Genomic DNA, 57,671 nt, shown 5'->3' on the forward strand with positions numbered 1-57,671 from the left:
GACTGGCGCAGAGCCCGGAGGGGGATATCGATAACGTCGTGGTGATGCTCGATGCCCATTGCACGTTTGACACCCTGACCGACACAGATTTGCACATCTACTGGGGTGCGTATCTGGGCACCCCGGATGAAATCCTGATCACAGGAAAACTCAAGGACGTCAGTGCTGAAATTCGCCGCGTCCGCGAAGCTGCCAGGCGCGAGAAAGGGTGGATCATGGATACATATTTGTTGCGTAGACCACGCTGAGGCCTTCGCCCGCAAGCTGGCGAAGAAAATACCCGGATATCAAACTGAAGTTCGATTCTTGGCTTCGATCCATTGCGCCATGTATTGGGTACTTTTGTGGTGGTGGTGACGTAGCATGGCACCGGTGAAGTTGTCGGTTCGATGCTGCTGCAGGGTTTGGCGGCAGGCCTCAATCCGCGCAATCAGGCTCGCGCAGTGCTGCTCGTACTGATAGCGCGCACTCACTATCGCCCAGCCATTGGCTTGCGCCTGTGCCCACAGGGTTTTGTCCCGATAGAGCTCGACGGCTGCAGCAGCGATGGCGCTGGCGCTACTGGCTATCGCGCCCGGCCATGGCAGGTCGCCGGCCATGGCTTCAGCGCCGATAGGCGTGGTGACATTCGGGGTGCCGCAGAGCATGGCGTCGACGATCTTGCCTTTGATGCCAGCACCAAACCGCAAGGGTGCCAGACAGACTCGCGCACCGGACATCACCTCCAGTGCATCTTCCGCCCAGTTCATGACATGAAACCCCTGTGCTGCGTTGTGCAGGGCAGTGGCTTTGGGGGGGGTGTAGGCCCCGTAGATGTGCAGTTGCGCAGACGGTAGCTGTTGGCGAATCAGTGGCCAGATCGCATTTTTCATCCATAACACCGCATCCCAGTTCGGCGCGTGGCGAAAGTTACCGATGCTGAGGAAATGCGCGCGGTCTTCGAAAGGTCGCGCAGTGGTCGGTGTGCCATTGAGCATCAGTGGGCACCAATGCAGTAATGCCATGGGGAGCTTGAACTGATCGACGAGCAGATCGATTTCTACATCGGAGATCATCAGGCTGATGTCGGAGCGATAGATCGCGGCAATTTCGCGCTGAGCCAGGTCACTGGCCGCCATGTACGGGAAAATAGCTTGAGGTGAGGCACTGAAAAATTCATAAAAATCATCAAGATCAGAGTCTTTCTTTAGGTGATTCTTGAGTAGTTGATGCCGAGCGTCGCGCAGGCTTTGCAGGTCTGAGGTTTCGAGAATGCGCAGCGCGTCGGGGCAATGCTTCTCCACGCGCCAGGCAAATTGTTCTTCCATCATGAAACGGTCGAACAGCACGATGTCTGGCTTGAGTTCAGTGATGAACACATCGAAGCTGCTGTTATTGAGTTCGATGCTGACTTCGGCAATGCCGAGAGCGGCGAGATCAGCTTTGTGTTCGCCTTCGCTCGCAGGGCTGCTGAAGGTGATTTGCCAGCCTTGACTCAGGAAGCACTCGATCAACTGTATCATGTGACCACCCGCTGCCGACGAGCGCGGTTCTGGCCAGACATAACCAATGATGAGCACGTGGGTGGGAGTGCTTGAGTGGGGCAGGCTCATGGGAGGGGGTTCTGGGTGATCGAGGGGCGTAATTAAACCACAGGTTTTGGGAGGCATCACCGATACGCCGAAAGCGCGACAAAAAAAGCATCGACCCCTTGAGGGGGCGATGCTGTTTGTGATTACTCAGTCTTGAGTTTGCGCCAGTCGTCGGAGCCCGAAGTGCCGCTGACTTCATGGGTCCAGGAGATTTTGCGATAGGTGAAGTAGACGTCTTCAAGGTGAGTGAAGTGCGACTGTTTCGGGTCCTGGCAGTTTGGCATGTGCGAATGCACTTCAACGATCAGTGCATCGTCCAGTTCGATGGTGAAGTAGTGCTGTTGAGTGCCCTCTGCCGAGGTGCGGAACCACTCCAGGCGGCATTTGCTCAGGAGTTCGCCGGAGGTCAAAGCCGCGAAAATCAAAGGCGAGGACTTGTCGAACACCTTGGTGATCATCAGAGGTTTGTGTACGCGTTGGCCGGTCGGTTGGCCGGATTGAGGGTCGCGTGGAATGATGATTTGATGGTCGAAGGCTTGAACCAGGATTTGGTCTTCATGACCTTCCTGATAGATGTTGCCGACCGAGTCCTGGGTAAAAGTGCCTGCGGTGATCAGGCCCTGTTTGGTGCCTTCGATCTTTAAATACGCGGGTGTTGGCATGAAACGCTCCTTTCAGGATAAACAGAGGGTGTCCGTAAAAACTAATGCGTTGCGGACGCTGTTTCATCTATCAAAAGCCATGCCGTAAAATATAAATTGATATAAATCATATGGATAGCTTTATTAGTTAAAGCTATTTAGAGATTTATGGTGGGCATTTAACCCCGGTTGAGCAAGTTCTTGCTCATGCCGACGGAGCATCCTGCGCATAGGATAAGGGCCCTTGGAAACCGGATCAGACAAGTTTTCGGGGTAGTGGCGGGTTTGGGTTGTGCAGGAAATTGCGTATCAGGCCTTTTGGCCCAAAATCCCCTTCACCTTGCTTCGCAACTGATCGATGGAGAACGGTTTGCCGATGACGTCCATACCTTCCTGCACTTCGATACTTTCTGCATACCCACTGGCGAACAGCACGGGCAGGCTGGGGCGTAATTTCCGGGCCTCGGTCGCCAGATCGCGGCCATTCATATCGGGTAGTCCCTGATCAGTCATCAGCAGATCTATGACTTTCTGACCGTCGCCCAGGTGGGCGAGCGCGTCTTTACCGTCAGCGGCTTCGAGCACGCTGTAATCCAGCTCTTCAAGTACGTCGACGATCAACATGCGTACGATGTTGTCGTCTTCGACCACGAGGATGGTGCTGGTGGGTGCGGACATAAAATGTTCCCTGAAAAAAGACAATAATTCGCAGCTGATTGTTTCTGACAGCATGTTAATGAGTATGTAAATGATAGCGACAAGTTCCCTCTAGCAGGAAAAACTATCCATTTGGGTTCCTTTCTGCTCTTTTTTCACCCTGATGAGATTTTTTGTAGGCCGTTTCATGGTGCTGTGCCTGAATTTTCTGCTTCATGTGCTAGAAAAACAGTCTTTTGCAGATGTTTCCTGCAGACTCTGTCGTTTCGATGAATTCGCCCGGACCTTTTGATGAACCCTCCGTCTTCGATTGACGAGCAACGCTTCCGTAAAATGTTGGGCCGCAACATCAGTCTGCCGTTGGGTGTCGGTGTGCTGAGCGCTGTTTTTTTTATCTCTCTGATTACCTATTTATTGACGGTGATCCAGTGGGTCGAACACACCGACCGCGTGATCAACAACGCCAATCATTCGCTCCGGCTGTCCATCGATATGGAAACGGGCATGCGCGGCTTTCTGCTCACGGGTGATGAGCACTTTCTCGATCCCTATGAAGTCGCCAAACCTGGGGTGGTGGCTGAACTCAAAAGTCTGGACCAACTGGTTGCCGATAACCCTCAGCAACTGGATCGCTTGAGGCGTCTGTCTGCCCTGCAGGATGAATGGAACGATTTTGCCCAGGAAATGATCACGTTGCGCCGAAAAAATGGTGATTATCAATCGGCTATTGCCGCCGGTCGAGGCAAGCGTCTGACCGACGAAATTCGCAGCGAATATGATCAGATCGTGGCGATCGAGCAGCAACTGCGCATCACTCGCAACGAAGACGTCACGCACACCACGATTCTCACAGTGACCTTGTATTTGATTTTTGTGGTGCTGATCAGCGGCTTCCTGGCCTACATAGGCCGGCGCGATATGTTTGCGTTATCAAAAAGTTACCTTGAGAACCTGAAGCTGCAAGAGAATAACGCTCAGCGCTTGCAACACGTGGCGTGGCTGCGCAACGGGCAAAGCGAGCTGGCAGAACAAGTGTTGGGGCAGCTGACATTGAACGTGCTGGGCCGCAATGTGTTGCAGTTTTTTGCCCAATACCTGGGCTCTGTCGTGGCCGCGATGTATGTCCGTCAGGAACATGGTGGCTTCACGCGTGTGGCATCTTACGGGTTTTCCCGCGAGCAGGAACAGCACGAGCAGTCGATCTACGGCGGCGAGGGCGTTATCGGTCAGGCTGCGCTGCAAGACAAGATCATCACCCTGGACGATGTGCCGGGTGATTACTTCAAAGTCAGCTCGGGTCTGGGCGATGGTTCGCCGCGTAGTGTCCTGATCGTGCCAACCAGCAATGACGACCAGGTCAATGGCGTGATCGAGTTGGGTTTTTTGCGGGCCTTGACCGAACGCGATGTCGAGTTTCTCGAGGTGATTTCCGACAACATCGGCACCTCGATTGAAGCGGCACGTTACCGCCAGCGCTTGCAGGACGTACTCGCCGGAACCCAGCAGCTCAATGAAGAACTGCAGGTGCAGCAGGAAGAGCTTAAAGCCGCTAACGAAGAGCTTGAACAACAGTCACACATCCTCAAGGAGTCTCAGTCCCATCTGGAAACCCAGCAGGCAGCTCTTGAGCAAACCAATGAGCAGTTAGCCGAACAGGGCCAAGCCCTGGCCGATCAGCGTGATGCGTTGGACCGCAACAACGAAGAGTTGAATATTGCGCAGGTTGAACTTGAAGCAAGAGCTGAAGAGCTGCAACGCTCCAGCAAATACAAGTCTGAATTCCTTGCCAATATGTCTCATGAGTTGCGAACGCCGCTTAACAGCTCACTGATTCTGGCGAAACTGCTGGCGGAAAACCCGACAGAGAACCTGACGGCCGAGCAGGTCAAATTCGCCGAGTCTATCTATTCGGCAGGCAACGATCTGCTGAACTTGATCAACGACATTCTCGACATCTCCAAGGTCGAAGCCGGCAAGCTCGACATGCGCCCGGAAACTACCAGTGTGGCGCGGTTGGTCGAAGGCCTGCGGGGTATGTTTCAACCCATGGCCGCAGACAAGAAACTCGACTTTCAAGTCGAATTACAGGCGGGCGCGCCAACGCTGCTGTTTACTGATCGCCAGCGCCTGGAGCAAGTACTGAAAAACCTGTTGTCCAACGCGATCAAGTTCACTGAGCGCGGCAGTGTCAGTTTGACCGTATCGCGGCAGCCGGGCGAGGGCATTACCTTCACCGTGCGCGACACTGGCATCGGCATCGCCGAAGAGCATCAGGAAAGCATTTTCGAGGCATTCCGCCAAGCCGACGGCACCACCAATCGGCGTTACGGTGGCACCGGCCTTGGGCTGTCGATTTCCCGCGATCTGGCCAAATTGCTGGGTGGCTCGATCTCCGTCACCAGTGCGCCAGAGCAGGGCAGCATTTTCACCTTGGTGGTGCCTGAGCAATACGTTGAGCAGGTCCAACTCGAATATGGCGAACAGCCGGTCGCGGTCGCAGCACCTGTCATGGTGATGCCACCGGTCATCCCCGTTGTAGTGAAGGTTCCGACACTGCCAGCTATTCCAGACTTTGCCGATGATCGCGACAAGGCACCGTTCAGTACCCGCTGCATGCTGGTGATCGAGGATGAGGTCAGTTTCGCGCAGATTCTTTACGATCTGGCTCACGAATTGGGTTATCAATGCCTGGTGGCCCATGCCGCTGACGAAGGGTTCAACCTGGCGGCACAGTTCATACCTGACGCGATCCTGCTGGACATGCGTCTACCGGATCACTCGGGTCTGACCGTGCTACAGCGCTTGAAAGAACTGGCGCCGACCCGACATATTCCGGTCCACGTGATCTCTGTAGAGGATCGCCAGGAAGCCGCGATGCACATGGGGGCCATCGGTTATGCGGTCAAACCGACCACCCGTGAAGAATTGAAGGATGTTTTCGCCAAGCTCGAGGCCAAGCTGACCCAGAAAGTCAAGCGCATCCTGCTGGTGGAAGACGACGCCCTGCAACGCGACAGTATCGCGCGATTGATTGGCGACGATGACATCGAGATAACCGCCGTCGGGTTCGCTCAGGATGCGTTGGATCTGCTGCGGGATAACGTCTACGACTGCATGATCATCGACCTGAAACTGCCTGACATGCTTGGCAACGACCTGCTCAAGCGCATGTCCACCGACGACATCTGCTCGTTTCCGCCCGTGATCGTCTACACCGGGCGCAATCTGACCCGGGATGAAGAAGCCGAGCTGCTCAAGTATTCCCGCTCGATCATCATCAAAGGTGCGCGTTCGCCCGAGCGTTTGCTGGATGAGGTGACGCTGTTCCTGCATAAAGTCGAATCGAAACTGTCCAGCGAACGCCAGAAAATGCTCAGGACCGCCCGCAGTCGAGACAAGGTGTTTGAGGGCCGTAAAATCCTGGTGGTCGATGATGACGTGCGTAACATCTTCGCGCTGACCAGTGCCCTGGAGCACAAAGGCGCGGTCGTTGAAATCGCTCGTAATGGTCGAGAGGCCATCAACAAGCTTAATGATGTCGACGACATCGACCTGGTGTTGATGGATGTGATGATGCCCGAGATGGACGGCTACGAAGCGACCGTGGAAATTCGCAAGGATCCACGCTGGCGCAAGCTGCCGATTATCGCGGTGACGGCCAAAGCCATGAGAGACGATCAGGAACGCTGCCTGCAGGCGGGCTCCAATGATTACCTGGCCAAGCCCATTGACCTTGACCGTTTGTTTTCGTTGATTCGCGTATGGCTGCCAAAAATGGAACGGTTCTGATTCATTGAACGTATCAGGCATTGAAGCCACTAAGTTGACTCCTGGAACCGAGTATCTGGATTTGTGCCATGTCGTTTGAGCGAAACACCGAAATTGAATTGCGTCTGTTAATGGAGGCGATTTACCTCAAATACAGTTACGACTTTCGTGATTACTCTGGAGCCTCGGTCAAGCGTCGGGTCAATCATGCGTTGCGTCAGTTCGATTGCAAGACCATCTCGGCGTTGCAGGAGCGCGTGCTACATGACCCATTAGCGTTCATGCAGCTCTTGCAGTTCCTGACTATCCCGGTCAGCGAAATGTTTCGCGATCCTGGGCATTTCCTGGCGATTCGTCAGGAGGTAGTGCCGCTGCTCAAAACATACCCTTCGATCAAGATCTGGATCGCCGGTTGCAGTACAGGGGAGGAGGTCTACTCCATGGCGATCCTGTTGCGCGAGGAGGGTCTGCTTGATCGAACCATCATCTACGCGACTGACATTAACCCCAGTTCGCTGGAGAAGGCGAAGATGGGCATATTCTCCCTGGAGAATATTCGTGCGTACACCGAGAACTATCAACGGGCGGGCGGGCAGCGGGCGTTTTCCGACTATTACACGGCGGCGTATGACCACGCTATTTTCGATAAGACCCTGCGCGAGAACGTCACGTTCGCCGATCACAGCCTGGCAACTGATAGTGTGTTTTCAGAAACCCAGTTAATTTCATGCCGTAACGTACTGATTTATTTTAATAAGAAACTTCAAGATCGGGCATTTGGGCTGTTTCACGATTCGCTCTGCCATCGGGGCTTTCTGGTACTGGGCAGCAAGGAAACACTCGATTTTTCCGCCTATAGCAAAAATTTTGAAACATTCGTCAAACAGGAGCGGATCTACCGTAAGTCATGAATACGACTGAACAATACCGCCACTTGCCCATTCGCGCGCTGCCTCTTGTCGATGCCATTGTCATCGGGGCGTCGGCTGGCGGCGTGGATGCCTTGATGAAGATTTTCTCTGCGTTGACGCCAGGCTTTGCTTTGCCAATTATCACGGTCTTGCATTTACTTGATGAGCGCCGCAGTCATTTGGCTGAAATTTTTCAGCGGCGCCTGCCTATCACGGTCAAAGAAGTCGATGACAAAGAGATAATTGTTCCTGGCACGTTGTATTTCGCCGCTCCCGGCTATCACGTGTCTGTGGAAGAAGATTTCAGCCTGTCACTGAGCCGGGAAGAGCGCATCTACCATTCACGTCCCAGCATCGACATCCTTTTTGAGTCGGCCGCTGATGCCTATGGACCTCGGCTGGCCGGGGTGTTGCTGACCGGGGCCAATCAGGACGGTGCTCGAGGATTGGCTATGATCAAGCATCACGGCGGATTCACTGTGGTTCAAGATCCCCGGCTGGCTCATGCACCCACCATGCCCGAAGCAGCGTTGGCGTTACATATGCCGAATCATATCCTGCCGTTGCACGACATTGGCCAATTGCTAATCGAGCTGGAAAGAACCGCATGCTAAGTGAAATCCAAGCCAACCTGCTGATCGTCGATGATCTACCGGAAAACCTGCTAGCGCTTGAGGCATTGATCAAGCGTGAAGGCCGCACGGTCTTTAAAGCCCTGTCTGCTGATGAGGCACTTTCGCTGTTGCTGCAGCATGAGTTCGCTCTGGCCATTCTCGATGTGCAAATGCCAGGAATGAACGGCTTCGAACTGGCTGAGCTGATGCGCAGTACCGAGAGAACCAAAAATATTCCTATCGTGTTTGTCAGTGCCGCCGGTCGTGAGTTGAATTACGCATTCAAGGGCTACGAAAGTGGCGCGGTGGACTTTCTGCACAAACCGCTGGATATCCATGCGGTGAAGAGCAAGGTCAATGTATTTGTCGACCTTTATCGTCAACGCAAGGCGATGAAGCAGCAGGTCGAAGCCCTTGAACAGAGCCGCCACGAGCAGGAAGCTTTGCTTAAGCAGCTTCAGTCCACCCAGAACGAGCTTGAGCATGCAGTGCGCATGCGCGATGACTTCATGTCGGTTGTTTCTCACGAAGTGCGCACCCCGCTTAACGGGCTTATCCTGGAAACCCAGCTGCGCAAACTGCACTTGACCAAGGGCAACGTTGCTGCGTTTACCCTGGACAAACTGAGCGCCATGGTCGATCGCGATGAGCGGCAAATCAAGAGTTTGATTCGTTTGATCGAGGATATGCTGGATGTCTCACGCATTCGTACCGGTAAGTTGTCGATTCGTCCCAGTCGTTTCGATCTGGTGCAACTGGTCAGCAACCTTCTGGAGAGCTTCTCCGCGCAGATATCGAACGCTGAGTCGACGTTGTCTTTTACGGGCGAAGGGCCGGTCATAGGGACCTGGGATGAGTTTCGTATCGAGCAGGTGGTTGTGAACCTGCTGACCAACGCACTGCGCTATGGTTCACATAACCCGATCGACGTGCGGGTGTATTGCGAAGGCGGGCAGGCGCGGGTGGATGTGCTTGATCACGGTATTGGTGTCAGCGAAGAAAACCAAAAACGAATTTTTCAGCAGTTTGAGCGGGTATCGGCCAATCATGTCATCGCCGGATTGGGCTTGGGCTTGTTTATTTCCGAGCAGATCGTCGCCGCCCATGGTGGGTCGATCAGCGTAGATAGCGAGGAGGGTAAGGGATCGTTGTTCAGGGTGAGCCTGCCGCTTTAAAAGCTGTTGGCAATTATCCGACGTACAGCGCAACCTACGCCGCGCGCCATGGTCGTAGTGGCAGCTATTTAGAGATATAAGGCACCCCATGAGCTCTGATGCAGAAGATGTCGTACTCATCGTCGAAGACGAACCGCTGATCCTGATGTTGCTCGCCGATTATCTATCGGGCGAGGGCTACCGGGTATTGAAAGCCGAAAATGGCGAACAGGCGTTTGAGATACTGGCGACCAAACCTCACCTGGATTTGATGATCACTGATTACCGCCTGCCGGGTGGTGTATCGGGGGTGATGATTGCTGACCCCGCGGTGAAGCTGCGACCTGAATTAAAGGTGATTTTCATCAGTGGCTACCCCGCCGAAATCCTGGAGTCCGGCAGCCCCATCGCTCTCAAGGCGCCAATCCTGGCCAAGCCGTTCACGATGGACAACCTGCATACGCAGATTAAAAAACTGCTGGCGTGATTGAGTGGTTGTGATGCTGGTATACCCAATTTCATTACGCCTCAACGGCCTCTTTGCGTGCTCGGACACCCATCCCGAAATACTCTCGTGTCTTCATCTTGCAGCATCGGATTGCTTTCTCCTGAACGATGTGGCGCTCGGCGCAGTACGCCTTGATCCTGGTGATTCGAACGGTCTTACTTCGCGCCGCCGAATGGGTTTTTGTCCTGCAAATGGCATAACCGCAGCCTTACGGCTGGTAACGCGTGCTTGTTATAGTCTGAGCACCATTACAACCAAAAAATGTGAGTATTTTCGAAGATGACAACCGTGTCCGATTACCAGGCTTTCCACGTCGAACTGACCGATAACATCGCTCACGTGCAGATTAATCGGCCGGAAAAGGTCAATTCAATGAACGCCGCGTTCTGGAGCGAAATCATTGATATTTTCCAGTGGATCGATGAAACGGATGAAGTGCGCGTCGTGGTCCTGAGTGGCGCTGGCAAACACTTCTCCTCGGGTATCGACTTGATGATGCTGGCATCGGTTGCCACTGAACTGGGCAAAGATGCGGGGCGAAATGCACGCTTGCTACGGCGCAAAATTCTGCAGCTTCAGGCCTCGTTCAATGCCGTGGACAGCTGTCGCAAACCGGTATTGGCGGCAGTTCAGGGATACTGCCTGGGCGGTGCCATCGATTTGATTGCAGCGTGTGATATGCGTTACGCCGCTGAAGATGCACAATTCTCGATCAAGGAAATCGACATGGGCATGGCGGCGGATGTGGGTACTTTGCAGCGCCTGCCGCGTATCATCGGCGACGGTATGCTGCGCGAACTGGCCTACACCGGGCGTACCATGGGTGCAGAAGAAGCGCGCAGCATCGGCCTGGTCAATCGCACGTTCGTCGACACGCAGAGCCTGCTTGACGGCGTGATGGCCATTGCTGGTGAAATTGCCAGTAAGTCGCCGATCGCTATTGCCGGGACCAAGGAAATGATCAGCTACATGCGTGACCATCGGATTGATGACGGCCTTGAATACGTCGCCACGTGGAACGCGGCAATGCTGCAATCAGCGGACCTTCGGTTGGCCATGGCCGCGCATATGAGCAAACAAAAAGCTGTCTTCGATAACTAAAGCATTCAATCATGAAGGCCGACTGGAACACTGAGCTGCAAGCGATCACCCAGACGTGCGCAAGCAGAGGAGATTATTCATGACACGCCCAAGGCGCTGGACAACGGCCGTACTGGATATCCAGGTCAGCGGCGGTTGGGCTGTGGTTCACAGTACCCAGGGATTTCTGCTCGACGGCAACGGCGTGATGTTCCCAAGGGAATGGCTCAAGCGTCAGGACTTGCCGTTGCTCAGCGAACACGGCATCGGCCATTTCGATGGTGAGCCGGTCTACCTGCTGGTGCTCAAACATCCGGTGGACGTCGAGGGTTGTACCTGGCAAGGCCTGCGTCAGTTCATGCTGGAAGGAGACTTCGACGTTTACAGAAAACTCGGCTATGCCGCACAGATAGGCACATGGGCGCGGGAGCATCGGTTCTGTGGCAGCTGTGGCCAAGCGATGCAGCAAGTGCCGGGTGAGCGTGCCATGTACTGCGAACACTGTGATTTGCGCCATTACCCGCGTATTTCGCCGAGCATGATCGTGCTGATCACTCGTGGCGATGAAATCCTGTTGGCACGCTCGCCGCGTTTTGTGCCGGGCGTCTACAGCACCCTGGCGGGGTTCGCTGAGCCTGGGGAGTCTGCGGAGGATTGCGTACGCCGCGAAGTGATGGAAGAGGTGCAGTTGGAGGTCAAGAACATCCAGTACATGGGCAGTCAGTGTTGGCCGTTCCCGCACTCGATGATGCTGGGCTTCCATGCCGAGTACGCGGGAGGCGAAATCGTTCCCCAACTGGATGAGATCGAAGATGCGCGCTGGTTCGACATCAATGATCTGCCGCCGTTACCGGCCCACCGCTCCATCGCGCGCTACTTGATCGATCTGTATCTGGCCAGGCGTTCAGGCGCCGCTGAACCAGTGTTGCCAGGCTAGGCGCACAGTCAGTCCCAGCACCACGATAATGAAAACCGGGCGGATAAATTTTGCGCCGCCCTGAATCGCGGTACGAGCGCCAAAGAAGGCCCCGATCATCAGCGACGAACCCATGCTCAGGCCGATCAGCCAGTCTACCTGGCCAGAGAAGATGAACACTGACAGCGCCGCAGCATTGCTGACGAAGTTCATGCTGCGCGCCACACCGCTGGCCTTCACCAGATCCAGAGGGTAGAGCAGCAGACTGCTGACGGTCCAGAATGCACCCGTGCCCGGCCCGGCGACACCGTCATAAAATCCTAATCCCAGGCCTTGCGGCAGTTGCCACTTCTTCTTGATGGGCGCGTCGCTGTCCAGCGGTGCCTTGGGTGTGCCACCGAACAATAGGTAAAGGCCGCAACCGAACACAATCACCGGGAGCATCTGGTTGATCCACTCAGCGGGCAGGTAATGCGCAACCACCGCACCAATCGATGCCCCGACTGCCGTGCCAATCAACGCGTGAATCCATTGCTTGGGGTCGAACAGCTTGCGTCGGAAAAAGGTGTAGCTGGCCATCGCCGAACCGAAGGTCGAACTGAGTTTGTTGGTGCCAAGGACCAGATGCGGTGGGAGACCGGCAGTCATCAGGGCAGGGGTGGTCAACAAGCCACCACCACCGGCGATCGCATCAATGAACCCTGCGACAAAAGCAACGACTGCAAGAATGGCGAGGGTGGTCAGGTCAACACTGAGTTCAAAAGGCATGCGAGGGATCGACTTATACGGCTTGGGCAGAATGGCTGCTCCAGAAGGCGACCATTTTACGCATAACGGGTGATAAATCGATGTATCGGTTCGACCGCGCCAAGCCATTCGCGAATGAATTCGTTCCCACACAACGTGCAGGAAAAGCGCTTACAGCTCATCAATCCTGACCCAACGCTGCTCTGCCGCCGCCAGGCGAATAGCTGCGGCTAAACGTTCTACTTGCCAAGCCTCTTCGAAATCAGGCCCTTCATTGCCATGACCGCAGACCGCCTGAATCAATGCATGCACTTCCAGCGTCTTGAGTTCGTTGTACCCCAACTGATGCCCAGGTGCGGGACAGAAGGCTGCATAACCGGGCAGTGTTGGTCCTGCGAGTATCCGCTGAAACCCGTCTTGCCCTGGGCGGTAAACCTGCAGCTCATTGAGTCGCTCCTGATCAAACGCAAGGGTGCCCCGTGTGCCGCTGATCTCGAAACTCAGGTGGTTTTTGTAGCCGTGCTTGAGCCAGCTGCTGCTGAACGTGCCGCGAGCGCCGTTGGCGAAGCGCAACAAGGCATGGGTCTGATCGTCGACGGCGATGGTGCGCTGTTCGCTGCTGCCCACGGCAACCGGACGTTGGGCGTGCACAGTATGAGAGTCGGCACATACCGCGTCGATGTCGCCGAGCAGGTGACGGGCCAGCGCCAGCAAATGGCTGCCCAGGTCTGCCAGCGCGCCCCCTGCGTGGGCAGCTTCACAGCGCCATGACCAAGGCGTTGCTGGATCCCCCATGAACTCTTCGCTGAACTCTCCCTGAAAGCCGATGATTTCGCCCAGCTCGCCGTCTGCGATCATCTGTCGCGCCAGACCGATGATGGGGTTGTGCTGGTAGTTGTAACCCACCCGCGTGACCACACCCGCAGCTTGGGCGGCTCGACGCATTTCACTCGCTTGACCGAGGCTGATCGCCAGGGGTTTTTCGCAATACACCGCTTTGCCGGCTGCCAGTGCCGCCATGGCCATGGGGTAGTGCAAGTGATTCGGTGTGGTGATCGCCACCAGGTGCACGCCGGGATCGTTGATCAATGATTGCCAGTCACCGTGAGCATGAGCGAAGCCCCAGTCGTTGGCGCATCGCTCGGCACGTGCGGCATCAGCATCGGCCAGTGCAGCGAGATGCACCTGCACGGGCAGTTGAAACGCGGCGCTCACATTGCGAAAGGCCAAGGCATGGGCACGCCCCATGAAGCCAGTGCCGATCAGGCCAATGCCCAGTGTGGGCAGAGCAGATGAGGGTACATAAGATTCGCGCATGACAAAGTCCGGTTAGAGTTGTTGTGCGGAAAATATATTCTTAAATCATTTTTTATGGAATATATATTCTTTTAGTGAGTCGTAAAAAAACAGCCCGAAGGCTGTTTTTTTCACCCGTACAGGAGAATCAGGACAGGTAACCACCGTCCACATTCAACGAAACACCGGTGGTGTAGCTGGATGCATCACTGGCCAGGTACAGAACGGCGCCAGCCATTTCGCTGGGTGCGGCCACACGCTTGAGCGGGATCTGCTCCAGCGCCATGTTCAGGATCGCATCGTTTTTGACCAGGGCCGAGGCGAATTTGGTGTCTGTCAGACCTGGCAGCAGGGCGTTGCAACGAATACCGAACGGCGCGCATTCCTTTGCGAACACTTTAGTCATGTTGATCACGGCCGCCTTGGTCACCGAATAGATGCCTTGGAACACGCCTGGCGAAATGCCATTGATCGAAGCGACGTTGATGATGCTGCCGCCGCCGTTTTCGCGCATCAGTTTGCCGGCTTCAATGGACATGAAGAAGTAACCGCGAATGTTAACGTCGACGGTTTTCTGGAATGCGCTCAGGTCCGTGTCCAGTACATTGCAGAATTGTGGATTGGTTGCAGCGTTATTGACCAGAATGTCCAGACGACCGAACTGTTCGCGAATCTGCGCGAACGCGTTATGGATCTGTTCCATCTCGCCGATGTGGCAGGCAATTGCAGTAGCCTTGCCGCCGTCAGCGATGATCGCGTCCGCGACGTGTTGGCAGCCATCGATCTTGCGGCTGGAGACAATGACGTGCGCGCCTTGTTGAGCCAGTAGCTTGGCGATGGCTTCACCAATGCCGCGGCTGGCACCGGAAACGAAAGCGATTTTGCCGTCGAGGTCGAACAGTTGGGTCTTGGACATGTTTTCTTCCTTATTGTGTCGCAATCAAAGGCTGGATTTATCGATCACTTGCAGGCTCATCTGCTCCAGCAGCTTGTTCATCTGAATGAACTGCGCGAAGCGTTTGTCCTGGGTCTGACCATGAAAAAAACGGTAGTAGATTTGTTGCACGATACCGGCCAGGCGGAACAAGCCATAGGTGTAGTAGAAGTCAAAATTGTCGATCTGGATGCCGGAGCGTTCAGCGTAGTAATCGACGAACTGACGGCGGGTCAGCATGCCGGGCGCATGGCTAGGCTGGCGGCGCATCAGTTGTACCGGTGCCGGGTCGCTGGCTTCGATCCAATAGGCCAAGGTGTTGCCCAGGTCCATCAACGGGTCGCCAATCGTGGTGAGCTCCCAATCCAGAACGCCGATGATTTTCATCGGGTTGTTCGGGTCGAGAATCACATTGTCGAAGCGATAGTCGTTGTGCACGATGCTGGACACGGGGTGATCGGCCGGCATCTTTTCCGTGAGCCAGGCCCTGACCGTCTCCCAACTCGGCGCATCCGGGGTCAGCGCTTTTTCGTAACGGTCGCCCCAACCACCAATCTGGCGTTTCACATAACCTTCGGGCCTGCCAAGGTCCGCCAGGCCGCACGCGGTATAGTCGACCTGATGCAACTCGACCAGCGTGTCGATAAAGTTTTTACACAGGGCTTCGGTCTGTTGGGCGTCGAAGTTCAGTTCAGACGGTAGATCAGAGCGCAGAATGATGCCGTTGACCCGCTCCATGACATAGAACTCAGAGCCGATCAGTGACTCGTCAGTGCAATGCACGTAAGCCTTTGGGCAATACGGAAAGCCGACATTCAACTGATTGAGAATGCGGTATTCGCGGCCCATGTCGTGCGCAGACTTGGCTTTGTGGCCAAAAGGCGGACGCCTCAGGACGAACTCCTGGTCCGGGTATTGGATCAGGTACGTCAGGTTCGAAGCACCGCCCGGAAACTGGCTGATCTCAGGCGAGCCCCTCAGACCGGGAATATGCGCCTTGAGGTAGGGGTCGATGAGGCTGGCGTCGAGTTCTTCGCCAGAGCGGATCTTGGTGGACTGGTCAGTAAGCGCCATGCTTATCCCTTCTGCTTATTATGGAGTGCAGACATTATTGACTAATCTAATGCGACCACTCTTCGCTCACAAGCTGGAAACGGCCTTATAGGTGAGCGTGTTGCTGGCCAATCATTGGCTTTGATCGCTGGGTGTCCGTGAGTTGCAGGCGAAAAAAAACCGAGGCCCTGAGACCTCGGTTCTGCGTGCATTGCAGCCAGGTTTAAGCCGGGAACAGCTCGCTCAGCTTCATGGCCAGCATCATGTCGCCTTCAGCGCGCAGCTTGCCGCCCATGAACGCCTGCATGCCGTCGGTTTCGCCGCTGACGATGCCTTTAAGGGTCTCGCTGTCCATGACCAGTGTCACTTGAGCGTCAGGGTTCTCGCCTTCTTTAACGTCGCAAGTACCGTCTTTTACGATCAAGGAGTAGTGTGTGTTGTCATCGATCTTAAAGCCAAACACCAGGTCCAGGCCTGCAGCTGCACTTGGGTTGAACTTGGCTTTCATGGATTGAATGGAGTCAGCTACAGAAGTCATGGTGCGATCCTTTTTCTAGGGTTCTGGTGGATAGGTTCCAGCGACCATTCAGGTCGCCGTGGGCCGGTCTCAGCGATAAGTGATGAGCTCCGGCGCCTGCAACAGTTGCAGGTGCGCATGACTGTTGAAGGAAGCCAAGGCTACCTCGCGACCACGGAATTTAAGCTGGTTGAGCGAGGTATTGACGATTTGCCAGTTGAGTTCGAACGCCTGCTTCGCGGGCATCTGAGTGATTAAGTGGAGCAGCGCGGTGATTGTACCGCCTGAGGTGAAAATCGCGATCCGGTCTTTGTTGCCCGCCTGATCGAGAACCCGGTGCAAGCCCGATTGAACCTGCTCGACAAAGCCGAGCCAGCTTTGCAGCCCCGGAGTGTCATAATCACCCTTGAGCCAACGGTCCATGATCAACGCAAATAGTCGCTGAAACTCACCGCGGTTTTGCGCGGCATTACGCAGCACATACAGGGCTTCCGGTTCATCGGGGAGCAGGGCCGGGAGCAGGGCACGGATCACCGCATCGGCGTCGAATTCATTAAACGCGGGATCGACTTCAAGCGGGGCCATGGATTGCCCTGCCGCCTTGAACTGGTCCATTACCGCCTCGGCCGTATGCTGCTGACGACGCAGGTTGCCAGACAGGCAGCGATCGAAGCTCAAGCCCAGCTGTGCCAGGTGGGTGCCGAGGATCTCGGCCTGGCGAATACCCATCGGAGACAGAACGTCGTAGTCGTCTGCACCAAAGGAGGCCTGGCCATGTCGAATCAAATAGATGCTGCCCACGTCGGCGTTATCCCGGGACGTTGAAGGTTTTGCGAGGTTATGAGGATGCTTGAAGCGTGTCAATGAAAAAACATACGCTTGTTTGAATGGTTGTTTCCGGGACATCCCTGGCAAGCGATCGACTGGCCGTCTGCAAGGCACGCCGGTATGCTTGAGTCATCCGCGGCTCCTTGATTGGAGGGGCGCAAAGTGTGTGAGGAGTATTTGTGGAGTTTATGGCTGAATACGCAATTTTTCTGGCCAAGACGGTCACCCTGGTGGTTGCCATTCTGATTGTGCTGGCGGCTTTCGCTTCGCTACGCAGCAAAGGCCGACGCAAATCTGCCGGGCAGTTGCAGGTCAGCAAGCTGAATGACTTCTACAAAGGTCTGCGCGAACGTCTTGAACAATCGCTGTTGGATAAGGACCGGCTCAAGGCGTTGCGCAAAGAGCAAGGCAAAAGCCTGAAGAAGGAAAAGAAACTGGCCGACGCCAAGCCTCGGGTGTACGTGCTGGATTTCGACGGTGATATAAAAGCGTCCGCAACCGAGAGCATGCGCCATGAAATCACGGCGCTGTTAACCTTGGCCACGGTCAAGGATGAAGTGGTCCTGCGCCTGGAGAGTGGCGGCGGCATGGTCCACAGTTATGGCTTGGCCTCATCGCAGTTGGCACGGATTCGTCAGGCGGGTATTCCACTGACCATCTGCATCGACAAAGTGGCGGCCAGCGGTGGCTACATGATGGCTTGCATTGGTAACAAGATTATCAGCGCACCTTTCGCTATTTTGGGTTCCATCGGCGTGGTAGCGCAGTTGCCCAACGTCAATCGTCTGCTGAAGAAGCATGATATTGATTTTGAAGTGCTGACCGCTGGCGAGTACAAACGTACCTTGACCGTATTTGGCGAAAATACCGAGAAGGGCCGGGAGAAGTTCCAGGAAGAGCTGGACATTACTCATGAGCTGTTCAAAAACTTTGTCGCGCGCTACCGTCCGCAATTGGCGATCAACGAAGTTGCTACCGGGGAAGTCTGGCTTGGCATGGCGGCGCTGGACAAACAGTTGGTGGACGAACTCAAGACCAGTGACGAATACCTTTCTGAGCGCGCCAAGGTCGCTGAAGTTTTCCATTTGCATTATTCCGAGCGCAAAAGCTTGCAGGAACGGATCGGCTTGGCGGCCAGTGGGTCGGTAGATCGTGTCTTGTTGAGTTGGTGGAGTCGGCTGACACAGCAGCGCTTCTTGTAATCGTAAGCGCCTTTGTCAGGTTTTCAGTGACAAGGATGGTTCATCAGATAGCAAAAAGCCCGGGGTTCAAATTGAACCCCGGGCTTTTTTTCAGGCCGAATCAGCGACGCCGGAACAGCGGCAATGGTTCATCAGTAGCGGCCTGGTAGGTCACCGAGAAGTCTTTAAGACCTTCAAGTGCTTCATACGGGTCTTTGTCGGGGCGAATCGCAAAGGCGTCGAAACCACAGCGGTGCATATAGAACAATTGGTCACGCAACACATCGCCAATGGCCCGTAGTTCGCCTTTGAAACCGTATCGATCACGAAGCAGACGCGCATTGGAGTAACTGCGGCCATCGGTGAACGCCGGAAAATTCAGGGCGATAACCTGGAAGTTATCCACGTCATCACCAATTTGCTCAGCTTCTTCGTCGGCGTCCAGCCATACACCCAAGCCGCCGTCACGCGCTTTGAGGGCGTGACTATGGTCGAGCCATAAAGCCAGCGGCACAATCAGGTCATCACAGTTGGACAGGCCGTCAAGCGTCGTGTCCTTGGGCAGCAAGTGCCAGGTTTCGTCGATGACTTCGTTGTTCTTAATGATTCGCTGCATAGACGCGCTCCTTGAAAGGGTCAATGCCGATACGCTGGAAGGTGTCGATAAAACGCTCATCTTCGTGCCGCTTCTCTATGTAGACGTTGATCAGCTTCTCGATCACGTCGGGCATCACATCCTGGGCGAAAGACGGGCCCAGAATTTTACCCAGGCTTGCATCACGGTTGCTGCTGCCGCCAAGGGAGACTTGATAGAACTCTTCGCCTTTCTTGTCCACGCCAAGAATGCCGATATGCCCCACGTGGTGGTGACCGCAGGCGTTCATGCAACCGGAAATATTCAGGTCCAGCTCGCCGATGTCGAACAGGTAATCCAGGTCGTCAAAGCGACGCTGGATGGCTTCGGCGATCGGGATCGATTTGGCGTTGGCCAAGGAGCAGAAATCGCCCCCTGGGCAGCAAATGATGTCGGTCAGCAAACCGATGTTCGGGGTGGCGAAACCCTGTTCGCGGAGCTCGCCCCACAAGGTGAACAACTGGCTTTGCTCAACGTCGGCAAGAATGATGTTTTGCTCGTGGGACGTGCGCATCTGGCTGAAGCTGTAACGATCAGCCAGATCGGCAACGCCATCGAGTTGTTTGTCGGTGATATCGCCTGGGGCAACACCGGTCGGTTTGAGCGACAGGGTCACCGCTGCGTAGCCTGGCTTTTTGTGCGCAAGAACGTTGCGCGAGCGCCAGCGGGCAAAACCTGGGTGTTCTTTATCGAGGTGAGCCAGTTCAGCGCTTTGATCGCTGAGGGCTTTGTACTCGGGGTCGACGAAGTGCTTGGCGACGCGATGCACTTCGGCTTCGGTCAACGTGGTCTGGCCGCCCCGCAGGTGGACCATTTCCGCGTCGACTCGCTCGGCGAACACTTCAGGCGTCAGTGCCTTGACCAGAATCTTGATCCGGGCCTTGTACTTGTTGTCACGACGGCCATAGCGGTTATAGACCCGCAGGATCGCGTCTAGATAGCTCAACAGGTCCTGCCAAGGCAGAAACTCATTGATGAAGGCACCGACCACTGGCGTACGGCCAAGGCCACCACCGACCAGGACGCGGAAACCCAGTTCGCCCGCAGCGTTACGCACTGGCTCCAGGCCGATGTCGTGTACCTCAATGGCGACACGGTCACTGGTGGAACCATTGATGGCGATCTTGAATTTACGCGGCAGGTAGGCGAATTCGGGGTGGAAGGTAGTCCACTGCCGAATGATCTCGCACCACGGACGCGGATCAACCACTTCATCCGCCGCAACACCGGCAAATTGATCGGTGGTGACGTTACGCAAGCAGTTACCGCTGGTCTGAATCGCGTGCATCTGCACGGTTGCGAGTTCAGCCAGAATATCCGGCACGTCTTCCAGCGCGGGCCAGTTGAACTGAATATTTTGGCGGGTGCTGACATGGGCATAGCCCTTGTCGTAATCACGAGCGATTTTGGCAATCATGCGCAACTGCCGCGAGGTCAACTGGCCATAAGGCACAGCCACCCGCAACATCGGCGCAAAGCGTTGAATATAAAGGCCATTCTGCAGGCGCAGCGGGCGAAACTCTTCTTCGCTCAGCTCTCCGGCCAGGTAGCGTCGGGTCTGATCCCGGAACTGCTTGACGCGGTCCTCGATGATCCGCTGATCGTACTCGTCGTATACGTACATATAGGTCCTGTTCTCAGGCTGCTTACAGCAAATCTGCGCGCACGGCCGCGCACTCCCAACGGAGCCGAGGGAAGATACCAGTTTGCAGTTATGCGCAAAAGTGAAGTTTGAGTATATGCAAAGAACTAAAAGAACTATCCAGGTCGGGTTGATCGCATAACCCTTCTTGAGGAATGGGCAATGCTCGACTTTACTAAGGGCGTGATCGCGGCAATCTGCTGTCGCAGAGGCGGTCACGCTTCATGTGCAATCACCGATAAAACCGAAAAGAGGCGATGCAATGAGCAACCCTGTCAAAGCAGTGAAAGCCGATAGCAGCGTAGATGCCTGGGCCATTTTCTTCATTGTCATCCTGGTCGTAACGACGGCCGTATTCTGGGTGAGCCACCAATAACGCAAGCAACCTGCGCCTGTCCGACGTGACGGTCGGACAATGCGTTAAACGGTATCCAGAGGTCTGCACTTAGGCAGTTATACTGCGTGCCTATTTTTCAGGCCAGCATGAGAATGTTTAAACTTTTTTGTAGCGCGTTGCTGGTATTGAGCAGCGTGTGGATGACTGCGACCGAAGCAGCGACGGTGGTTTTTCTGAATCCGGGCCTGTCGACGGAAACGTTTTGGGTCAGTTATTCAAAGTTCATGGCGGCGGCGGCCAACGACTTGGGCATGACGCTGCAGGTGCGTTACTCGGAACGGGACCCTCATAAAACGCTGATCCAGGCGCGCGAAGCATTGTTGGGCCCTGACCGGCCCGATTACCTGGTGTTCGTCAATGAATTGTATGCCGCCCCGGAAATTCTTCGTCTATCCCAAGGCAGCGGCGTCAAGCTGTTTGCCGTCAACAATACCCTCACCCCTGATCAGATCAACATGCTCGGCGACGTCCGCACTCGCTTTCCGAATTTGATCGGTAGTTTGGTAGGGAATGATGAGGAGGGCGGTTACTTGATGGCCAAGGAGCTGATTCGCCTGCACCCGAAGGTTGCCGCTGGTCATAGCATCGACATGCTGGCGTTCTCTGGAGCAGCAACAACACCCGTCGCTCAGCTTCGCGAGCAGGGTCTGCGACGCGCTCTGGGTGAGCACCCGGAAGTGCATTTGCGTCAACTCGTGTACAGCGGTTGGGAACGAGAGCGAGCGCAGGAACAGGCCCGACAGTTGTTTCAGCGCTACCCGAAAACAAGCCTGGTATGGTCTGCCAATGATGAAATGGCGTTTGGCGCCATGGCGCCATGGCTGCATTGCGTGAACGGGGCGGAGCGCCGGGCAAGGATGTGCTGTTTAGTGCCTTGAACTCTTCGACAGCGGCCTTGCAGGCGCGTCTGGACGGAAGTTTGAGCGTTCTGGCGGGTGGGCACTTCACGTTGGGTGGGTGGGCCATGGTGTTGCTGCACGACTATGACGCAACCAGGGAACAGGATCGCCAGTACCTGGGGGCGCGTCAATTAAGCGTGTTGCAGCTTCTTGGCCAGCAGGATGCCAGGCGCCTGCTGCAGGCTGGCCGCCAAGACGACTATGGCGTCGATTTCCGCACATTCAGCATGACGGGGAACCCTAAGCCGGGTGCGTACCGTTTTTCCCTGAAAAGCATACTGTACTGAAGGGTCAACCCACGGCGAAGTGCAATACCAACTGGACAATGCCAAACAAGGTCAGGGCGAAGATCGCCGTGAACAGCACGCCCAGTATGACGAAGTGACTGGGTTTGCCGTGGGTAAAATCCCGAGCCCGGTTTTTCCCGCTCTGTACACCAAATGCCGCCGCTACAACGCTCTGCACCATCTGCCAGAAAGTAGGCGGCTTATTGTTTGAAGAGTCGTCCATACACCCTCGTGAATTCACATCAACGTAAAGAAAACTCACTAAGCATAGTCAAGTCAGAGGGATATGCCCTGCGCGGGTCACTTTGATGGGTGGCAGCGCCTACTGAAAAAGGAAGCAACCCATGGTCGGGCTGCCTCCTGAACGCGCTGTCTTAGTCGTCGTATCCCAGGTTTGGCGCCAGCCAGCGCTCAGAAACGCTCAGCTCCTGACCTTTGCGCGCCGTGTAGCTTTCTACCTGATCCTTGTCGACTTTACCCACGGCAAAATATTGCGCCTGTGGATGAGCGAAGTACCAGCCACTCACCGACGCCGCAGGAAACATTGCATAGCTTTCGGTCAAGGTGACACCGCTCAGGCCTGACTGACCCTCCTCGGTGCGGTCCAGCAGGTCGAACAAGGTGCCTTTTTCGGTGTGATCCGGGCAGGCCGGATAACCCGGTGCAGGGCGGATACCGATGTACTGCTCCTTGATCAGGTCTTCGTTGGCCAGTTGTTCGTCCTTGGCATAACCCCAGTAGTTTTTCCGCACCTGTTGGTGCAGCCACTCGGCGCAGGCTTCGGCAAGACGGTCGGCCAGGGCTTTGACCATGATTGCGTTGTAGTCGTCGCCTTTGTCTTGATAAGCCTTGGACACTTCTTCGGCACCGATGCCCGCAGTGGTGATGAAACCGCCGACGTAATCGGTGACGCCGCTGTCCTTGGGTGCGACAAAGTCAGCCAGGGAGAAATTCGGTTTGCCGTCGGTCTTGATGATCTGTTGACGCAGGTGATGCAGCTTGGCCAGCGGTTTGCCGTCGTTGCCGTAAAGCTCCAGGTCATCGTTGTCGACCTGATTGGCAGGCCAGAAGCCAAACACTGCGCGAGCGCTGATCAGTTTTTCGTCGATCAGTTTGCGCAGGATGTCCTGAGCATCGGCAAACAGCGAGGTCGCGGCTTCGCCAACCACTTCATCGGTGAGAATGCGCGGGTATTTGCCGGCCAGGTCCCAGGAGATGAAGAATGGGGTCCAGTCGATGTACTCGGCCAGCACATTAAGGTCGATATTTTCCAGGACCTTCACGCCGGTGAACGTAGGTTTGACCGGTTGGTAATCGGCCCAGTCGAACTTCGGCTTCTTGGCCACGGCAGCGGCGTAACTCAGGCGCTCGGTGCGGGAACTGCGGGCAGCGGTGCGCTCACGTACCTCGATGTATTCGAGCCGGGTTTTCTCGATAAACGCCGGCTTCAATTCCTTCGACAGCAATTGCGTGGCCACGCCAACGGCGCGGGATGCATCGGTGACGTAGATCACCGCGTCGTTGCTGTACTTGGGTTCGATCTTCACCGCAGTATGGGCTTTGGACGTGGTCGCGCCGCCGATCATCAGCGGCAGGGTAAAGCCCTGACGCTGCATTTCCCGGGCGACATGCACCATTTCATCGAGTGACGGTGTAATCAGTCCAGACAGGCCGATGATGTCGCACTTCTGTTCCTTGGCCACCTGCAGGATCTTCTCTGCCGGCACCATCACGCCCAAGTCAACGATGTCATAGCCGTTGCAGCCCAGAACCACGCCGACAATGTTCTTGCCGATGTCATGCACGTCGCCCTTGACCGTGGCCATGAGAATTTTGCCCTTGGCTTCGGGTTTGTCGCCTTTTTCCAGTTCGATGAACGGGATCAAGTGGGCCACGGCCTGTTTCATCACTCGCGCGGATTTAACCACCTGTGGCAGGAACATTTTTCCTGAGCCGAACAGGTCGCCGACGATGTTCATGCCGGACATCAACGGCCCTTCGATCACTTCGATCGGGCGCTTGAACGACTGCCGAGACTCTTCGGTGTCTTCGACGATATGGGTGGTGATGCCTTTGACCAGCGCGTGTTCCAGGCGCTTGTTGACTTCCCAGCCACGCCACTCTTCGGTTTCGGCTTCTTTGACGCTGCCGTCACCCTTGTACTTGTCGGCGATGGCCAGCAGGGCGTCGGTACCGTTTGGCGTGCGGTTGAGGACGACGTCTTCCACACAATCGCGCAATTCGGTCGGTATTTGGTCGTAGATCTCCAATTGCCCGGCGTTGACGATCCCCATGCTCAAACCGTTGCGGATCGCATACAGCAAGAACACCGAGTGAATCGCCTCGCGTACCGGATTGTTGCCACGGAACGAGAAGGATACGTTGGACACGCCACCAGAGGTCAGGGCATGGGGCAGGTTGTCGCGAATATAGGCACAGGCGTTGATGAAATCGACGGCGTAGTTGTTGTGCTCTTCGATGCCCGTGGCAATGGCGAAAATGTTCGGGTCAAAAATGATGTCTTCAGGCGGGAAGCCGACATCGTTGACCAGGATGTCGTAGGAGCGCTTGCAGATTTCTCTCTTGCGCTTCTCGGTGTCGGCCTGGCCGTCTTCATCAAACGCCATCACCACCACGGCGGCGCCATAGCGTTTGCACAGTTTGGCGTGATGGATGAACTGCTCCACGCCTTCCTTCATGCTGATGGAGTTGACGATGCCCTTGCCCTGAATGCACTTGAGGCCGGCTTCGATCACCTCCCATTTGGAGGAGTCGATCATGATCGGAACGCGGGAAATGTCCGGTTCGCCGGCAATCAGATTGAGGAAGGTCACCATGGCCTTCTTCGAATCGAGCATGCCCTCGTCCATGTTGATGTCGATCACCTGAGCGCCGGCTTCGACCTGCTGCAAGGCGACTTCAAGCGCTTCGGTGTAGTTGTCCTCACGGATCAGCCGGGCAAAACGCGCAGAACCGGTGATGTTGGTGCGCTCGCCGACGTTGATGAACAACGAACTGCGATCAATGGTGAACGGTTCCAGGCCGGATAGGCGACAGGCTTTAGGGATGTCCGGAATAGCCCGCGGCGGGTACTTGCTTACCGCATTGGCGATGGCCTTGATGTGCGCAGGTGTGGTCCCACAGCAGCCACCGACGATATTGAGAAAGCCGCTCTGGGCGAACTCTTCGATGATTGCCGCTGTCTGTGCTGGCTCTTCGTCGTATTCACCGAAGGCGTTCGGTAAACCGGCGTTCGGGTGCGCCGAAATGTAAGTGCCGGCTTTGTTCGACAGTTCTTCCAGGTAGGGACGCAAATCGCTGGCGCCCAGCGCGCAGTTCAAACCCACCGAAATAGGTTTGGCGTGGCTGACCGAGTTCCAGAACGCTTCAGTGGTTTGTCCGGACAAGGTGCGGCCCGAGGCATCGGTGATGGTCCCGGAGATCATGATCGGCAATTCAAAGCCGACTTCTTCGAACACGCCCTGCACGGCGAAAATCGCGGCCTTGGCATTGAGGGTGTCGAAGATCGTCTCGATCAGGATCAGATCGGCGCCGCCTTCGATCAAGCCGTGGGTGGCTTCGGTGTAGTTTTCCACCAACTGATCGAAGGTCACGTTGCGGTAACCGGGGTTGTTCACGTCTGGCGACAACGAGCAGGTGCGGCTGGTCGGGCCTAGAACGCCAGCAACGAAGCGCGGCTTGTTGGGCGTTTCCAGGGTTTTAGCGTCAGCAACCTTGCGGGCGAGGCGAGCACCTTCTACGTTCAACTCATAGACCAACGCTTCCATACCGTAATCGGCCTGGGAAACCTGGGTGGCGTTGAAGGTGTTGGTTTCGAGAATGTCAGCGCCAGCATCCAGATAGGCCTTTTCGATGGCCCCAATCACGTCCGGACGACTGAGAATCAGCAGGTCGTTATTGCCTTTGACATCACTTGGCCAGTCGGCGAAGCGTTTGCCACGGTAGTCCTCTTCCTCCAGTCGGTAGCTCTGGATCATTGTGCCCATGCCACCATCGAGAATCAGAATGCGCTCTTTGAGGGCTTGCTGGAGAGCGTGGAGGCGAGCGCTGCGGTCGGACATAGGACTACCTGGAAAGGCCAATACAGAAGGTCCGAGATAATAGCAAACCTGCGCGCTTTTAGTGAGAGGAGGGCATTCTCATGAATATCGCTCATGTTGTAGGGAGTAAGCCACTGTAGAATCACCGCGTTTTAATGGTCGGGACACTGGACATGCCATATCGGGTACTCGCAAGCCTCTTTTTGCTGCTCCTGTGCAGTGGGGTACGTGCGCAAGATTCAGGGTCGAACCCTTCCTCGTCTATTTCCTACACCCGAGACGTGCAGCCGATCTTTACCGAGAAGTGTGTCGCCTGCCATGCCTGTTATGACGCCGCATGCCAGCTCAACCTGGGCAGTGCCGAAGGAGCTCTGCGGGGCGCGTCGAAAGTTCAGGTGTATAACGGCAGGCGTAGCGAAGCCGAGGCGCCTACCCGACTGTATTACGATGCCCATAGCGTCACGGCCTGGCAGCATAAAGGCTTCTATTCGGTGTTTGATGCGCAAGGCAGTCAGGCTGCACTGATGGCGCGGATGCTCGAGCTCGGCCATAAAACGCCACTGACGCCCAATGCCAAAGTTCCGGCCGAGATCGTTCTGGGGATGGACCGAGATAATCAATGCCCAATGCCGGCTGAGTTCGATACCTATGCCGGCAACCATCCCAAGGAAGGCATGCCGCTGGCAGTGACCGGCCTGACCGAACCGCAGTATCAAACCTTGCGGCGCTGGTTGGCGGCGGGTGCGCCGATTGATCAACAGGCGCTGGCCCCGAGCGCCAGCGAGACGCTGCAAATCACTCAGTGGGAAGACATGCTCAATGCCCGCGGCGCCAAGGAAGGGTTAGTGGCGCGGTGGTTATACGAGCATCTGTTTCTGGCACACATTTATTTTGAAGGCGGCGAGCCTGGGCATTTCTTTCAGTGGGTTCGTTCGCGCACGCCCAGCGGTCAGCCCATCGACCTGATCAATACACGACGACCCAACGATGATCCGGGCTCCGACGTGTATTACCGCTTGTGGCCAGTACAAGGGGTGATCGTGCACAAGACCCACATCACATACCCGATGAGCCCAGGCAAAATGGCGCGGGTCAAAGAGCTGTTCTACAGCGGTGACTGGACTGTCAGCGCTTCGCCTGGCTACGGCCCACGGCACCGCGCCAATCCGTTCGACACGTTTCAGGCGATTCCTGCCCAAGCGCGTTATCAGTTCATGCTCGACAACGCCGAGTACTTCGTGCGCACCTTTATCCGTGGTCCGGTCTGCCGTGGGAATATCGCCAGTGATGTCATTCGCGATAATTTCTGGGCTCTTTTTCAGGACCCGGCACATGATCTGTACCTCACGGATGCGGCTTATCGTGACAAGGCTACGCCCCTGTTGTCGATGCCCGGCCAGATCGACGACGTTGGCAGCGTTTTGACTCTGTGGCACTCCTATCGCGACAAGCGCAATGAGTACGAAGCACTACGCAGCAAAACCTATGCTCAGGCGCCAGCCCCCAGTTGGTCGACGTTGTGGGCCGGTAACGACAACGCCTTGTTGTCGATTTTTCGTCACTACGACAGCGCCTCCGTCAATAAAGGGTTGATCGGCGAAATCCCGCAGACGATGTGGCTGTTCGACTTCCCCATCCTTGAGCGAACCTATTACCAGCTTGCGGTCAATTTCGACGTATTCGGCAACGTTGCGCATCAAGCGCAGACTCGGTTGTATTTCGACCTGATCCGCAACGGTGCCGAGCAGAACTTTCTGCGGCTGATGCCCGCTGACTCGCGCGATGAGATCTTGAGCGACTGGTACCAGGAAGGCGGCAAAGTGAAAATGTGGCTGGACTATCAGGGCATCGACGACGACGCGCCAAGCGGTCTTAAGCTCAATGAAAAAGACCCCAAACGTGATTTCGCCCTTCAGTTGCTGGTGCGCTACGGCGACTTGAATGGCCGGCCGGACCCGATCAACCGCTGCAGTGGCGCGTACTGTGCCCGGCAAACCCTGGTGCCCGAATTGCGCTACGCCGAACAGGCTCTGAGTCGCCTGACGTCTCGCCCGGCGGCGGGTTTGCAGGTGATCGCCCAGTTACCGGAAGCAAGCATGCTCCGAATCCAGGCCAGCGATGGTAAGCGCGAGCTCTACAGCCTGCTGCGCAACCGTGCACACAGTAACGTCGCCTTTATGCTGGGTGAGGAATCCCGCTATCAACCGGGGCTGGACACCTTGACTATCTATCCCGGCGTGCTGAGCAGCTACCCGAACTTTATGTTCAATATTCCTGCTGTGCAGGTGCCCGCGTTTGTCCGCGCCATGGAGCAGGCGCGGGACGCTGATGCGTTCGAAAAAATCGTTCAGCGCTGGGGCATTCGCCGGAGCAATCCTCAGTTCTGGTTCTATTTTCATGACCTGACACGCTATATCCAGGAGACCGAGCCGGTTGAGGCGGGCATGCTGGACATGAACCGTTACGAGAATCTGTAGCCGTTCTTTAAACGGCTTCGCAGGTAAGCCTGCGAAGCCGTTGACACGCTCGTATTGAGCTGAACGCCTTGACAAACATGGCCCGCAGCCATCTACCAGTCATCAATCCCGCGCAACCTTTTGGCCCTTGTCGCGGTCCGACGTATCGAGACGACCTGAAGTAGCAGTCTATTCGGGGTCCTTGATGTTGATTTGAAAACAGGTGAGTTGCGGATGTTGATTTCGGTTCAAGCCTTGCGGGCACTCGCCGCGTGGGCAGTTGTGTGTCACCACTTTATGCAGATTTTCTTTGATTTTCATGCCAAAGGCCCCGTAGGGCAGTTCTTCGTCGACAGGGGGGCGGTAGGGGTCGATATTTTCTTCGTGATCAGTGGGCTGGTGATCTATCTGTCCACGCAAAACAAAGACATGCCAGCTGGACGCTTCATGGTCAATCGGATCATCCGTATCGTCCCGGCATATTGGGTCTACACGGCCGCCATGGGGCTGCTGTTGGTAGTCGCCAGTCCGCTATTGCCGCATCAAGTGATCAGTTGGCAGAACTTTATTCTTTCCCTGTTATTCATCCCTTCTGAAAACCCCGGCGGTTATGGCATGTACCCTACGTTGAACGTGGGTTGGACGCTGAATTATGAAATGTTCTTCTATCTATTATTCTCACTGGTGTTCCTGGTCCATCAACGTCATCGGCCACTGGTTGTCGCGGCCGCATTGTTCGCGGTGAGTGAGGTGTTGACCCGTTACGGCTGGATCAGCCATTTCTACCGCAACGACATTGTGTACGAGTTTCTGCTCGGCATCGGCATCGGTATTATCTACAGCCGGGGCTGGATCACTCCACGGCTATGGCTGCCGCTGCTGGCGATTGCCGGGGCCTTCGTCACTATTTACCACCTGCCACCCTCACAACGGTTTATGAACTGGGGGCTGCCCAGCGCGTTGATTGTCGTCGCCTGTATCTCACTGGAACCGTACTTCCAGGGCAATCGATTATTCAAGGTACTGGGCGACTGTTCCTACTCGGTGTACTTACTCCACGTATTGGTTCTCTATGGCGGATGGCTGGCGTCTGAACGCTATGGGCTCAATCCGTATGCGGTGTTTGCCGTGTGTGTACCGTTGATTGCCGTCGGAGCCTGGGGCAGTTACGAATTTATCGAAAAAGGACTTTATCTGCGCCTCAAAGGCTGGCTGGACAAGCGAAGAGCGGTGGGCGAGGCGGTCGCTCTTTCCCGACATAATTACTAGGACTTTGTGCGGCGCGAATGATTGGCGTAAACTGCGCCCACGTCTGCGAGGAATTTTCATGACCGCTATTACTATTACCGATGCCGCCCACGACTATCTGGCCGATTTGCTTGAAAAGCAGAACACTCAGGGCATCGGCATCCGCGTGTTTATTACCCAGCCTGGCACCCAATACGCTGAGACCTGCATTGCTTATTGCAAGCCGGGCGAAGAGAAACCGGAAGACAAGGCCATTGGCCTGAAAAGCTTCACTGCCTGGATCGACTCCTTCAGCGAAGCGTTTCTGGATGATGCGGTTGTCGATTACGCCACCGACCGAATGGGCGGCCAACTGACCATCAAGGCGCCAAACGCCAAAGTACCGATGGTCAATGCCGACAGCCCGATCAACGAACGCATCAATTATTACCTGCAAACCGAGATCAATCCGGGGCTGGCCAGCCATGGCGGCCAGGTTTCGCTGATTGATGTGATTGAAGAGAACAACGAAAATATCGCGGTGCTGAAGTTCGGTGGCGGTTGCCAGGGCTGCGGTCAGGCTGACGTGACCTTGAGAGAAGGGATCGAGCGCACTCTGCTTGAGCGTATTCCTGAGCTTAACGGTGTGCGGGACGTCACTGACCATACGCAAAAAGAAAACGCCTACTACTAAGTCGGGCGCCTCTACGCGATAAAACAGCTGCAAAAAATGCCTCGACTGGTTCGAGGCATTTTTTTTGGTTCTGCCAGTGCCTGGTTTAGCCAGCCTTGGCGCAACCAGCAGGGTTGAACACGCGCTGGCTTGAAGCCGGATTTTTCAGCAGTGCAGCCCCGGTGCGTGCCGGACGTGGCAGAAGTTGCCCGGAGCAATTGGGACAGCGACCGCCCAGACGGTCGTGCGCGCAATCGCTGCAGAAGGTGCATTCAAACGAGCAAATCAACGCGTCCAGACTGTCGCCAGGCAGGTTGCGGTCGCAGCATTCACAGCTCGGGCGAAGTTCAAGCATAGAGGTGACCTCGTTCGCAGGTGTTCGGGGGAAGGAAAGCTTCGGCAACAATGCCAAACACTGCGGGCTCTTGGCAATCAGGGCCGGTATAGATGCGCATGTCCGGCCCGATAGAGCGACGATTCGGCGAACTGGTCATTGGCCAATACCCTGCCTACCAGAATCAATGCCGTGCGGCGAAACCCTTTGGCGCGAACTTTCTCCTGGATGTCGGCGAGCGTTCCGAGTACCCAATCCTGATCCGGCCAACTGGCGCGATGGACCACGGCAATCGGGCAATCAGCGCCGTAGTGCGGGGTCAGTTCGGCGACAATTTTTGCCAGGTTCTTGACCCCTAGATGAATCGCCATGGTCGCCCGATGCTGCGCCAGGCTTGCCAGCTCCTCGCCCGCAGGCATGGAGGTTTTATCGGCATAGCGGGTCAGGATCACACTCTGAGAGATATCCGGCAGCGTCAGTTCGGTGCCCAACAGTGCGGCGCAGGCAGCGGTGGCGGTAACGCCGGGGATGATTTCGAAGGGGATATCCAGTTCGCGCAGGTAACGAATCTGCTCGCCAATCGCGCCATACAGACTGGGATCGCCGGAGTGCACCCGAGCGACATCGAAGCCTTGTTCATGAGCGGATTTCATCGCGGCGATGATCTGCTCCAGGTGTAACTCGGCGCTATTGATCACCTGTACCGCCTGATGCCCTTCAAGGACAGCGGTCGGTACCAGTGAGCCGGCGTAGATAATCACCGGGCAACTGCGGATCAGGCGCAGGCCTTTGACCGTGATCAGTTCCGGGTCACCGGGGCCTGCGCCGATAAAAAAAACGGTCATGGGTGCTCCAGAATCCAGCCTTAGGCTTTTGAGTGGGAGTGAAAACGGACAGATTATCGACGATTGAGTACGTCACCGGCCAAGGCAAATGTCGCTTGCTGGTTTTTCTGCCGGGTGATCAGTAATTCGCCATGACGTCCACCAAGGCGCTGTAACAGCGCCAATGCACTGCTTTCGGCCACGCCGTAGCAACCGGTGTGGGCGAACGCGATGGCAGAACGATGACTGAGTCGCGCGTCGAAACAGCTCAACTCTGCTGCACTGAAAAACACCAGTGGCAGACCCAGACGCTCTGCCAACGCCAGCAAACCCGGCTCAGAACGTTTCAGGTCAATGGAGGCGAGGGCAGTGATGGCTTCAATTTTCAGCCCATGACCCTGCAAAGCCTGTTCAATCAGTTCCAGCAGTCGGCTTGCAGGGCAACCGCGCTGGCAGCCGAGGCCGACCGCCAGGGTCGGCACCGAGTGCTGCCGGGTCATGCGCCGTGATTGACGTGTTGGGCGTTCACTTCATGATTATTGCGGCGGAACAGCCAAGCACTGATCAGACCCAAGGCGATCCAGAACAGTGCATTGGTCAGCAGCGAGGCGATCTTGAACTGAGCTTCCAGAGCTTCAGGGGCCAGGCTCTCATGCACGTCTGGTTGCGGTGCACCCATCACGTGTGGCACCAGCAGGATCGCTACACCCAGCACCTTCAGCAACCAATGTTTGCTGAACACGATCAGTGCCAAGGCGACGGCAGTAGATGCCGCTGTGCTCACCCACCAGATTTGTCGCTGAACCAGATCAGCCGCCGCAGTCCCCGGCAGCTCAGGTGGCAGGCCCAGGGTCGGCGCGAGAACGAACACGGCAAACCCGGCCAGCCCCCACAGTATCCCCTGAGACGTACGGCCCGGCGCACGTAGGGTGTAAAGCCCCGCCAGCATCAATGCAAAACCGACTGCGACCACCAGGTTGCCTCCGGTGGTGGACAAGACACGTTGCCAGCCGTCTTGAGGTTCCCATGCCTCGGCGTCGTGAACATGGCCTGCGCCAACGCCTTCAGCGTGTTCATGGGCCTGCTCTGTCGGTGCTTTCTCATAGGACTCCGCTTGCAGAATCAGCGGCGCAACCCAGACGCTTTGCAGCAGCGTCAACAACAGTGCGGCGAACAGACCCGTGAACCCGGCCGTTTGAGCGATACGCTTGAACATGGCGGCAGGTCTCAATGGCAAGGGAAGGCAGAGCTGTGGCGGGTGTCGTGCGCCGCGTTGTGGACGGCATTGATATGCGAGAAGCCGGCGAAGTAGACCAGAAAGGCACCCAGCAGGAGGGCGCTGACGGCAGCCGTCAGGCGTCGGGTCTGAGTGGAGGTGGTTGTAGCTGAGTGGCTGATAGTGCTGATAGTGCTGATCGACATGGCGCTTCCCTCAAGTGTCGGCAAGTAGGCAAGCGCATGAAAACCCCACTGACAGGCGTCAGTAGAGGTTCAACAGCGCCCGCCCACCGCGGGTTTGTCAGATGATTTGTCGGGCCGGTCTCCGGGCTTGCGAGGGGTCCGTGCAGCCTGACCATCAAGAATCACCTTCCCATGCCGGACTGCTGGCACAGTGGATCTGATTCTTCACTCGCTTACCGTTGCGGGGGCAGCGCCGGACTTGCTTATGCCTGTTGGCATGAAGCGCACCGGTTTCCCGTTTCACCCTGTGAAGGGCACCCGAAACAAGGCCGTAGGAAAACATGAGCACGCACAGGAGTCAATCCAGAGCATCTGCGGCTTAGTCGGTGATTGACCTGTCCGCAGCCACTGCGTAGCCTTGCTCGTTCGAGGTGCTCCGGTATGCGCGGAGCTAAAAGGGAACGCGGTTCAAGCCGCGGCTGCCCCCGCAACTGTAAACGGTCATGTTCATTGCACTGCCACTGCACGCGTGTGGGAAGGCGCAATGAACGCGTGTCGGACGCTTTTTATAGGCCGTCAACACGCCACCGTCAGCCAGGAGACCTGCCTCGGAACAAGATTCTCACTACAACCGGGCGGGGTGATCCGGTGGCGAATTGATCTGCGTGCATGTGCTACGTGGTTATCGTCCTGTTTGCCCGCCGCTTTGCCAAAGGGCATCCGATGAAATCACTGGCCAAACTTCCCGTTACTATCGTTACCGGTTTCCTCGGGTCGGGCAAAACCACGTTGCTGCGGCACATCCTCGACAACGCGGAAGGTCGGCGCATCGCGGTGATCGTCAACGAATTCGGCGAACTGGGCATCGATGGCGACATTCTCAAGCAATGCACCATTGGCTGCACCGAAGAAGAAGCCAGCGGTCGTGTGTATGAGTTGGCCAACGGTTGCCTGTGCTGCACGGTTCAGGAAGAGTTCTTCCCGGTCATGCGCGAATTGGTTGCCCGTCGCGGCGACCTGGATCACATCCTGATTGAAACCTCTGGCCTGGCATTGCCAAAACCTTTGGTTCAAGCGTTTCAGTGGCCAGAAATTCGTAACGCCTGCACGGTCGATGCGGTGATTACCGTGGTCGACAGCCCTGCGGTGTTGGCAGGCACTTTCGCTGCATTCCCGGATCAAGTCGACGCACAGCGCAAACTCGACCCGAACCTTGACCATGAGTCGCCACTGCACGAGTTGTTCGCCGATCAACTGGCGAGCGCGGACCTGGTCATCCTCAACAAATCCGACATGCTTGATGCGGCAGGCTTGGCGACCGTCCGCGCTAAAGTCTCCGAAGAACTGCCACCCGCGGTCAAAGTGATCGAAGCCAGCAGCGGTCGTTTGCCCATCAGCGTGTTGCTGGGGCTGGGCGCCGAGTCGGAGGTGCATATCGATAGCCGCCGCACCCACCATGATCATCACGAAGGCGATGACCATGACGACCATGATCATGATGCGTTCGATTCGATCTCGATCAAATTGCCGCAGGCCGACGAAAGCCTGTTGCTGGACGCCTTGACGCAACTGGTGGTGCAGCACGGTATTTTGCGGGTCAAGGGTTTCGCGGCGATTCCGGGCAAACCGATGCGCTTGCTGATTCAAGGCGTCGGGACGCGCTTCGACAAGCATTTCGACCGTGCCTGGCGTACCGAGGAAGAACGTGCGACCCATCTGGTGTTGATTGGTCAGGAACTCGACGCCGGCGTTCTCGAAGCCCAACTGCACGCAGCGGTTGCCGGCTGACTTATGCATTTACTGAGAACCCAACCTGGCGGCTTTGTACCTGACGACAGCATCGCTGATCTGGGGCAAACCCCGGCCGAGCTGGTGATTCTCTGCAGCGGCGATTCACATTTGGCGTTGTTCGCCGAGGCGGCGCAACAGTTGCCTGAGGATTACCCCAGTCTGCGTCTGGCCAACCCGATGCAAGTGCAAAATCACGCGTCAGTGGACATGTACGTCGATCAAGTTCTACGGCATGCCAAGGTCATCCTGATTTCCCTGCATGGCGGCATTGGGTATTGGCGTTATGGCGTCGAGCGTCTGGTGGAGCTTGCGGGACAGGGGGTGCAGCTTATTCTGGTGCCGGGCGATGATCGTCCGGACCCGGAGCTGAGCGGCTTGAGCACTGTTGCCGCGGAAGAAGGCGAGCGGCTCTGGCATTTCCTTCGCCAGGGCGGTATGCACAACGCGCTTGAGCTGTATCGTTGTTTGGCAAACTGTTGGCTGGGCCGCGATTATCCTTGGGCAGAACCTCAAGCTTTGCCACGTACCGCGATCTACCATCCGCACAAGGCCAATGCCAAGCTGAGTGACTGGCAGGCCGATTGGCATACTGCTCAGCCCGTCGTGGCGTTGTTGTTCTATCGGTCCCATCTGCAAGCGGCCAACACCGGCTTTGTCGACGTGTTCTGCGCCCGTTTGCAGGCACAGGGTTTGAATCCTTTACCCATCGCGGTCGCCAGCCTGAAAGAACCGGGCTGCCTGACGGTGGTGGAAGACCTGCTTGATGAGGTCGGTGCCGCGCTCATCCTGAATACCACCGGCTTCGCTCAATCCAGCCCTGAAGCCCCCCATGTGCGACCGTTTCGGCGCAATGTTCCGGTGATCCAGGCCATCTGCGCCCAGGACAATGAACCCGCGTGGTCCGCCAGCGAGCAAGGACTGGGTCCACGGGACCTGGCGATGCATATCGCGTTGCCCGAGCTGGATGGGCGGATCATCAGCCGGCCGATCAGTTTCAAGGATCTGGCCTGGCACAGCGAGCGCAGCCAATCCGATGTGGTGTGTTATCGCGCCCAGCCCGAGCGCATGGATTTTGTTGCCGAACTGGCGCGACGCTGGATTGATTTGGCGCGTCTGCCCAATCAACACAAGCGCGTCGCGTTGATTCTGGCCAATTACCCCACCCGCGACGGTCGGATCGGTAATGGCGTTGGTTTGGACACGCCAGCAGCCGCGCTGAATATTTTGCGCGCGTTGCAAACCGAGGGTTATCCGCTGGCGCCGTTGCCTGAAAGTGGCACGGCCTTGATCCATGCGTTGCTCGGTGGAGTGACCAATGATCTGGACAGCATTGATCTGCGCCCGTGTCAGCAAAGCATGGGGCTGGACGAGTATCAGGCTGCGTTCAATGACTTGCCTGTTGCCAATCGCGAGGCAGTGACCGCCCGCTGGGGCGCGCCGCAGGGCGACCCGATGTTTCGCGCAGGCCGAATGATGGTCGCGGGGCTGCGTTTTGGCCTGACGTTTGTGGGTATTCAGCCCGCGCGGGGTTACCAAGTAGACGCCAGCGCGGTCTATCACGACCCCGACCTGGTGCCGCCCCATGGTTATTTGGCGTTCTACTTCTGGTTGCGCAAAGTCTACGGCGCGCATGCCGTGGTGCACGTGGGCAAACACGGCAATCTCGAATGGCTGCCGGGCAAAGGTGTCGGCCTGTCGCAAAATTGCTGGCCGGACGCCGTGTTGGGTGCGATGCCGAACATCTATCCGTTCATCGTCAATGACCCTGGTGAGGGCGCTCAGGCCAAGCGCCGGACCCAGGCAGTGATCATTGATCACTTGATGCCGCCACTGACCCGGGCCGAAACCTACGGTCCGCTGCGTGATCTGGAAGTGCTCGCCGATGAATATTACGAAGCTCAACTGCTCGATCCACGCCGTGCAGGCGAACTGCAACGAGACATCCTCAAGCTGGTGCGTGAAACCCGGATCGATCGTGAACTGCAACTGGACGAGGCGCTCAACGCCGATGCGGATGCTGCCCTCTGGTTGCCACGTCTGGACACTTACCTGTGTGATCTGAAGGAATCGCAGATTCGCGATGGCCTGCATATCTTCGGCGAATCGCCCAGCGGGCGTCTGCGCATCGACACCTTGCTCGCGTTGCTCCGGATTCCTCGCGGTGATGGCCGTGGCGCGCAATCGAGCCTGTTGCGCGCCCTGAGCAAAGCTTTCGAACTGAACTTCGACCCTCTGGACTGCGTGCTGTCAGAGCCCTGGAGTGGGCCTCGCCCTGCGTCACTGTTGGATATCAGCGCCGAACCCTGGCGCACGGCGGGTGATACGCGTGAGCGGCTGGAGTTGTATGCAGCGTGGCTGATCGAGCAGGTGTTGATGCTAAATCCTATCAGTGAGTTGACTGAAAACAATGGCTTGGCACTTATTCTTTATAATTTAAGCGAAGTTGTTGCGCCACGGCTGGATGCCTGCGGTCCTGCGGAAATGCAGGGTCTACTGGACGCGTTGAGCGGTCTATTCGTTCCGGCAGGGCCCAGCGGTTCCCCCAGCCGTGGGCGCCTGGATGTGCTGCCTACCGGGCGTAATTTCTTTTCCGTGGACGTGCGTAATCTGCCAACCACGACCGCGTGGCGTATCGGTTTTCAATCGGCGAACCTGCTGCTGGAGCGGCACTTGCAGGATCACGGCGATCACCTGCGTCAGCTGGGTCTGTCCGTCTGGGGTACAGCGACCATGCGCACCGGCGGTGACGATATTGCCCAGGCCATGGCCCTGATGGGGGTCCGTCCAGTCTGGGCTACGGGCAGCCAGCGGGTCGACGACTTTGAAATCCTGCCTCTGAGCCTGCTCGACCGGCCTCGGGTGGACGTGACATTGCGCGTCTCCGGCTTTTTTCGCGACGCATTCGCCAACCTGATCCGCCTGTTCGATGCTGCGGTTCAAGCGGTCGCCGCCCTTGATGAGCCGGATGAACTCAATCCACTGGCGGCCAAGGTGCGCGAAGAACGCCAGGCGTTTGAGAGCAACGGTTTGAGTGCCGACGATGCCGCACGACAGGCTGGTTGGCGCATTTTCGGCGCCAAGCCGGGTGCTTATGGTGCCGGCGTGCAAGGCGCTATCGACGGGCGCTTATGGCAAAGTCGCGAAGATCTGGCCGAGGTCTACCTGAACTGGGGCGGTTACGCGTATGGGGGCGCTGATGAAGGCACGCCAGCGCGCGAGCGTTTTGCTCAGCGATTGTCCCACGTACAAGCCGTGCTGCAGAACCAGGACAATCGCGAGCATGACCTGCTCGACTCCAACGACTATTACCAGTTTCAAGGTGGCATGCTCGCCGCCGTGGAAAGCCTCAGCGGACATAAAGCCGCCAGCTACCATGGCGACCACAGTCAGCCGGACTTACCAAAAATCCGCACCCTGAAAGAGGAGTTGAACCGGGTCGTGCGTGCGCGCGCGGCCAATCCAAAGTGGATTGAAGGGGTCAAGCGCCACGGCTATAAAGGCGCGTTCGAGATGGCCGCGACGGTGGACTTTCTGTTTGCTTTCGACGCCACCACGCATTTGATTGATGATCACCAGTACGCATTGCTGGCCGATGCCTATTTGTTGGACCCTTCGACCCGTGCATTCATTGAGCAGCACAACCCTGATGCGTTACGCGATATCACCGAGCGCATGCTGGAAGCTCAGCAGCGTGGGTTATGGGAGGCGCCGGGTGAGTACCGCCAGGCGCTGGAAAACCTGCTGCTGGATATAGAAGAACACTGATGATTTTCGAGAGACGAGCATGAACGATATCCCGCATTTCCCATTGGCTGCGGTGGTCGGTGCCGAAGAGCTGAAACTGGCGCTGTGTTTGACAGCTATCGACCCCAGGATTGGTGGCATCCTGATCGAAGGCCCGCGCGGCATGGCCAAGTCAACGCTTGCGCGAGGTTTGGCCGATTTGCTGGCCAGCGGGCAATTTGTCACGTTGCCGCTGGGCGCGACAGAGGAGCGCCTGGTGGGCACGCTGGACCTGGATGCGGTCCTCGGAGAAGGCCGGGCGCAGTTCTCGCCAGGTGTGTTGGCTAAAGCGAATGGCGGGGTGCTGTATGTCGACGAGGTCAATCTGCTGGCCGACCATCTGGTCGATTTGCTGCTGGATGTCGCGGCCAGCGGGACCAACATTGTCGAGCGCGATGGCATCTCCCATCGTCATCCGGCGCGGTTTGTCCTGATTGGGACGATGAACCCGGAAGAGGGCGAGCTGCGCCCCCAATTGCTGGATCGCTTCGGTTTGAACGTGGTGTTGAGTGGCCCTACGGTCCCGGCCGAGCGTGGAAAAATCATTCGCCGACGACTGGATTTCGATGCCGATCCTGTTGCGTTCTGTGAGCAGTGGGCGGATCAACAGAACGCCTTGAAACAGCGTTGCGAACAGGCGCGCGCGCTACTGCCGACAGTCCCTCTGGACGATCAGGCGCTTGGGCAGATTACCGAGCGCTGTTTTGCCGCGGGTGTGGACGGGTTGCGTGCGGATTTGGTCTGGCTACGTGCGGCACGCGCTCATGCAGCCTGGCGCGGTGCCCGGCAGATCATGGTTGAGGATATCGATGCGGTCGCTGAGTTTGCCCTGCGTCATCGCCGTAGCACCGGCTCGCCATCTGCAAAAGCTCCACCGCCTGCCGAGGCTCCGCCGACCCCGCCGCAAGCAACGCCTGGCAATACCCCGCCTGACGAGCAGAGTGAGAGTCTGGAAGGCGGGCAGGGCAGTTGGGGCGAGATGCCCGCGCAGGCGATGCCTGTCGGTATGCGCCGAGAAGTGCCGAGCTGGCCAAAAAAGCCGTAGGCATCCGCCCTCATTCGACACCGGGGGCGGATGCCACGCCTCAGCCAGGAAGACTCAGTGGCGGCAGAACCGGTGCGGCCCGCGACGGGTCCGGTGGCGCCATCGATTGGTTGCCGACCCTGTTGCGCGGACGCCCTAAACGGCGCAAAGACCTGATTCGAAAGCCGCGTAGCAGTCGTCCTCAGGCGCTATGGCTGGTCATTGTCGATGCATCCGCCTCGACCCGGCGCTATCAGGCCTTGAGTCAGGCCAAAGGTCTGTTGAGTCAGCTGTTCGATGATGCTTACCGTCGCCGCGTCCGCTTGGCATTGCTCACCGCCAGCGGCAATGCCCCGCACTGGCAACATCAAGGCCTCAAAGCATCCGCCGCACTACTGCCCTGGCTTAACGCACTGGGCGCGGGGGGTGGCACGCCGCTGCTCGACGCACTGGAACAAACTGCACACTGGCTCACTTTGCGTCAAAAACAGCACCCGACCGAACAGCAACGCCTGTTGCTGTTGACAGATGGCCGCATCAAGGCTCTGCCGGTTGTGCCTGAGCTGAGTTGCCCGAGCCTGCTGATAGACATAGAGCAGGGGCCGATTCGCCTGGGGCGCGCGGTGCAACTGGCCTCAGCATTAGGGGCTGAGTATTGTCATATTGAATCGTTAACTCGGGTTCGCTGAAAGCTCTGAAAGCACTGCTCTGCAGTGCTTTCAGAGACGAGTTACTTCAATTCACTCTGGCATGGTCCAGGGCATCAGGCGGTAGCCTTCCTGACTGATTTCTGCCCGGGCTTGCTCCAGCAGACTTTCCAGTTGAACAGGGTCACTATAGGTGCTGCTTGGGATCTGTTTGCGCCCGATTCGGGTATTGGTGCGGTCGATGACGGTCAGGCTCAGCTCGCCGTTACCGTCTTGCGGTGCCCAAGCGACGCATTGAAAGGGTTCGAAGGCATGACCCGCGATCAAAAGAGCTTCGTTAAAGCGCAGTGGGGTGTTCATGAGCGTTTCTCTCCGTGCCCAAATAAATTCAATCGCCGCCGAGGGGTGGGCTTACCGTTCGGCTGGTTACTTGTACTGATGATGCAAGAGGTCAGATAAGTCACAATAGTCTGTCGATAATTTAATAATTCCCTACCAACGGTACCCCTTGCCGCTTGCGGCCTGCCGCGCATCGCCGACGACTGTGTGGAGCAAAGTCAGTGCGCATAATTAGTAGACTGAATAATTGAATGAACCACCTGATTTTTTTAGTTCTTTTTGGAATGGCGCTTATAGTTAAACGGTACAAGCGTGTGTCAAATTTTTGCTAATGTAACAGCCAGCTTTGCCAACTTACTGTTTATAAAACGATTTCTAAATATTGGCGCCAAGGAACCTCTATGCATGAATCGGCTCCACTACGTCGCCTATTGGTCGTCGACCCTTGCGATGATTGCCATCGTTTGATTCCCGCACTCCGTGAGGCTGGCTGGGACGTGCACAGCAGCACCCTCGAGTTAGCCGCAGAGCAAACCTGCGACGTCGGCTTGATCCGTCTGATGCCTTACCACGTTGAACACCCTGAAGCAGTCAAGGAGTTGATCAGCCGCAGCAATACTGAATGGATTGCGGTGCTCAGCCCCGATGAGTTACGTCTGCAAAAGGTGGGTGATTTTGTTTGTGAGTGGTTTTTCGACTTCCATACCCTGCCGTTCGATGTTTCAAGGGTGCAAGTAACCCTTGGCCGCGCGTATGGCATGGCGAGACTTCGCGGGCAGGGAGCGGCCCATGTCCATGAGCCTGAACATGAGCTGTTGGGCGAAAGCCGCCCGATTCGTGAATTACGCAAGTTATTGAGCAAGCTGGCGCCGACCGAGTCTCCAGTTCTGATTCGGGGGGAGAGTGGCACCGGCAAAGAACTGGTAGCCCGGACCTTGCACCAGCAGTCCCAACGCAAAGGCAAGCCGTTCGTTGCGATCAACTGCGGCGCCATTCCTGAACATTTGATTCAGTCCGAGCTGTTCGGCCATGAGAAAGGCGCTTTTACGGGCGCCCATCAGCGCAAGATCGGACGAATCGAAGCCGCCAACGGCGGGACTCTGTTCCTTGATGAGATCGGCGATCTTCCACTGGAATTACAGGCCAATTTGCTGCGGTTTCTCCAAGAAAAACATATCGAGAGAGTCGGCGGGCGTGATCCGATCGCAGTTGACGTTCGTGTGTTGGCCGCCACCCACGTCGACCTTGAAGCGGCTATTCGCCAAGGGCGGTTTCGTGAAGATCTGTATTACCGCCTGAATGTCTTGCAAGTGGTCACCGCACCTTTGCGTGAGCGGTACGGAGATCTGGCGATGTTGGCCAATCATTTCGCCCACGTCTACAGTCAGGAAACCGGCCGTCGCCCACGTAGTTTCAGTCAGGATGCGCTGGTCGCGATGGGCAAGCATGACTGGCCCGGTAACGTTCGCGAGTTGGCTAATCGGGTACGGCGTGGCTTGGTATTGGCCGAGGGGCGACAAATCGAGGCCGCCGACCTGGGGCTGGTCGGCAACCAGGAGGTCACTGCCGCCATGGGCACCCTTGATGATTATAAGTCCCGTGCGGAGCGTCAGGCATTGTGTGATGTGTTGACTCGTCACAGCGATAACCTGAGTGTTGCCGCCAAAGTATTGGGTGTGTCGCGGCCGACTTTTTACAGATTGCTGCACAAACATCAGATTCGCTGATGTGTTCAACTCCCTCCTAAAAAACCCGCGATCATCGCGGGTTTTTTAGTTGAGGCGGCGGACAAAGGGATCAGAAGTAGTACGGGAATTTCAGGCTGAAGGTAAAGTTCGGCGCATCGTTGGTCAGGCCAATGGAAAGATTGGGCACGATGGTCAGTTTGTCTGATACAGCCATGGTCATGCCAATGTTGAAGTACCCCGCATTGGCATCACTGTTGCTGACTGTTTGCCATCCCTGGCCTTGCTGCTGGATCTTGCTTTTCATCGCGATGAGATCAGACACCGAAAACGACATGCTCATTTTCTCGTTCAGGGCGAAGGCAATACCGGCCCCCACTTGGAACGTATCGCCCAGTTTGACGTTGCCTGGGACCTTAGTGCCTTGAGTGGGGCTGATATCGCCGAATGACTCTTCCATGTTGTAGGTATAAGCGATGCTGCCGAACAGGACCGCAGGGTCGATGGTTTTGATCAGAGAGAGGCCCGGTGTCAATGACCATACGCCATTGCCGGTTGGTAGACTTTCAGGTGTCGAGAGGTTGTCGTTCTGACTGGACGTATGCAACTTGATGCCATAGGGCTCTTTGCCGGTAGGCGCCTTTAGACGCAGGGTAAAGATCGCATCCGGCGTGTTGGCGGTTTCATCAAGAAACTTATAGGCGATCCCGGCGTTGATATCACCCAAGGTCGGATCACGTTTTTCGCTGACTTCGGATATCTGACTTGTCGAGTTGCCAGCACCGGATGAAGAGTAGGTGGTATCCCGGTAAATAACGGGTACGTTGAGATCGACTTGCCAACGCTGGTCGAAGTTGTAGCGTCCGGTCAAGTCCAGGGTCCAGTTGTCGGCCTTGATCTTGTCGATACCGATATTGCCCAGAAAAATCGAATCCAGTGCCAGAAAACCATTAAGGATCAGTTGATTAGTGTCGTAGTGGGCATAGGTTATGCCGGTTTCCAGGCTGAACTTACCCCCACCAAAAAAACCGCTGGCTTCGTCGTACAGGTTGCTCACGCTTTGTGCCGGTTGCGAGTCATCTTTAAGTGCCTGACCGTAAGAGCTGCCTGTCCCCGTCGCACGGCCATCGCTGCTGGCAACGGCAACACCGCTGCCCTTATTTGCAGGATTTGCAGGGGTCGCCGGCGAGCGCACCAGTCGTTTGGGCTGAGGCGTCGCTGGCTGATCTTCAACTTGGCGGACCCGCTGTTCAAGCACCATCAGTGCCTTTTGTTGCACATCGTAGCGTTGTTTCAACTCAAGAAGTTCTTGCTTCAATGTCTCGACATCAGTGTCTGCTGCCTGGGTAAATGTCGCGGGCAACAGCGCACTCAAACAAACAACCGCGCGAAACGAGAACGAACGATACATAAGAGTAGCCATCCCTGTGAGCTGTTTTATGAATCAGAGCGTAGATCAATAACCCGCAGACCGGAGGTTCTTTAATTGATCCAGATTACAATTCAGCGTACCAGTGGAGGGTAAGTCGTTGCGTAGCACAATATTCAATTGCGTCAAGTTTTGAACTTGATTACTCGTCCCTATTAGATTGGTCGCCTGCAGAACACCGCCTGCGGCAATACGTTGCATCGAGTCGCCCTGGTTATTGCCGGCCTGAATGGCCAATTGCACGCCACCATTGCTGGACGAAATCGTCAGGTTGCCAGCGCGGTTGGCCTCCGTGATCGTTGCGCCGCTGGTCAATACCTGACCCTGGTTTGCGGTTAGAGCTGGCGCCAGGCCGTTCTGCTGGACGTTGATAGCAACGTTGTTACTGGCACTGTTACCGTCGCCAGCAGTGCGTGTACTTTGCGTCACGCCCTGATTAGCGGTGAGTCCTCCACCCCCAGTGATTGAGCCGGTACCGTCAGTAGACGTTGACCCATTCCCCTTTTGGTTGATGAGTGACACATAAAATTGCGGCTTTATCGTGTTTTGTTGCATGTGCAGTGTGGTTTGTGCGCCGAGTACATCGCCCGCGGCATTTTGCCAAGTACTGGTCATGGTCATGCCGAAATAAACAATGCGGTCCGGCATCACATAACGACCGCGTAACTGGGCCAATTCTTGATCCTTGAGTTCTATGGGCTTTAAGACCGACGTGGCATACGTCGGCAGGCTAGCAACCATGCAGGCAGCGGCCAGCCAGTGGTGGATTTTCATGTGCGGCTCCCTTTTGCCCTTTTATTATTAGAAGAAATCACTTTGCAAAAAGCCAAACTCCATTAACTCCGCATCCTTGACCGGGTTAAAGGTATCCACGCGACCTCTGGCAGTTAATGGCAACGGCGGATCCAGCAGGGCATTATGTTTGTCATACCCAGGCCCGATGATCGCGAAAATGATGCCGTTCCAGCCTTTGGTGAAGTCTTCACGGGAATAGCGTTTGTGGCCGAGCACGGGATCACCGATGTACACCCAATTCTTCTCAGTCTTTTGCAGCACGACGAAATGCTTATAGCCGCGAATGTCCATCAGCACCACGACCGGAATGGTCAGGCGGTCCAGGCTTTCCGAAGGAATTCGGTAGCCACGGGCACGCATGCCGATGCTTTCGACGTAGCGTTTCATATCGAGCATGGAGAAACCCTGTGTACGCACAAGGTCCTGGTCCGCAGTGAGCAGCATGCCTTCGATAAGCTGGTTCTCGGTCACGTCCAGCCAGTAGGCCTGACGCAACACTGTCGCCAGCGCGGCAGCGCCACAGCTGAAGTCAGTTTTTTGTTCCACCAGATCGCTAAAACGCCGTTCGCGCATGCTCTGAACGTGCTTGTAGACTAGATTGGCACCCGGCAAACCGGGAACCGCCATTTGACCTGCTTGTGACAGGCCGGCAATCAATAACAGGCAGAAGAGGGCGATACTGCGCATGATCATTACGCCTTGGACGTTTGAGTCTCTTTAGCAAAGTAAGACTTCCAACAACGCTTGGGAAAAGGGGTTCTCTTGCGAGAACCCCTGATTACCGTCGCGCTTACATGCAGGCTTTGCAGCCTGCGGCGATGGACAGCGAGTTGCTTTGTTGGTTGCCGATGCCCGAGGAAACGTTGGCGCCGACGTTACCCGACACATTGTTCAGCGAGTTGCTCAGGGTCGCGCTGTTGGTCACAGGGTTTGCCCAACCGGTAGGGGTCAACACCTGATAAGTCGCTACGCCGCTCAACTCCACAGTGCCACTTTCAGTGAAGGCCAATTTGTTTTTGTCATTGTTACTGCGGCTGTCATTGTGGCCCCAACCACCACCATGGCTGTCGTTGTCGTACACGTAGCCTTCCCCTGTACCTTTATAGCTGCCTTTCACATCGACAGTGGATTTGAGGGTGGTTTTTTCATAACTACGATCAGCATAGTTATTAACCGAGGTGCCGCTAGAAGTTTGGTTGGCCGACGCCGAAGCTGTTGCCACCCGACCACCGGACACTGCAATCGCCAGATTGTTTTTCTGTTGGTTGTAGTCGCCAGACGTCACGTTGATACCAATGTTGCCGGAGCTGCCATTGGCCGAGTTCGAGAGGGTGGTGGTGGTCTGGGTGGAGTAGTTGGCAGCAGTGTTACCACTGTTGGTCTGGGTGGCACTGGATGCAGAGATCGCGCTACCGAAAATGAAAGTTTGATCGGCCGTGGCGATGGCGGCAGCGTTATCCTGTTGGTTAGCGTCGCCGCCCGCAACGTTAATCCCCAAATTGCCATTGGCGTTGGAACCCGAGCTATCGACCGTGGCACTGTTACGAGTGCCTTGGTTGAGGGTCGTGTTGTCATGGCTGCTTTGTGAATCCATCACCGTTGCGGCAGAGCCTGCATTGATCAGAAGCCCGAGCAGGGGGCTAGGATCATTGTTGTCATGGCCGTTGTTGTTGCCACCGCGCCCGTCGGCTTGTGCTGCTACAGCCATGATTGCTGCCAGTGCGAAGACCAGAGGCTTGATTGCCATTGTAGGTTTCATGGTGTTTCTCCATTCTTATGGGATTGCTAAGTGTTGGAACGTTGTATTGCTGTATTGCTGTATTGCTGTATTGCTTTGGGTCAGTTGGAGACCCTTACGCTCAGGGTGTTGACCGATTGGTTCCCCACCCCAGCGCTCTGGTTCAACTGAACAACCCCTCGACTACCGGTGAAGGCCTGATCGCTGGTAGCGACCTGGCGGTTGCCAGGGGAGTGCTCGGTTGTGCCGGAGCCTTGCAACAGCGCCACGTTTTGCTGTGACAGGACGCTGTCGTCGATGCTTTGCGCCTGGGCACTGATGCTCAGGCGCACTGCGTTAATTTGTTGGTTATTGGCGCCGGAAGACTGGTTGACCCCCAGGATCCCGCTGCCATTGCTGAAGGCGTTGCCTTCGATGGCTGATCGCGGGTTTCGTAGCGGATCGATCCGGGTATTGAGTTGTTGATGATATTGGCCAGTGGCCTGTGCTTCAGTGCCAATGGCGATGGCCCGACCGTTGATTTGTTGCTGTTGATCGCCAGCGGCCTGGTTTACGGAAAAGTTGCCTTGATAATTCTGCCCAACACTGCCGATGACCGCCTGATCAACCACCGGGGCGTTCGAGTCGGCCAAAACCGCACAAGAGCAGAACATGGCTACTATGAGGAATGAGCGGGTCATCTCAGTGGTCTCCCGTCATCATGCGCAATGGAGCAAGACCTTGCTGGACGGCACCGGTGACCTGACCGCCTATACCGCTGGTGGCACCGCCTGAATGACCGGCACCCAAGCCTGCGGTTACCCCTCGATCGACAGTATTCAAGCCGCGGAGGGTGCCGTTGGGCATAAGCATGTGATTGATAGTTGCGCCGCTGGTGACAGTGGCGAAGTCACCGTCTGACAACTCACCATTGTTCAGTGCCCCCGTGACCCGGCTGGAAACGTTAGTGTTAACCGTGGTGGGATTCGGGTCTGGACGCATCAGTGAGCGGGTGGCGACGTGGGGCTGAACTGTGCGCTCCAGAACAATAACGCCATCGCCTGCATGTGCTGAAGGAATAAGGGACGCGCCGCTGACGCACCCGATGAATACGAGGCCAAACATGCCCTTTTCTAAACGCCCCATGACTGTTCTTCCTTAGTTGATGCGCTGGCCCTAATCAGCGATGCAAGAAAGAGAGCAGGAGCTGTGCCGCTTTTAATAGTGTTAGATAAATCAAAGGGTTGAGCGTGATAGCTCAAAGACTTTCAATGTCAGTGTAATGATTGTGAAACAGATTCAATTGGATAGAAGAAGCTGTGCATGAGGGCTTGAAGGCGATTACTCTCGTTGCCTGTTGTATCAGCGGCTTAACAGATTTATCGTTAAATCGCTGAACCGCTCTGGCTCGGGCTTTTAACGTGAGCGGGGTGTTTCATAAATGGACAATCAATACGGCGTATTGATCCTGGCGTAGCTTATTGCACCCTCAATAAGGCACTAACGGCGGCAAATACCTGTTCGCGCCGACTGTTCTGCTCGCCATTGATTACGCAGTACGGTTGTTGATTGAGATTCAGCCAATGCTGGCTGGCTGCAAAAAACGCCTGGCGTTCACTCAAGGTCGGCTGGCAGCGCTGACCGTCGCTGATCCAGTCGACTCCTTCTGGCGCCAATAGCACGTGTAAATCGTAATGGCGGGCTAATAGCTGTTGTTCGACCCAGCCAGGGCAATCGCCGAATAAAGTTTTGCTCCAGAGCATATTGCTCAGCAGATGGGTGTCGAGAATAAGCAACTCAGGCTGCCTCGCTCGAGCAGCGTCTTCCCAAGCCAACTGACCTTCTGCAATGCGCTGGATATCGGCGTAGCAAGTATCCCGGGCCTGTTGCTCGATGAAGTAGCGAACATATTCACCCACCCATTCACCGCCGAAGCTGGCTTGTATCTGGGCCGCGAACCAGCTTTTGCCACTGGACTCAGGTCCCGTCAGCACCAGCACTTTCATCGGGCTGCCACAGCCTGATGATTGCGCCATTCGCGCCAGCCCAGTAAGGCGATCAGCATAAATAGCGCATACAGTGCCGCAGTGAGGTACAGGCTCTTATAAAGGAACAGGCCAACGAAAATCACATCCAGCACCATCCACAGAGGCCAGCACTGGATGCGTTTTTGCGCCATCCATACCTGGGCCACCAAACTGAAACCGGTCAGCGCGGCGTCCAGCCAGGGTTGTGCTGCGTCGGTAAAGTGGGCCATTGCAGCGCCTAACGCCAGGCTGAGCAACGCGCCCAGTGCCAGACTGAACAACAGCGGACCGGTTCCCAGATACGTGATGACGCGACCCTGTTGCACTTCGCTTCGCCGGGTCCATTGCCACCAACCGTAAAGCTGCAACACGGCATAGATCATTTGCAAAAGCATGTCCGAGTACAGCTTCACCTCGAAGAAAACCCAAGAATAAAGCAGCACCATGACCAGGCCGATGGGCCAGCCCCAGGCATTCTGTTTCACTGTCAGCCAGACGGCGATCACGCCTAGTGCAGCCGCGAACAGTTCAAGCCCGGACATGACTACTCCTTAGGGGGCAACGAGTGGGAATCGGAGGGCGATTGTAAGCGGATAAGCGCAAGGCAAGGGGGATGGTTGTACAACAACGGATGTGAGGGGGTGTGAGGCAGGGCACTTATAACAAGTGCCCTCATACATCCTGTGAGATAAGGTCTATACCCGGAACTGCCCCAGCAATCGATTCAACTGATTGCTCAGGTCCCGCAGGTGCACACTGGCTTCGCTGGAACGTTCCGCAGCGTAGGTGGTGTTCTGTGACAGACCAGCCGCCTGAGTGACGTTTTGATTGATGTCCTCGACCACGTGCGCCTGTTGTAGGGTCGCGCTGGCGATCGAGGCGTTCAGGCCATTGAGGTTGCGCAATGCCTGAGCGATCGAGTTCAGGCTTTCACCAGCCTGGCTGGCTTGCTCGATGGTTAACTGCGAAGCGTGACTGCTGTCGCCGATGACTTTGACTGCCGCATCGGAATGGTGTTGGAGGCGCTCAATCATCGACTGAATTTCAGCCGTCGATTTTTGCGTGCGTTGTGCCAACAGGCGCACCTCATCGGCTACCACAGCAAAGCCGCGCCCTTGTTCGCCGGCGCGGGCGGCTTCAATGGCAGCATTCAACGCCAGCAGGTTGGTCTGGTCGGCGATAGAACGAATCACCTCCAGGACACTGCCGATCTGTGTGCTTTCTGCCGCGAGGGTTTGAATAACGGTCACCGCCTGGGTGATGGTGCTAGACAATTGATCGATCTGGCGCAGGCTGCTGTCGATATTGATCTGCCCTTGTTTGGCCTGGGCTTCGGCGTCGCGCATTTCGCTGGCGGCCTGTTCGGCGTTTTTCGCGACATCCTGTACGCCATAGGTCACTTCATTGATGGCCGTGGCCACCAATTCCATTTGTTGCGACTGTTGCTGACTGTGAGATTGAGCCTGGCTTGCATTGCTGCCCAGTTCAGTAGCTGCCTGGCCCAATGCCGCAGCAGCTTCCAGCAATTGGCGAACGACCGTATGCATTTTTGTGGTGAAGGCGTTGAAGTGGGTCGCGAGCTGCGTGACTTCGTCATGACCGTGAGTATCCAGACTCCGCGTCAGATCACTTTCACCACTGGCGATGTTGGCCATGGCGTCGACGGCATCCTGTAATGGCCGGACAATGCTTCGGGAAATCATGACCACCAGCAGCGCCATGACCAGTGCAATGCTCAGGCCAGCTATGGATGCTTTCCATACTTGGCCGTAGAACTCGGCCTGCATATCGTCGATGTATACGCCGGAACCGAGTATCCAGCCCCAAGGCTCGAACAATTTCACGTAAGAGGTTTTCTCCACGGGTTCGCTGGAGCCAGGTTTCGGCCAGCGATAGCCGATGTGACCTGCACCTTTGGTTTTGGCGACAGTCACCATCTCGTTAAATAGAGCAATGCCATCCGGATCTTTGATGCCAGACAGGTCCTGGCCCTCAAGCTTCTGATTGACCGGGTGCATGATCATCACCGGTCGCAGATCGTTGATCCAAAAATATTCGTTCTGGTTGTAACGCAACCCGCGTACCGCAGCCTGAGCTTGTTGCTGGGCTTGTTCACGAGTGAGCTTGCCGGAGGTTTCCTGGTCGTGGAAGTACGAGAGGATGCCACCGGCGGCCTCTACAATCTGCTGGGTTTTTTCCGCTTTGGCGGCATACAGGTCAGTGTGGATCTGCTTGAGCATCAAAGCCCCAAGCGTCAACAGCATCAGCACAGAGACCACTAGGATCAGCCACAACCGACGGCTGATCGACAAACTGCGCAAGCTATTCATGAAACTCCACTCCTTCAAATATTGTTCTTTTTTTGCCGTGCAGCCGGATCAAAGTATGCACCACACGGGTCACGCTAGAGCGTTAATTCATCATGTCTGATAGGCTTTCGGCATTGTTCGACTAAACATGAGTGGCTCACGTGTTTTTCACGTTATGGCAATCATCATGTTGGTCCTGCGCACATAGCATGTCTTGTCTGCAATCGTATTGAAAATACTAAAGGGGCATGCCCAGAGCATTGCTTCATGGGGGAATGATGGATATTTGGACTGCCGCACAGGCGTTAATTCTTGGGGTTGTAGAAGGGTTGACCGAGTTTTTGCCGGTCTCCAGCACTGGCCACCAGATTATTGTTGCGGACTTGATCAATTTTGGTGGTGAGAGGGCGATGGCCTTCAACATCATTATCCAGTTGGGGGCGATTCTGGCGGTGGTCTGGGAGTTCCGACGCAAGATTATCGATGTGGTTATCGGGCTGCCTAAACAGTCGGAAGCGCAACGTTTCACGGTCAACCTGATTATTGGTGTCCTCCCGGCCATTGTACTTGGGGTGTTGTTTGCCGATTTGATTCACAAATACCTGTTCAATCCGATCACCGTCGCGACAGCTTTGGTGGTGGGCGGGGTGATTATGTTGTGGGCCGAGCGCCGCCAACATGTCGTGCGCGCTGAAACCGTCGATGAAATGACCTGGGTCGATGCCCTGAAAGTGGGTTGTGCTCAGTGTCTGGCGATGATTCCCGGCACCTCGCGTTCTGGCGCAACCATCATCGGTGGGCTGCTGTTCGGCCTGTCACGCAAGGCGGCTACCGAGTTCTCGTTCTTCCTCGCCATGCCAACCATGGTCGGTGCGGCGGTCTATTCGGCCTATAAATATCGCACGTTGTTTCAGCACGATGATTTGCCGGTGATTGCCATTGGTTTTGTGACCTCGTTTATTTTCGCCATGATCGCGGTTCGCGCGCTGCTCAAGTTCATCTCCACCCATACCTATGCGGTATTTGCCTGGTATCGGATCGCTTTCGGTCTGGTGATTCTGGCGACCTGGCAGTTTGGCTGGATCGACTGGTCCTCCGCGGCCGCTTAAGGATCAGACCTATGGAGCAACGCACGCAGTCTCAAGGAACGTCTGGACAGGGCAAGCCGGGCGCCGATGCACGCCGGCCTAAACAGTCGGTACAGCATGTTCGGCTCAAGCTCTTCATCCTCTTGGGGTTGTGCGCGTTGCCAGGCTTCGGCGCACTGTCGATGGCAATCAGGGGCGTTTCGGCGATCCCGGCCAGCGGTTACGCAGTGATGAGCTTGCTGGCGTTCTTTCTCTATTAGCACGATAAAAACAGGGCCCGCAATGACGGCTGGCGCACGCCGGAGAAAGTCCTGCATGGCGTCGAGTTGCTGGGCGGCTGGCCGGGAGCCCTGCTGGCACAGCAACGCTTTCGGCACAAAACCCGCAAACTCTCTTATCAAGCCGTGTTCTGGCTGATCGTCATGCTGCATCAGGTATTCTGGATCGACCTCTTGTTTCTGCAAGGCAACTTCCTGGCCCGCCATTTCTCATGACACCTTCAAACCAACCTGTCGGATTTTGGCCAATTTGCTCACCACTGACTGATGCGAGCGTGTCAGCAGATCGCGCAACTCGTTGTCGCTCAGGGGGTAGGGTGGTGCCACGCTGATCCAGTATGCACGCGCCAGATAGGGCGCGGGGCGGATACCCGGCCGATCGACATAACCTAGAAAGAGCTCGGCACCTATCTTGAACGACAGCCCGGCGCCTGCCAGATCAAGCACGGCGAACATCTTGTTTGTGGCCACTGAAAACACTCGGGTGCCCCCCCATTTGTAATCCTCGCGAGCACCGGGCAGTTGCAGGCAAAACTGTGCAACTTGTTCAGGATTCATCCTCGCCTTCCTCTCTATCGGTGGCAGTCAATCATGACCGTGCAAGTCATCAGTGAACGCGCTGCTGATGTGATCAATCCACGCCCTCACCGCCGGAAGCATGCCGCGCCGCTGAGTATAAGCCGCTTGCAGGTGTCCTCCCGGCAGTGACCAATCGGGCAGCAACTGAATCAGACGACCGTCAGCCAATTCTTCACGGCAGTTCATCATCGGCAACATGGTTAGACCCAGGCCACTCAAGGCGGCGCTTTTGCGGATAGGGAAATCATCGATGGCCAGGCGCGCCTCAATCGCGACTTCACATCGCTCGCCGCTGCTGTGGACCAGATCGTAGTGAACCATCCGATCAGCCTCGATAGCGCCCAGTACCGGCAGGCTTGCCAGGTCCCGAGGTGTACTGATGACACGGCCGGCCAGCAACGTGGGTGACGCTACCAGAGCGGCGAGAGCCGGTGCCAGCTGGCGTACGATCAGGCTGGGGTCTTCATCGCCGATGTCGCGCACCCGTAGCGCGACATCAATGCCCTCATTCACCAGATCGACACGTCGATTGACCAGCAACATTTCCAGCTGGACCTGTGGGTGACTTGCCAGAAACGAGCTGATCACGTTGGCCAGATTCCAATGGGTCAAACCGACCGGGCAGGACACCCGCAGCCGCCCGCGAGGTTCGGCCGACAGTGATGCGACCGCTTCATCGGCCATTTCCGCTTCCAGCAACATAGCTTGGCAATGCTGCAGATAACGCTCGCCAACCGCCGTCAGCGACAGCTTGCGTGTTGTGCGTTGCAGCAGGCTCGCGTTGAGGCGGGTTTCCAGCTCGGCGATACGTCGAGACAGGCGGGACTTGGGAATGCCAAGCAAACGCCCCGCAGCCGCGAAACCTCCAGCCTCAACGACTTTTGCGAAGTAATAAAGATCGTTAAGGTCTTGCATACAGATGCCTCGACTGTTCTATACATAGGACAATCTATCGCATTTACGCTGACTAATCAGGAATTGGTTTGCCCTGTAGGATTATCCGCACTTGATCGCCCGGCGGCGATCCCTACTTGGAGAGCCCTATGAAACTTCTGCACCTCGATTCCAGCATCCTTGGTGACCACTCTGCTTCTCGCCAACTCAGCCAAAGCGTCGTTCAGGCCTGGCAGGCAGTCGAAACTGACGGCCAAGTGACTTACCACGATCTGGCCAGTGATGCGTTGGGCCATTTTTCCGCTGCCAGTCTTGCCGCTGCCGGCACGCCAAGTGAAGCTCGCAATGCTGCGCAGCAGGCTGACGTCGACCTGAACGAAGCCACTCTGCAGGAGTTCCTGGCCGCTGACGTGGTAGTGATCGGCGCGCCGATGTACAACTTCACCATTCCAAGCCAACTCAAGGCCTGGATCGACCGGGTGACTGTCGCTGGCCGTACCTTCCGCTACAGTGAAACCGGGCCTGAAGGCCTGTGCGGCGGCAAAAAAGTTATCATCGTCTCCACTGCCGGTGGCTTGCACGTTGGCCAGCCGACCAGCGTTGGTCACGAGGACCTGCTCAAGGTACTGTTTGGCTTCATCGGTGTGACTGATCTGCAATTCGTGTTCGCCCATGGCCTGGCGTACGGTGACGAACCACGCGCCAACGCAATGGCTTCAGCCCGTATGCACATCAGCGAAGCGTTGTTCGCCACCGCTTGATCGTTGCCCTGAACGGGGCAACACCGCACACCAGAAACTCTGCAGCCCTGCGTCATGACGTAAGGGCTGCAGGTTTTTTTGCGTTTGGCGCCAATCACGAGCGTCATTGCGACAAACCTTCATCTTTGACGATTTCCTTACGGGTAAGCGGACTGCAATCAAAGTAAGATTGCACTTATTAGTTATTGAACAGGCAAAAGGTCATTTTAGATCTCGTTTCATGTTTTTTAGTATGTGGCTCGGCTTATGCACTAGTTTGTCGAGCAGCTACTCTTATAGCTATCGGCGCCGGGAGCGCGGATCGGTGTAGAGCGCTGCAACCCGCAGCGGACTTCACCGTTCGCTTACTCGGATCTACAAAGGTGGGGCCTTGCGATGGTGCGTCTTTGTGCGGTTATGTTGGTATGTCTGCTTGGGAGCCTGATTTCGGTGCAAGTCGAAGCAGGTACTCACTGGAGCGCGGGATTTCATCGCCTGACGTTTCTTGATCCGCTGGATTTGCAGCCGATGAGCGCGATTGCGTTCTATCCATCGACTGACTCAAAAAAAATCAGCAAAGTCGATGGCTATCAGATTGCTGCCGGTGAAGATGCGACGATCGCCATGGGGCGTTTTCCCCTGCTAATGCTATCCCACGGCAACACCGGTACCCCGTTGGCGCTGCATGACCTGGCAACTTCTCTGGCGCGTAAAGGCTTTGTTGTGGTTGCAGTGATTCACCCTGGTGACAACTATAAGGACCACAGCCGTCTCGGTAGTCTTAGCAATTTATATGGACGGCCATTGCAAATATCCGAAGCCATCAGTGCTGCGCTCATGGACCCCATGCTTTCTGCTTATGTAGATGGGCGGCACGTTGGCGTGATTGGTTACTCCGCCGGTGGTGAAACCGCGTTGATCCTGGCGGGTGCTCAACCTGATCTGCAACGCCTGCGTAAATATTGTGCTGAACGTCCAATGGACCGCGATGCTTGTACGAGGCAGGGCGAGCTGATTGCTGATCGGGACGATTTACGTGCGGAAGCGGACCCACGTGTAGGGGCGCTGATGCTAATGGCGCCATTGAGCTTGATGTTTGGCCGCCATACCTTGGCTGACGTCCATGTACCCGTGCTGCTCTACAGCGGTGACGGGGATCAATTGCTGGCCCTGGACAAAAATGCCGAAGCCCTGGCGCGCAAACTGCCTCAGGCACCGAGTTTCAAGCTGTTGCCCGGGGCAGGGCATTTCGTGTTCCTGGCACCGTGTACGGATGAGCAACAAGTGACTACTCCAGGCCTGTGTACCGATGCCGAAGGTGTTGATCGAGTCGATATTCACCGCAGCCTGAGCGCCGACGCCGTGCGCTTTTTCAGTGACACACTGAGTCAGCCGAGTCCTGCAGGGCTGCAAACGGCGCATCAGGAGTGACGCGTAAGCGGCGAGGGTGATAGCGCTCGTCGCAACTCATAGAAACACTACTTCGAAAGGTCGCAGCAGGCGCTCCAGCACCGGGGTAGCTAACTCTGGTACCAGGCCCGTCTCGGGATCATCTTGCAGTTGGCTGGCGAATGCGTGCGCGGCATGCCGTTTACGGGCCACCGTCGCAGGGTCCAGCAAAATCTTGCGCGCACGTTGCCAAGGGATAAGGTCGTCCTCCGGTTGCGCCCAGTGCCAGGCCCAGATCGGTACTTCGTGGCATCGTGCTCCTGCGGACTCAACCGCTTTAGCAGTCGCGCGGCCCACCGCATCATGGTCGCAATGGCCGTCGTGATCCCATGGGGTGAACACCACGTCAGTTGTGCGCAGATAGCGTCGAATGAAATCGGTGAGTGCGTCCTCCTGTTTAGCGACAGCGTTATCGGTAAAACCGCCACGAATCCATTGCAAACTGTGCAGTGGCAGGTCCAGGCGATGCAGGGCTTCGGCGCTTTCTTGCGGGCGGATCACACGTAAACGCGCCACTGGCCAACTGCTTGACCCAGGGTGACTGGCGCTGCCGTCGGTCACCGAAATCAACTGAAGTGGCCTTCCCAACTGCGCCAGTTGTTGCATCAGGCCGCCAAAGCCCAGCACTTCGTCTATGGGATGAGGCGCAATGATCACGGCGCGAGAACCGGGCGGCACCAGCATGTGGGTGCTGATGACGGGCAGTTCGGCCAAGTGTTTAGAATGTTTCCAGGCATGGCGAGAGGCACCACTGCCCACGATCAGATTTTCGCTCACAGGTTTCACATCCTTGTCGGCGGATGGCCAACGCCTTGACTGCATGCTGGTTGCCCGAGCGCGGCCAGTAGAGGCCGCCCGGGTACAGCGTTCGTCTATGATTGTCAGCGCGTCTGTACGTCCTTGCCCAACGCCTGGCTCATGGTTGCTCTTCGCGTTGCAGTTCGAACAGCAGCAGGGAGCGCCCCGTGATTGTGTATTCCGTGCCGAATGGCAACTCCCCATGGCTATGGTTGTCGGGCTGATTGGTGTCTATCAGGCATGTCCAGGAGATGCCCTCGGGCACTTTGGGTAGTGTGAAATTGACTCCGTCGTGGTGCGCATTGACCACTAACAGCAGCGTGGCGTCCTGGCCGGGGCGACGGATGCCTGAGACTTGTGCGCGGCCGTCCATCAACATGCCAAGGCAGCGACCGTTACCGTCTTCCCATTGTTCAACGGACATCTCAGAGCCGTTTGGAGACAGCCAAGTGACATCCTTCACGCCGATTTCTTCATTGTAATTGCCGACCAGAAAACGACCACGGCGCAGGATCGGATAAGCTTGGCGCAGCTTGATCAGGCGCCGTACGAATTTCAGCAGCGACTTGCCGTCGTCATCCAGTTCCCAGTTGACCCAGCCAATTTCGCTGTCCTGGCAATAGGCGTTGTTATTGCCGTGCTGGGTGCGGGCGAATTCGTCCCCGGCAACCACCATTGGAGTGCCCTGAGCGAACAGGAGTGTAGAGAAGAAATTACGCATCTGCCGCAAGCGTAGCTCGTTGATTTCCGCATTATCGGTGGGGCCTTCGACGCCATGGTTCCAGGACAGGTTGTTGTTGCTGCCGTCCTGATTGTCCTCGTCGTTGTCTTCATTGTGCTTTTCGTTGTAAGACACCAGATCGTGCAGGGTAAAACCGTCGTGGGCGGTGATGAAGTTGACGGACACATAAGGTCGACGCCCGCGTTGGTTGAACATCTCGCCCGAGGCAGTCATGCGGCCAGCGAAGTCGGCCAACTGGCCGTCGTCGCCTTTCCAGAACGCACGTACGGTGTCACGGAACTTGTCGTTCCATTCCACCCAACCAGGTGGAAAGCCACCGACCTGATAACCACCGGGACCACAGTCC

The 57,671-nt window shown here is 56.3% G+C and carries 52 protein-coding genes, 2 pseudogenes and 2 riboswitches (2 of these 56 running past the window's edge); of the genes and pseudogenes, 22 read left to right on the forward strand and 32 right to left on the reverse strand.

The window, feature by feature from the left end:
- A protein-coding gene (gene cobF, locus QN399_RS07810; RefSeq protein ID WP_322179135.1) for a precorrin-6A synthase (deacetylating) crosses the window boundary here: on the forward strand, window positions 1-248 show its 3' end. 511 nt of this gene lie to the left of the window's left edge; only the last 248 of its 759 coding nucleotides appear in the window; its start codon lies beyond the left edge, outside the window; it ends in the stop codon at window positions 246-248.
- 39 nt (window positions 249-287) lie between these two features.
- Here cobF and QN399_RS07815 read toward each other — a convergent pair whose 3' ends face one another.
- From QN399_RS07815 to QN399_RS07825, 3 genes are all read right to left on the reverse strand, one after another.
- Window positions 288-1,592: a glycosyltransferase gene (locus QN399_RS07815; RefSeq protein WP_330200784.1), complete on the reverse strand. Its 1,305-nt coding sequence runs from the start codon at window positions 1,590-1,592 to the stop codon at window positions 288-290.
- Between the two features lie 122 nt (window positions 1,593-1,714).
- The gene (locus QN399_RS07820) at window positions 1,715-2,233 is read right to left on the reverse strand and encodes an Hcp family type VI secretion system effector (RefSeq protein ID WP_322179137.1); all 519 of its coding nucleotides are present in this window, start codon (window positions 2,231-2,233) and stop codon (window positions 1,715-1,717) included.
- A gap of 288 nt (window positions 2,234-2,521) precedes the next feature.
- On the reverse strand, window positions 2,522-2,890 hold the full coding sequence (locus tag QN399_RS07825; RefSeq protein WP_322179138.1) for a response regulator: 369 nt from the start codon (window positions 2,888-2,890) through the stop codon (window positions 2,522-2,524).
- A gap of 270 nt (window positions 2,891-3,160) precedes the next feature.
- Between QN399_RS07825 and QN399_RS07830 the strand changes: the two genes are divergently transcribed.
- The 7 genes from QN399_RS07830 to nudC all read left to right on the forward strand — a co-directional run bounded on the left by QN399_RS07830 (window position 3,161) and on the right by nudC (window position 11,841).
- Window positions 3,161-6,658, forward strand: a complete 3,498-nt coding sequence (locus tag QN399_RS07830) for a response regulator (protein WP_322179139.1) — start codon at window positions 3,161-3,163, stop codon at window positions 6,656-6,658.
- A 68-nt stretch (window positions 6,659-6,726) separates the two neighbouring features.
- Window positions 6,727-7,548 carry a protein-glutamate O-methyltransferase CheR gene (locus QN399_RS07835; protein WP_323565785.1) on the forward strand — a complete coding sequence of 274 codons (822 nt, stop codon included), beginning with the start codon at window positions 6,727-6,729 and terminating at the stop codon, window positions 7,546-7,548.
- Window positions 7,545-8,162 (forward strand): chemotaxis protein CheB, encoded by a 618-nt coding sequence (locus tag QN399_RS07840; protein WP_322216507.1) that lies wholly within the window; start codon window positions 7,545-7,547, stop codon window positions 8,160-8,162. Before QN399_RS07835 ends, QN399_RS07840 begins: the two co-directional genes overlap by 4 nt.
- Window positions 8,156-9,337, forward strand: coding sequence for a hybrid sensor histidine kinase/response regulator (locus QN399_RS07845; protein WP_322179141.1), 1,182 nt, complete (start codon window positions 8,156-8,158; stop codon window positions 9,335-9,337). Before QN399_RS07840 ends, QN399_RS07845 begins: the two co-directional genes overlap by 7 nt.
- An 88-nt stretch (window positions 9,338-9,425) precedes the next feature.
- Window positions 9,426-9,803, forward strand: coding sequence for a response regulator (locus tag QN399_RS07850; protein ID WP_322179142.1), 378 nt, complete (start codon window positions 9,426-9,428; stop codon window positions 9,801-9,803).
- A gap of 309 nt (window positions 9,804-10,112) precedes the next feature.
- Entirely contained in the window at window positions 10,113-10,925 is an 813-nt protein-coding gene (locus QN399_RS07855) for a crotonase/enoyl-CoA hydratase family protein (protein ID WP_322179143.1), read from the forward strand.
- 79 nt (window positions 10,926-11,004) lie between these two features.
- The gene (gene nudC / locus QN399_RS07860) at window positions 11,005-11,841 is read left to right on the forward strand and encodes an NAD(+) diphosphatase (protein WP_322179144.1); all 837 of its coding nucleotides are present in this window, start codon (window positions 11,005-11,007) and stop codon (window positions 11,839-11,841) included.
- Here nudC and QN399_RS07865 read toward each other — a convergent pair.
- From QN399_RS07865 to QN399_RS07890, 6 genes are all read right to left on the reverse strand, one after another.
- Window positions 11,809-12,588: a TSUP family transporter gene (locus QN399_RS07865; RefSeq protein ID WP_322179145.1), complete on the reverse strand. Its 780-nt coding sequence runs from the start codon at window positions 12,586-12,588 to the stop codon at window positions 11,809-11,811. The two genes, nudC and QN399_RS07865, sit on opposite strands and share 33 nt — an antisense overlap.
- Before the next feature lie 150 nt (window positions 12,589-12,738).
- On the reverse strand, window positions 12,739-13,884 hold the full coding sequence (locus tag QN399_RS07870) for a Gfo/Idh/MocA family oxidoreductase (RefSeq protein ID WP_322216504.1): 1,146 nt from the start codon (window positions 13,882-13,884) through the stop codon (window positions 12,739-12,741).
- A 127-nt stretch (window positions 13,885-14,011) separates the two neighbouring features.
- Window positions 14,012-14,779, reverse strand: a complete 768-nt coding sequence (locus QN399_RS07875; RefSeq protein WP_219059789.1) for an SDR family oxidoreductase — start codon at window positions 14,777-14,779, stop codon at window positions 14,012-14,014.
- Window positions 14,780-14,803: 24 nt separating this feature from the next.
- Entirely contained in the window at window positions 14,804-15,871 is a 1,068-nt protein-coding gene (locus QN399_RS07880) for a phosphotransferase family protein (RefSeq protein ID WP_322216501.1), read from the reverse strand.
- Window positions 15,872-16,073: 202 nt separating this feature from the next.
- On the reverse strand, window positions 16,074-16,388 hold the full coding sequence (locus tag QN399_RS07885) for an SCP2 sterol-binding domain-containing protein (RefSeq protein ID WP_322179149.1): 315 nt from the start codon (window positions 16,386-16,388) through the stop codon (window positions 16,074-16,076).
- A gap of 69 nt (window positions 16,389-16,457) precedes the next feature.
- The gene (locus QN399_RS07890; protein ID WP_330200785.1) at window positions 16,458-17,168 is read right to left on the reverse strand and encodes a histidine phosphatase family protein; all 711 of its coding nucleotides are present in this window, start codon (window positions 17,166-17,168) and stop codon (window positions 16,458-16,460) included.
- 206 nt (window positions 17,169-17,374) lie between these two features.
- On the opposite strand from QN399_RS07890, the gene sohB reads away from it, so the two are divergent.
- On the forward strand, window positions 17,375-18,397 hold the full coding sequence (gene sohB / locus QN399_RS07895; protein ID WP_323565787.1) for a protease SohB: 1,023 nt from the start codon (window positions 17,375-17,377) through the stop codon (window positions 18,395-18,397).
- A gap of 100 nt (window positions 18,398-18,497) precedes the next feature.
- Here sohB and QN399_RS07900 read toward each other — a convergent pair whose 3' ends face one another.
- Both QN399_RS07900 and QN399_RS07905 read right to left on the reverse strand, forming a co-directional pair.
- A complete protein-coding gene (locus QN399_RS07900; RefSeq protein ID WP_322179152.1) occupies window positions 18,498-18,992 on the reverse strand; it encodes a DUF934 domain-containing protein in 495 nt (164 codons plus the stop codon).
- Window positions 18,976-20,634 carry a nitrite/sulfite reductase gene (locus tag QN399_RS07905; RefSeq protein WP_322179153.1) on the reverse strand — a complete coding sequence of 553 codons (1,659 nt, stop codon included), beginning with the start codon at window positions 20,632-20,634 and terminating at the stop codon, window positions 18,976-18,978. Before QN399_RS07905 ends, QN399_RS07900 begins: the two co-directional genes overlap by 17 nt.
- 507 nt (window positions 20,635-21,141) lie before the next feature.
- On the opposite strand from QN399_RS07905, the pseudogene QN399_RS07910 reads away from it, so the two are divergent.
- A pseudogene (locus QN399_RS07910) lies at window positions 21,142-22,235 on the forward strand (ABC transporter substrate-binding protein).
- 4 nt (window positions 22,236-22,239) lie between these two features.
- On the opposite strand, the gene QN399_RS07915 reads toward QN399_RS07910, so the two are convergent.
- A complete protein-coding gene (locus QN399_RS07915; RefSeq protein ID WP_219059781.1) occupies window positions 22,240-22,458 on the reverse strand; it encodes a DUF2970 domain-containing protein in 219 nt (72 codons plus the stop codon).
- A 151-nt stretch (window positions 22,459-22,609) separates the two neighbouring features.
- A complete protein-coding gene (metH, locus tag QN399_RS07920; protein WP_322179156.1) occupies window positions 22,610-26,317 on the reverse strand; it encodes a methionine synthase in 3,708 nt (1,235 codons plus the stop codon).
- Between the two features lie 152 nt (window positions 26,318-26,469).
- On the opposite strand from metH, the gene QN399_RS07925 reads away from it, so the two are divergent.
- The 3 genes from QN399_RS07925 (at window position 26,470) to nfuA (ending at window position 30,673) form a co-directional block, all read left to right on the forward strand.
- On the forward strand, window positions 26,470-28,773 hold the full coding sequence (locus QN399_RS07925) for a fatty acid cis/trans isomerase (protein WP_322179157.1): 2,304 nt from the start codon (window positions 26,470-26,472) through the stop codon (window positions 28,771-28,773).
- 213 nt (window positions 28,774-28,986) lie between these two features.
- Complete coding sequence (locus tag QN399_RS07930; protein WP_322179158.1) at window positions 28,987-30,021, forward strand: acyltransferase; 1,035 nt, start codon at window positions 28,987-28,989, stop codon at window positions 30,019-30,021.
- A 58-nt stretch (window positions 30,022-30,079) separates the two neighbouring features.
- Window positions 30,080-30,673, forward strand: a complete 594-nt coding sequence (gene nfuA / locus QN399_RS07935) for a Fe-S biogenesis protein NfuA (protein ID WP_322179159.1) — start codon at window positions 30,080-30,082, stop codon at window positions 30,671-30,673.
- Between the two features lie 85 nt (window positions 30,674-30,758).
- On the opposite strand, the gene QN399_RS07940 is transcribed toward nfuA, so the two are convergent.
- From QN399_RS07940 to QN399_RS07960, 5 genes are all read right to left on the reverse strand, one after another.
- Window positions 30,759-31,007, reverse strand: a complete 249-nt coding sequence (locus QN399_RS07940) for a DUF1272 domain-containing protein (RefSeq protein ID WP_322179160.1) — start codon at window positions 31,005-31,007, stop codon at window positions 30,759-30,761.
- A 77-nt stretch (window positions 31,008-31,084) separates the two neighbouring features.
- Window positions 31,085-31,831 carry a precorrin-4 C(11)-methyltransferase gene (cobM, locus tag QN399_RS07945; protein WP_330200786.1) on the reverse strand — a complete coding sequence of 249 codons (747 nt, stop codon included), beginning with the start codon at window positions 31,829-31,831 and terminating at the stop codon, window positions 31,085-31,087.
- 53 nt (window positions 31,832-31,884) lie between these two features.
- Window positions 31,885-32,310: a cobalamin biosynthesis protein gene (locus QN399_RS07950; RefSeq protein ID WP_322179162.1), complete on the reverse strand. Its 426-nt coding sequence runs from the start codon at window positions 32,308-32,310 to the stop codon at window positions 31,885-31,887.
- Window positions 32,307-33,026, reverse strand: a complete 720-nt coding sequence (locus QN399_RS07955; protein ID WP_322179163.1) for a CbtA family protein — start codon at window positions 33,024-33,026, stop codon at window positions 32,307-32,309. Before QN399_RS07955 ends, QN399_RS07950 begins: the two co-directional genes overlap by 4 nt.
- An 11-nt stretch (window positions 33,027-33,037) precedes the next feature.
- The gene (locus QN399_RS07960) at window positions 33,038-33,226 is read right to left on the reverse strand and encodes a CbtB-domain containing protein (RefSeq protein ID WP_330200792.1); all 189 of its coding nucleotides are present in this window, start codon (window positions 33,224-33,226) and stop codon (window positions 33,038-33,040) included.
- A gap of 100 nt (window positions 33,227-33,326) precedes the next feature.
- Window positions 33,327-33,548: riboswitch (cobalamin riboswitch) on the reverse strand.
- Between the two features lie 75 nt (window positions 33,549-33,623).
- Window positions 33,624-33,837, forward strand: a riboswitch (cobalamin riboswitch).
- Window positions 33,838-33,934: 97 nt separating this feature from the next.
- On the opposite strand from QN399_RS07960, the gene cobW reads away from it, so the two are divergent.
- The 4 genes from cobW to QN399_RS07980 all read left to right on the forward strand — a co-directional run bounded on the left by cobW (window position 33,935) and on the right by QN399_RS07980 (window position 40,498).
- Window positions 33,935-34,999 (forward strand): cobalamin biosynthesis protein CobW, encoded by a 1,065-nt coding sequence (gene cobW, locus QN399_RS07965; protein WP_330200793.1) that lies wholly within the window; start codon window positions 33,935-33,937, stop codon window positions 34,997-34,999.
- 3 nt (window positions 35,000-35,002) lie between these two features.
- Window positions 35,003-38,767, forward strand: a complete 3,765-nt coding sequence (cobN, locus tag QN399_RS07970; RefSeq protein WP_330200787.1) for a cobaltochelatase subunit CobN — start codon at window positions 35,003-35,005, stop codon at window positions 38,765-38,767.
- A gap of 19 nt (window positions 38,768-38,786) precedes the next feature.
- Window positions 38,787-39,830, forward strand: a complete 1,044-nt coding sequence (locus tag QN399_RS07975) for an AAA family ATPase (protein ID WP_322179165.1) — start codon at window positions 38,787-38,789, stop codon at window positions 39,828-39,830.
- A gap of 101 nt (window positions 39,831-39,931) precedes the next feature.
- Window positions 39,932-40,498, forward strand: a complete 567-nt coding sequence (locus tag QN399_RS07980; protein ID WP_330200794.1) for a VWA domain-containing protein — start codon at window positions 39,932-39,934, stop codon at window positions 40,496-40,498.
- A gap of 51 nt (window positions 40,499-40,549) precedes the next feature.
- Here the strand turns inward: QN399_RS07980 and QN399_RS07985 are convergent, their stop codons facing one another.
- Window positions 40,550-40,816, reverse strand: coding sequence for a hypothetical protein (locus tag QN399_RS07985; RefSeq protein ID WP_322179177.1), 267 nt, complete (start codon window positions 40,814-40,816; stop codon window positions 40,550-40,552).
- A 380-nt stretch (window positions 40,817-41,196) separates the two neighbouring features.
- On the opposite strand from QN399_RS07985, the gene QN399_RS07990 reads away from it, so the two are divergent.
- On the forward strand, window positions 41,197-42,522 hold the full coding sequence (locus QN399_RS07990) for a sigma-54 dependent transcriptional regulator (RefSeq protein WP_322179178.1): 1,326 nt from the start codon (window positions 41,197-41,199) through the stop codon (window positions 42,520-42,522).
- Window positions 42,523-42,592: 70 nt separating this feature from the next.
- On the opposite strand, the gene QN399_RS07995 is transcribed toward QN399_RS07990, so the two are convergent.
- From QN399_RS07995 to QN399_RS08035, 9 genes are all read right to left on the reverse strand, one after another.
- Window positions 42,593-43,891, reverse strand: coding sequence for a hypothetical protein (locus QN399_RS07995; protein ID WP_330200788.1), 1,299 nt, complete (start codon window positions 43,889-43,891; stop codon window positions 42,593-42,595).
- 45 nt (window positions 43,892-43,936) lie between these two features.
- The gene (locus tag QN399_RS08000; RefSeq protein ID WP_322179180.1) at window positions 43,937-44,683 is read right to left on the reverse strand and encodes a hypothetical protein; all 747 of its coding nucleotides are present in this window, start codon (window positions 44,681-44,683) and stop codon (window positions 43,937-43,939) included.
- Between the two features lie 27 nt (window positions 44,684-44,710).
- On the reverse strand, window positions 44,711-45,391 hold the full coding sequence (locus QN399_RS08005; RefSeq protein WP_322179181.1) for a C39 family peptidase: 681 nt from the start codon (window positions 45,389-45,391) through the stop codon (window positions 44,711-44,713).
- A gap of 103 nt (window positions 45,392-45,494) precedes the next feature.
- Window positions 45,495-46,463 carry a heme utilization protein gene (locus QN399_RS08010; protein WP_322179182.1) on the reverse strand — a complete coding sequence of 323 codons (969 nt, stop codon included), beginning with the start codon at window positions 46,461-46,463 and terminating at the stop codon, window positions 45,495-45,497.
- A gap of 80 nt (window positions 46,464-46,543) precedes the next feature.
- Complete coding sequence (locus QN399_RS08015; RefSeq protein WP_322179183.1) at window positions 46,544-47,122, reverse strand: adhesin; 579 nt, start codon at window positions 47,120-47,122, stop codon at window positions 46,544-46,546.
- 1 nt (window position 47,123) lies between these two features.
- On the reverse strand, window positions 47,124-47,567 hold the full coding sequence (locus QN399_RS08020; RefSeq protein WP_322179184.1) for a hypothetical protein: 444 nt from the start codon (window positions 47,565-47,567) through the stop codon (window positions 47,124-47,126).
- A 332-nt stretch (window positions 47,568-47,899) separates the two neighbouring features.
- Window positions 47,900-48,427 (reverse strand): AAA family ATPase, encoded by a 528-nt coding sequence (locus QN399_RS08025; RefSeq protein WP_322179185.1) that lies wholly within the window; start codon window positions 48,425-48,427, stop codon window positions 47,900-47,902.
- On the reverse strand, window positions 48,424-48,990 hold the full coding sequence (pnuC, locus tag QN399_RS08030; RefSeq protein WP_322179186.1) for a nicotinamide riboside transporter PnuC: 567 nt from the start codon (window positions 48,988-48,990) through the stop codon (window positions 48,424-48,426). The genes QN399_RS08025 and pnuC overlap by 4 nt, the downstream gene beginning before the upstream one ends.
- A 153-nt stretch (window positions 48,991-49,143) precedes the next feature.
- A complete protein-coding gene (locus QN399_RS08035) occupies window positions 49,144-50,778 on the reverse strand; it encodes a methyl-accepting chemotaxis protein (RefSeq protein WP_322179187.1) in 1,635 nt (544 codons plus the stop codon).
- 257 nt (window positions 50,779-51,035) lie between these two features.
- On the opposite strand from QN399_RS08035, the gene QN399_RS08040 reads away from it, so the two are divergent.
- Window positions 51,036-51,866 carry an undecaprenyl-diphosphate phosphatase gene (locus QN399_RS08040; RefSeq protein WP_322216478.1) on the forward strand — a complete coding sequence of 277 codons (831 nt, stop codon included), beginning with the start codon at window positions 51,036-51,038 and terminating at the stop codon, window positions 51,864-51,866.
- 11 nt (window positions 51,867-51,877) lie between these two features.
- A pseudogene (locus QN399_RS08045) lies at window positions 51,878-52,339 on the forward strand (DUF1294 domain-containing protein).
- On the opposite strand, the gene QN399_RS08050 reads toward QN399_RS08045, so the two are convergent.
- Together QN399_RS08050 and QN399_RS08055 are read right to left on the reverse strand one after the other, a co-directional pair.
- Window positions 52,334-52,681 (reverse strand): MmcQ/YjbR family DNA-binding protein, encoded by a 348-nt coding sequence (locus QN399_RS08050; RefSeq protein ID WP_322179190.1) that lies wholly within the window; start codon window positions 52,679-52,681, stop codon window positions 52,334-52,336. The pseudogene QN399_RS08045 and the gene QN399_RS08050 overlap by 6 nt on opposite strands.
- A gap of 27 nt (window positions 52,682-52,708) precedes the next feature.
- Window positions 52,709-53,617 (reverse strand): LysR substrate-binding domain-containing protein, encoded by a 909-nt coding sequence (locus QN399_RS08055; protein ID WP_322179191.1) that lies wholly within the window; start codon window positions 53,615-53,617, stop codon window positions 52,709-52,711.
- A 128-nt stretch (window positions 53,618-53,745) separates the two neighbouring features.
- On the opposite strand from QN399_RS08055, the gene QN399_RS08060 reads away from it, so the two are divergent.
- Together QN399_RS08060 and QN399_RS08065 are read left to right on the forward strand one after the other, a co-directional pair.
- The gene (locus QN399_RS08060; RefSeq protein ID WP_322179192.1) at window positions 53,746-54,357 is read left to right on the forward strand and encodes an FMN-dependent NADH-azoreductase; all 612 of its coding nucleotides are present in this window, start codon (window positions 53,746-53,748) and stop codon (window positions 54,355-54,357) included.
- Between the two features lie 375 nt (window positions 54,358-54,732).
- Window positions 54,733-55,767, forward strand: a complete 1,035-nt coding sequence (locus tag QN399_RS08065; RefSeq protein WP_322179193.1) for a dienelactone hydrolase — start codon at window positions 54,733-54,735, stop codon at window positions 55,765-55,767.
- 36 nt (window positions 55,768-55,803) lie between these two features.
- Here the strand turns inward: QN399_RS08065 and QN399_RS08070 are convergent, their stop codons facing one another.
- Window positions 55,804-56,562 carry a PIG-L family deacetylase gene (locus QN399_RS08070; RefSeq protein WP_322179194.1) on the reverse strand — a complete coding sequence of 253 codons (759 nt, stop codon included), beginning with the start codon at window positions 56,560-56,562 and terminating at the stop codon, window positions 55,804-55,806.
- Between the two features lie 139 nt (window positions 56,563-56,701).
- Window positions 56,702-57,671: the final stretch of a glycogen debranching protein GlgX gene (glgX, locus tag QN399_RS08075; protein WP_322179195.1), read on the reverse strand. The gene runs 1,256 nt beyond the window's last position; the window shows 970 of its 2,226 coding nt (coding positions 1,257-2,226); its start codon lies off the right edge, out of view — the gene reads right to left on this strand; its stop codon occupies window positions 56,702-56,704.

The sequence above is a fragment of the Pseudomonas sp. 10C3 genome (assembly GCF_036346185.1).
Classification (GTDB): domain Bacteria; phylum Pseudomonadota; class Gammaproteobacteria; order Pseudomonadales; family Pseudomonadaceae; genus Aquipseudomonas.

Coding starts and splice junctions, on each gene's coding strand:
- QN399_RS08025 (WP_322179185.1), bottom strand. CDS start 48,427: ATGAAAGTGCTGGTGCTGACGGGACCTGAGTCCAGTGGCAAAAGCTGG.
- QN399_RS07870 (WP_322216504.1), bottom strand. CDS start 13,884: ATGCGCGAATCTTATGTACCCTCATCTGCTCTGCCCACACTGGGCATT.
- QN399_RS07995 (WP_330200788.1), bottom strand. CDS start 43,891: ATGTATCGTTCGTTCTCGTTTCGCGCGGTTGTTTGTTTGAGTGCGCTG.
- cobW (WP_330200793.1), top strand. CDS start 33,935: ATGAAATCACTGGCCAAACTTCCCGTTACTATCGTTACCGGTTTCCTC.
- QN399_RS07820 (WP_322179137.1), bottom strand. CDS start 2,233: ATGCCAACACCCGCGTATTTAAAGATCGAAGGCACCAAACAGGGCCTG.
- nfuA (WP_322179159.1), top strand. CDS start 30,080: ATGACCGCTATTACTATTACCGATGCCGCCCACGACTATCTGGCCGAT.
- QN399_RS08040 (WP_322216478.1), top strand. CDS start 51,036: ATGGATATTTGGACTGCCGCACAGGCGTTAATTCTTGGGGTTGTAGAA.
- QN399_RS08015 (WP_322179183.1), bottom strand. CDS start 47,122: ATGACCCGCTCATTCCTCATAGTAGCCATGTTCTGCTCTTGTGCGGTT.
- QN399_RS07865 (WP_322179145.1), bottom strand. CDS start 12,588: ATGCCTTTTGAACTCAGTGTTGACCTGACCACCCTCGCCATTCTTGCA.
- QN399_RS08055 (WP_322179191.1), bottom strand. CDS start 53,617: ATGCAAGACCTTAACGATCTTTATTACTTCGCAAAAGTCGTTGAGGCT.
- metH (WP_322179156.1), bottom strand. CDS start 26,317: ATGTCCGACCGCAGCGCTCGCCTCCACGCTCTCCAGCAAGCCCTCAAA.
- QN399_RS07900 (WP_322179152.1), bottom strand. CDS start 18,992: ATGCAGCGAATCATTAAGAACAACGAAGTCATCGACGAAACCTGGCAC.
- QN399_RS08005 (WP_322179181.1), bottom strand. CDS start 45,391: ATGCGCAGTATCGCCCTCTTCTGCCTGTTATTGATTGCCGGCCTGTCA.
- QN399_RS07930 (WP_322179158.1), top strand. CDS start 28,987: ATGTTGATTTCGGTTCAAGCCTTGCGGGCACTCGCCGCGTGGGCAGTT.
- QN399_RS07825 (WP_322179138.1), bottom strand. CDS start 2,890: ATGTCCGCACCCACCAGCACCATCCTCGTGGTCGAAGACGACAACATC.
- QN399_RS07850 (WP_322179142.1), top strand. CDS start 9,426: ATGAGCTCTGATGCAGAAGATGTCGTACTCATCGTCGAAGACGAACCG.
- QN399_RS08065 (WP_322179193.1), top strand. CDS start 54,733: ATGGTGCGTCTTTGTGCGGTTATGTTGGTATGTCTGCTTGGGAGCCTG.
- QN399_RS07925 (WP_322179157.1), top strand. CDS start 26,470: ATGCCATATCGGGTACTCGCAAGCCTCTTTTTGCTGCTCCTGTGCAGT.
- QN399_RS08020 (WP_322179184.1), bottom strand. CDS start 47,567: ATGGGGCGTTTAGAAAAGGGCATGTTTGGCCTCGTATTCATCGGGTGC.
- QN399_RS08035 (WP_322179187.1), bottom strand. CDS start 50,778: ATGAATAGCTTGCGCAGTTTGTCGATCAGCCGTCGGTTGTGGCTGATC.
- nudC (WP_322179144.1), top strand. CDS start 11,005: ATGACACGCCCAAGGCGCTGGACAACGGCCGTACTGGATATCCAGGTC.
- QN399_RS07975 (WP_322179165.1), top strand. CDS start 38,787: ATGAACGATATCCCGCATTTCCCATTGGCTGCGGTGGTCGGTGCCGAA.
- QN399_RS07950 (WP_322179162.1), bottom strand. CDS start 32,310: ATGACCCGGCAGCACTCGGTGCCGACCCTGGCGGTCGGCCTCGGCTGC.
- QN399_RS07815 (WP_330200784.1), bottom strand. CDS start 1,592: ATGAGCCTGCCCCACTCAAGCACTCCCACCCACGTGCTCATCATTGGT.
- QN399_RS08010 (WP_322179182.1), bottom strand. CDS start 46,463: ATGAAACCTACAATGGCAATCAAGCCTCTGGTCTTCGCACTGGCAGCA.
- QN399_RS07915 (WP_219059781.1), bottom strand. CDS start 22,458: ATGGACGACTCTTCAAACAATAAGCCGCCTACTTTCTGGCAGATGGTG.
- QN399_RS07990 (WP_322179178.1), top strand. CDS start 41,197: ATGCATGAATCGGCTCCACTACGTCGCCTATTGGTCGTCGACCCTTGC.
- pnuC (WP_322179186.1), bottom strand. CDS start 48,990: ATGTCCGGGCTTGAACTGTTCGCGGCTGCACTAGGCGTGATCGCCGTC.
- cobN (WP_330200787.1), top strand. CDS start 35,003: ATGCATTTACTGAGAACCCAACCTGGCGGCTTTGTACCTGACGACAGC.
- QN399_RS08000 (WP_322179180.1), bottom strand. CDS start 44,683: ATGAAAATCCACCACTGGCTGGCCGCTGCCTGCATGGTTGCTAGCCTG.
- QN399_RS07840 (WP_322216507.1), top strand. CDS start 7,545: ATGAATACGACTGAACAATACCGCCACTTGCCCATTCGCGCGCTGCCT.
- QN399_RS07940 (WP_322179160.1), bottom strand. CDS start 31,007: ATGCTTGAACTTCGCCCGAGCTGTGAATGCTGCGACCGCAACCTGCCT.
- QN399_RS07830 (WP_322179139.1), top strand. CDS start 3,161: ATGAACCCTCCGTCTTCGATTGACGAGCAACGCTTCCGTAAAATGTTG.
- cobM (WP_330200786.1), bottom strand. CDS start 31,831: ATGACCGTTTTTTTTATCGGCGCAGGCCCCGGTGACCCGGAACTGATC.
- QN399_RS07880 (WP_322216501.1), bottom strand. CDS start 15,871: ATGGCGCTTACTGACCAGTCCACCAAGATCCGCTCTGGCGAAGAACTC.
- QN399_RS07835 (WP_323565785.1), top strand. CDS start 6,727: ATGTCGTTTGAGCGAAACACCGAAATTGAATTGCGTCTGTTAATGGAG.
- QN399_RS07875 (WP_219059789.1), bottom strand. CDS start 14,779: ATGTCCAAGACCCAACTGTTCGACCTCGACGGCAAAATCGCTTTCGTT.
- QN399_RS07845 (WP_322179141.1), top strand. CDS start 8,156: ATGCTAAGTGAAATCCAAGCCAACCTGCTGATCGTCGATGATCTACCG.
- QN399_RS07905 (WP_322179153.1), bottom strand. CDS start 20,634: ATGTACGTATACGACGAGTACGATCAGCGGATCATCGAGGACCGCGTC.
- QN399_RS07985 (WP_322179177.1), bottom strand. CDS start 40,816: ATGAACACCCCACTGCGCTTTAACGAAGCTCTTTTGATCGCGGGTCAT.
- QN399_RS07885 (WP_322179149.1), bottom strand. CDS start 16,388: ATGACTTCTGTAGCTGACTCCATTCAATCCATGAAAGCCAAGTTCAAC.
- QN399_RS08060 (WP_322179192.1), top strand. CDS start 53,746: ATGAAACTTCTGCACCTCGATTCCAGCATCCTTGGTGACCACTCTGCT.
- QN399_RS08050 (WP_322179190.1), bottom strand. CDS start 52,681: ATGAATCCTGAACAAGTTGCACAGTTTTGCCTGCAACTGCCCGGTGCT.
- QN399_RS07955 (WP_322179163.1), bottom strand. CDS start 33,026: ATGTTCAAGCGTATCGCTCAAACGGCCGGGTTCACGGGTCTGTTCGCC.